Genomic DNA, 57,671 nt, shown 5'->3' on the forward strand with positions numbered 1-57,671 from the left:
CACCCCCCCCCCCCCCCCCCCCCCCCCCCCCCCCCTCCCCCCCCCCCCCCCCCCCCCCCCACCCCCCCCTCCCTCCCCTCCCCCCCCCCCCCGGGCGGGGTCAGGGCCGGATCGCGGACCAGGTCGCGGGCAGCGGGTCGAACCAGCCGATGACGCGGCCGCCGGGATCGTGAACCGACCGGGCGTTCGCGACGGGCGCGACGTACAGGTCGTCGACCCGGCGGGCCAGGGCGGCGATGGCGACCTGGAGCTGCATCCGGGCGAGGGCGGCGCCCGGGCAGTGGTGGGTTCCCATGCCGAAGCCGAGGTGGGCGTTCTCGCCGCGCCCGATGTCGAAGCTGTCCGGGTCGGTGAACGCGCGCTCGTCCCGGTTGGCCGCGCAGAGCGCTCCCACCGCGACCTCGCCGCGGCGGATCAGCGTGCCGCCGACCTCGACGTCCTCGGAGGCGTAGCGGGGGAAGGTCGAGGTGCTGTGGAACGGCGTGAAGCGGATCAGTTCCTCGACGGCGGAGGGTACGAGGTCCGGCCGGTGGCGCAGCCGCTCCAGCTCGGAGCGGTGGTGCATCAGCGCGCGGACGAAATTGGACAGCATCAGAACGGTGTTCTGGAGCCCGGGCAGGAGCAACCGCAATGCGGCTGTGACCAGTTGGCGGTCGGAGAGCCGCTCCTCGCCCTCGCCGCGGGCCCGGATCATGGCGCTCAGCAGGTCGTCGGCGCTCCGCCCGGCCGGGTCGCGGGCGGCGATCAGCTCCGCCAGCCGGCGGGCGAGGGCGCGCCGGTCCTCCTGGTCCGCCCCGGACGGGGGCGACGCGGTGGTGGCCGCTCCCAGCAGCCTGGCCCGCACCCCGGGGCGTTCCCCTGCGGGTATGTCGAGCAGTTCACAAAGGACCCCGGCGGCAAGGGGTTTGACGAATCCGGCCATCAGATCGGTGGTCTCCCGGGCACCGGGCGGCCCGCCGCGGTCGAGCCGGCCCAGCCGGTCCAGCAGCTCGTCGGCGATCTTCTCGGTCGCCCCGCGCAGCCGCTCGATCTGCCGGGGCTTGAGGCCGCCCCTGGTCACCCTGGTCACCTGCGCGGACGTCGGCGCCGGCTCCCGCCCGGGTGCTGCCGCCGTGTTCACGCCGGTGGCGGCGACCGGGCAGCGCGCGGCCGCGTCGGCGGCGGGACCGGCTCCATCGGGCGGGGTGGCCGGGTCGGCCGGCGGGGTCAGCCCGAAGCGACTGTCGGTCAGGATCCGGCGGACGTCGGCGTACCGGGAGCAGAGCCACGCCGAACCGAGGTCCCTGACCTCGACCCGGCCGAGCCCCTCGGTGTCCCGCAGGCCGGCGTAGCGGCGGTCGAGGTCGAGGAGGTGGGGCTCCCCGAAGGGGTAGCGAAGCACCTCCGGTGCTGGTTCGGGGTGAGTCACCGTTCGTTCCTTCCTGCGACGCGACGGGCTCGGGCGGCGTGCGTGAGGCGTGCGTGAGGCGTGCGGACCGCCGGCGTTCAGGAGCGCGGCGCGACCTGCCAGCCGAAGCCGTCGTCGTCGCCCGAGGCCCCGCGGCTCCCGGCGGCCGGGGCGGCGGCGGTCGCCGCGAGGCGGGCGGGCGACCGGCGCATGTCCGAACCGGCCTTGGTGCCAGCGAAGTTGCTCATGGTCCTGCCTCCGGGGGGTGCGGCGTGGGTGTCGGAAACCTGTATACAGGGGCTTTCCGGGCTGGTCAGCAGATTGCACCGGCCTCGGCCCGACATGGCAGGGACAGTCCGTCCGGCCGCCGGGAGGCCGGTTCAGGCCAGGCCTTCGGGGGTGCAGGAAGTGACCACTACCGCCCGCTCCGACCCGGGCCACAGCATGGGACCAGTCAGCAGCCCGCTGACGACCACCAGCCGAAGGAGACTGCGATGTCCGCGTTCGAGGAGCTTGAGGAACTGGTCAACACGATGGCTGCCGCCGAGCCGGCCGAGGTCGACGAGGACGGCCTCGGCGACGTGGCGTGGAAGGTCTCGTACTCGACCTTCTACAACAACTAGCAGTGCCGGCAGGGGCACTCGCCGCACCGCGCCGGAGGATCCCCTCCGGCCGGGCGACGGGTGCCCCTGCCTCGTCCGCCGCACCGCACCCCTACCGTCCGTGCGCGATGTGCGCCTGCGGATCCGCCCGGCGGGTCCCCGTCGATCCGAGGAGCTCGACCATGAACTTCGTCATTCCGGACGAGAAGGTCCAGCAGGGCGTCAAGGTCCTGCTGGACGACTACGTCCTCGTCAACAGCACCGACACCTTCGTCATCACCTACACCCCGGACAGCCGCGACCCGGCGGCCTGGCTGGCGCTCGCGCTCCGGCACCGGGGCTTCACCGCGCCGATCGTCCCGATGCGCAAGCTGGAGGACCCGGAGTTCGCCGGGCGCCTGGAGGCGGTGCTCCCCGACCCGGAGACGCTGCCGGGCCGTCTGGTGATCCTCACCCTGGAGCGCGACACCATGTCGCACTTCAACGTCTTCGAGAACGCGCTGCGGAGGTTCGGCGGCGACCGCACGATGATCCTGCGGATCATCAGCGCCTCCACCGCGTTCTTCACCAAGTCCCTCAACCTGGCGCCGGCGCAGCTGACCCGGTTCAACGCGACGCTGCTGGAGCGGGTGAAGCCGGCCCGCAAGGTGCGGGTCACCAGCCGGGGCGGCACCGACCTGACGATCGAGCTGGACGCGGACAAGTACCACTGGATCAGCAACCGGGGCGTCTGGCGGCCCGGCGGCTTCACCATCCTGCCGGCCGGCGAGGTCGCGACGTACCCGGTCACGGTCGACGGCGTGCTGGTCGCGGACGGCGCGTTCAACGCCAACATCATCACCCCGCTGAACGCCAGCCTGGCGGCCAACCCGGTCCGGGTGGAGATCGAGAACGGCCAGGCCGTCTCCCTGACCTGCGCCGACCCGGAGCTCGACGCGATGTTCCAGCTCTGCCTGAACAGCCCCTACGGCCGCAACGTCGGGGAGTTCGGCCTGGGCACCAACCGGGGCATCGACGAGTTCATCACCGCCAACTCGCACATCAACGAGCGGCGTTGCGGTGTCCACCTGGGCTTCGGCCAGCACAACCAGCGGGTCAGCAAGGTCCCGTACATCGCGGACGTCCACCTCGACCTGATCACCGCCGGCGCGCTGGTCTGGGTCGACGACGATCCGGAGCCGATCGACCTGGAGACCTTCACCGCGACCGACGCGGAGCACCCGGCGGACGCCCTGGACGAGGACATCACGGGCGACTGCTGCGGCCTGGGCTACGGCCAGCTCGAAGGCCTGGCCGCGTGCGTCGTCCCCGGCAGCCCGGTGCGGGTCCAGCGATGACGGCGGCGAACGGCACCGCCACGGTCGCCCCTGCGCCCGCGCCCGCCGCCGGAACGTCCGCCGAGGTCTCCGCCGAGGACTTCGCCCGGCGCGGCTACGTGATCCTGCGCGGTGTCCTGGACGCCCCGGAGATCGAGCGCGCCCGGGCCCTGTGCTCCGGCTACCTCACGGGCACCGGCTCGCAGGAGATGCTCACCAGCGACTTCCTCGCCGACGACTTCCTGGCCGGCATCGTGCTGCGCGAGCGCGTGGTGCGCGCCGCCAAGGAACTGCTGGGCGAGGACCACCCCGTGCTCTACCCGAACTGCACGGCGCGCAAGAACGTGTACGTCCCCTGGCACGTCGACGCGACCTTCGTCGGACCGACCGCCTCGTACGTGTGGGAGCCCGGTTTCGCCCACGTCCAGTGCGGGCTGTACCTCCAGGACAACGACCCGGTCGGCGGCGGCGGCATCGACGTGGTGCGCACCTCGCACCTGATGTCCTTCGACGGATACGGCACCACCGAACCGGAGTTCGACATCCCGGCGCGGACGGTGGGCGAGTCGGATCTCCGCGAACGCGTCGATACCCGAGCGGGCGACGTCGTGATGTGGAACGCTCGTCTGATGCACACCAGCACCACCGTCCTGCGGGACCCGGGCCGGGAGAAGTTCGGGGTCTTCTTCAGCTACGCCCGGCCCCATGTGCGCGACAACCACCGCTTCCTGAGCCAGATCGCCGTGGACTCGATGCGGACGATGAACGGTGTCTCCCGGCTGATCCCCCGGCTGGCCGAGATCGCCCGGATGCGCTACCCGGAGAGCTTCCCGGCCTGGTTCGCCCAGGGAGCCACCGACGCGGGCGTCCGCATCCCCACGCTCTGAGAGGACCGGCGTGAAAGGACGAGCGACGTGACGACGACGGCACTGGCCGGCGGGGGTGAGCAGACCGCGGACCCGCCGGTCTTCCCCGACCGGCCGTTCCGGGCCCTGTGGGCCGCGACCGGTCTCTCCCAGGTCGGTTCGGCGGTCAGCAACGTCACCATCCCGATGTGCGCGGCGGTCACGCTGGGCGCCTCGGCCCTGGAGATGACCTCGCTGGCGGTGGTCGAGGTGCTGCCGTCGCTGCTGATCAGGCTCCCGGCGGCGGCGTGGTCCGACGGGCTGCGCCGTCCGCGCGCGCCGATGATGGCGGCCTGCAACCTGGTGCAGGCCGCCATCATGGGGTCCGTACCGCTGCTCTGGTGGCTCGGGGCGCTGCACATCGTGCTGCTGCTGGCGCTGACCGCGGTGGCCTCGGCGGCGCTCGGGGTGTACTCCGCGCTGTCCAGTCCCCTGCTGGTGCAGATCGTCCCGAAGGCGAACCTGGTGGAGGCCAACGGGAAGATCTCGGCGACCCGCAGCGTCGCGGACATCAGCGGACCCGCGCTCGGCGGCGCCCTGCTCGCCCGGGTCGCGGCGCCGTACGTGGTGCTGGTCGACGCGCTCTCCTTCCTCGCCTCCGCGGCCCTGCTCACCCGGGTCCGGCCCGCGGGCGCCGACACCGGACCGGCCGACGCGGTGGCCGGTGGGCCCGCGGGCGCCGCCGGTCCCACCGGAACCGCCGAAGGTGCCGTGCCCGCCGAGCCCGTGAAGACCTCGAAGACGTCCGCGACCTGGAAGCAGCGGCTCGGCGCCGCCGCCAACGTCCGCCTCGCCCTCGCGATGGGCCGGCAGTCCGGGGTCCGGGCGGTGGTCACGGTGTCCTTCGTCAACGGGGTCACCCAGCCGGTGCTCGTGCTCTTCCTCGTGCACGCGGTGCACATGGGGCCGTCGCTGATCGGCTCGCTGCTGGCACTCGGCGCGGTCGGCGGGGTGACCGGCGGCATGCTCGTCGGCCGCGCGCAGAAGCGGTTCGGGTCGGGCCGCACGCTCGCCCTGGGCACCGCCGTCAGCCTGCTCTCGCTGGCCCTGCTGCCGTTCGCCGCCGCCGGGCCGAGCGCGATGGCCGGGCTGGTGCTGCTGGAACTCGCGGGCAGCTTCGGGGGGACGCTGCTGATCGCCAGTGTCTTCGGCAGCCTGCAGGCCGCGGCGCCGAAGGACCGGATCGCCCAGGTGATGGCGATGGCCTTCGTGCTGTTGCAGGCCGCCAGCCTGATCGGGGTGCCGGTCGGCGGCGCCCTGGCCGTCGCCTTCGGGACGCGGTGGGCGCTGATCGCCGCGTTCGCGGTGATGGCCGCCGCACTGGGCCCGCAACTCGTCCGCTGGGCCCTGACCCGGTGGGCCCCGGATCCGCCCATCATCCTCTGACGGTCCTTCGGGAGCCGGCCCCCGCCCGGGGGCCGGCTCCGGGGGCCGGGCCCTGAACTCCGGCCCCCGGTACCGGTCCGGCCGCCCACCCACCGCGGTTCCGGTTCCTCGGAGCCGCGGTGACCGCGCGGCGGAACCGGCCCGGGACCGGCTCGCAACGACGTACGGGAAGGGGTCGGCGTGAGAACGCGACGCGTGAGGTCTGACCAGCCGGCCGGAAGGGGTCCGGGGCGCGACGGCGCCCGAGCCCCCCGGACCGGACCGCACGCCCCGGCCGGGAGCGGGTCCACCCATGTACTTGACCAAGACCACGGTTGACACCCCGGGCGCCGCGCCGCAGTCCGCGCGCGAGCTGCACCGGCACCTGCTGTGCAGCAGGGCCGGCACCGACTGCCTCCAGCACGCGCGGATCGACGTGCACGAGGGCTTCGTGGTGTTCAACCTCTATGTGCAGGCCCGCGACCTGCTGGACGCGGCACGGGTGGCCGAGCAGCTCTGCTGCCGGACCATGGCCGGCGCCGGAACCTGCCCGAGCTGGGCCGTCCGCTCCACCGAGGTGGGGCCCTGAGGCCGCCGGGGACCGCGTTACTCCAGGTCGTCCGGGGTGATCCAGGCCCGCGAGACGGCCTGGGCGCCGGCCTGGAACCTGCTGCGCGCACCGAGCCTGGTGTGCAGGTCCGAGGCGACCCGGCGGGCCGTGCGGACCGAGACACCCAGCTGCCGGGCGATCGCTTCGTCGGTCAGCCCCGCGGCCAGCAGCCTGAGCACCTGGCGCTCCTGGCCGGAGAGCCCGACGTCGTCGCGCCGGCGCGCGGCGCCGAGCACGGTCGCGGACCGCCACACCGAGTTGAACAGCGCGGTGAGGGCCGTGATGATCCCGACGCTGGAGATCACGACCGCCGCGGTGCCCTGCTCGTCGGCCGTGTCGAGCGGCACCACGGCCACCCGCCGGTCGACGATGAGCATCCGCAGGGGCAGCGACGCGGTGGTGCGCACCTCGCTGCCGAGCCCGCTGAGCCACTGGGCGTACTCCAGCGTCGGCCGGTGGTTGCGGACACTGTCCTGGTAGACCGTGCGCAACCGCACCCCGCGGTCGATCGCCTCGGCGTCCAGCGCCCGGCTGGCGTTGAGGTTCTCCTCCGACTGGGCGCCGCCCGGCATGAAGGAGCTGGCCTCCCACTCGCAGCTGCGCGCGAGTTCGCTCAGCCGGTCGCGGATCGCCTCGATGCCGGACAGCCGCTCGATGCCCGGCTCGGTCTCGGCCGGGCGGCTCTCCGCCCGCTCGGCCAGCAGGGTGGACAGCGCGGCCGTCCCCTCCTCGATCTGCTGGTGCCGGCGGGCCATCTCGGCCTGCTGACGGGCCACCAGCGCCGAGAGTCCGATCTCCGGCCGGACGGCTCTTGGCCCGGGCCGGCCCGGGAACACCTGGAGCAGCGAGATGCCGGTGAGCTCGTCGAGCGCGACCCGGATCTGGGCGTGGTCCACGTCGAGCCGGCGGGCGAGGACGTCGAGGCTCTCGTCCGGGTGCTGGAGCATCGCGAGGTACACGGACTCGGCGAGGCTGCTCAGCCCAAGCCCTTCGAACATTGACCACTCCCTCCAGGGCTCGTCCGACCGTCCCGCCGGGACGCGGGTCGACCGTCCCGGCGGGGCGCGAATTCCGGACATGCCCTGACTCGGTCCGGCGGCTGACGTCGGCGCACAACCCCTGCTCTCGACGTGCACGCACTGAGTCCGGCAATTGACTTTCACAGACTGGCACTTGACGTGGCCACCCACAAGTGAGCCTGCGACGGCAGGCCGACGGCGGCGGCGCCGGCGGCCGGTGCGCCCCCCGCCGCGCCCGCCCCGGGGCCGCCCGGCCCGGCGACCCGTCCGGCATCGTCGCGGGTCAGCGGCGCTCCGGGGCCGGTCCTCGGCCGGGCCCGGGGCGGGCCGGTGGCGGGCCCCGACGCCCGGTGGCAGGTTCCGGCCGGGCCGCGGCGCACCGGCACGGGCTCCGGCGCACTCACTCCGGTAGCAGCGCACGGCCACGCGCCCGGCGCCCTGTCGCACCACCCTCGGCCGCCGGTCCCGGCCCGTGGTGGTCACCACCGCGTTTCCGGCCTCCGCGCGGATTCCGGCCTCCGCGCGGGTGCGGGCCCGGCGTGCTTCCGGCCCCGCGCGCTTCGGTCCCCCGCGCGGCCGCCGGCCGGTACGGCTACCGGGGCGCGGCGCCGCGCCGGGCCACCAGGTGGAAGAGCCGGGCGAACCCGCGGTAGGGATCGCGCAGTCCGGCCTGCCACTCCAGCTCGCAGAGGTCCGCGAACTCCTCCGGTGACGGCTCGTCACGGCGGTGGTCGGAGAAGACCCGCACGCCGAACCACTCCACCGTCGGAGCGCCGAGCCCGGCCAGCCGCCGGCCGAGGTCCTGCGGGGTGTCCGGCCGGGTCGGCAGGTACTGCCCGCCCCGCTCGCCGGACTCCAGCAGGGTCGCCAGCGCGCCCCGCCAGTCGCCCTGGAGCCCGTCGCGCATCGCCTGGGAGTCGCGGTTCACGGTGAGCAGCGAGAGCAGGCCGCCGGGCGCGGCCAGCCGGACCAGCGCGTCCAGCATCGGGCCCGGGTCGGTGAGGTAGAGCAGGACGCTGTGGCAGCAGACCAGGTCGAAGCCCGTCCCGACCAGGTCGGGCGCCGCTTCGCCCAGCCCCTGGACCAGGGTCACCCGCCGGCCGACCTCGGGGGGCTCTGCGGCGACCAGGTCGGCGGCGGCCCGCAGCAGGGTCTCGTCGTTGTCCACCACGGTCACCTCGTGCCCGGCCCGCGCCAGGAGGACCGCCTGCCGGCCGAAGCCGCCGCCGATGTCGACCACCCGGCAGGGGCGCTGCGGCAGGTGCCGGGCCAGCGCGCGGGTGACCAGGTCGAACCGGACCTCGCCGCGGATGCTCCGGGCGTGGTCGAGGTAGGCGTCGGCCCGCGCCTGCGCGGAGTCCGTCCAGAGGTTCCGCTCCGGCCAGGCGGCGGGTTTCGTCATCGGGGGTCGGTCCCTTCCTGGATGCCGTCGTGGGGCGGGCGCCGCGGGACCTCGGCCGGCCGGTCCCGGTGAGGCGCCGCGCAGCCAGTGTGCTGCTCCCGACGGGCCGTTGTCCCGGGCCGGCCGGTGGCCGAAACCTGCACCGGCATGAACCGGCCCGTTCCGCCCGGTCCGGCCGCTTCCGCCCGGCCGGGCCCGGCCGGAAACCGCCCCGGGCCGCCGGTTCCGGGCGGCAGCAACCGACCACTTGCGCAACGCGCACCGGCCCCGACCGCGCCCCCACCGGCCCCGCCCGCGCCCCCGACCGCCCTCAGGACTGCTGCGCCGCCAGCGCGCAGAGCTCGGACCGGTTCGGCAGCCCGGTCTTGGCGATCAGGCTGGCGACGTGCTTCTCGACGGTGCGCGGCGAGATGTAGAGCCGGGCGGCGATGTCCTTGTTGCTGAGCCGGTCGGCCAGCAGCTGGAAGATCTCGTACTCACGGACCGTCATGCCCTTGAGCCGCAGCTGCGCCGGGATCCGGTTGCTGCCGGTGCGGTGCTGGCGGACGGGCGCGCCGATGGCCCGGAGCAGCGTCCGGCAGGCGCCGACGACGGCGGTGGCGGAGGTCTCCCGGAAGTGGTGCTCGGCCTCCCGGAGCCATCCCTCCGGGTCGCCCCACCCCAGGGCGTGCGCCTCCTCGGCGATCAGCCGCTGTCCGAGGTGGCGGGCGGTGGGGTAGGGCGCACCGACCTCCTGGGCGAGCTGGGCGGCCCGGCCGGCCGCCTCGGGATCGCCCTCGCGGCCGAGCAGCACGGCGTCGGCGAGCAGGACGAAGTGCCGGTTCCACCGCATCCGGCCGGCCGAGCTGGCGGCCACCCGGTCGAGGCGGCCGCGGTCGAGGCGGCCGTCCAGCAGGTCGAGCAGCAGGCCGAGGCCGTGCCGGCCGCCGAGGTGGAAGGTGCTCGGGTTCTCGGCCTCCAGGGCCTGGAGGCCGGCCATGTCCCGGGCGGCCCGGTCCCGGTCCTCCTCCAGGAGGGCGCAGAACACCCGGGCCAGCCCGAGGGCGAGCGGCTCCTCGGGCGAGCCGCTGCCGCCCCAGCGGCCGAACTCGGTGAGCGACTCCTCCATGGCGGCCCGGTCGCCCTGATGGGCCGCCAGGACGGAGCGGGTCATCAGCAGGTAGCGGGCGACCGGGGTCAGCCGCAGCCGGGCCGCCATGGTCAGCGCCTCGTCGCCCAGCACCCGGGCCTCGGCGAACCGGCCGCAGAGCACGTCGTGCAGGGCGAGGATGCCGTCGAGGGTGTAGACGACGGTGACGGCGCCCAGGCGGCGGGCCTCGGTCCGGGCCTCGTCCAGGGTGGCGGTGCCGCCGTCGGCCAGCCAGCGGCTGCCGCCGAGCCGGGTGAGCGCGTACATCCGCTGGAGCGGCAGGCTGTGCCGCTCGGCGGTGTTCATGGCCCGTTCCAGGTAGGTGACCGCCTCGGCCGGATCGCGCTCGCGGGCGACGACGCCCAGCAGCTCCCAGGCCTGGCAGGCGACCAGCGGCTGGTCGTGCCTCTCGGCGGTGTCGATCGCGGCGCGGGCCAGCCGTTCGGCCCGCTGGGTGCGGTCCTGGCCGGGGGTGTCGAGGCACAGGTAGGCCTCCACCACGTCGGTCAGCGCGGTGTGCGCCTCGTCCGGGTCCGGCCCGAGCAGGGCGCGGGCCCGCTCGATCTGGTTGTTGCCGTCGGCCCAGCGGCCCGCCATGTAGGCCACCTGTGCCAGCCGGGTGTGCAGGGCCGCCAGCCGGGGCGCGCCCAGACCGGCGCCGACCAGCTCCCGCAGGCTGCTCGCGAGGCTGAGCGCGCGGGTCAGCTCGCCGGTCTCGGCGAGGGCGGGCAGCAGGGCCTCCAGGGCCTCCGCGCGGGCGGCCGAGTCGGTGCCCCCGGCCAGCAGGGTCTCGGCCCGGTCGAGCAGGGTGACCGCGGAGCCGACCGTGCCGTTGGCGAGGGCGCGGCGGCCGGCCTCGGTGAACAGCCGGCCGGCCCGGACGGGGTCGCCGGCGTCGGCGCGCAGGGTCGCGGCCAGCGGGCACCAGTCGCCCTGGAGGTCGGGGTGGAGGGCCTCGATCGCGTCGGCGGCCTGGTGGGACAGGGCGGCCCGGGCGGTGGGGGTGAGCTGGGCGAGCAGCGCCTCGGCGGTCAGCGGGTGCTGGAAGGCGTACCAGTCGGGGGCGGGCTCGTCGGCCGCGACCAGCCGGGCGGTGACACCGGCGTGCAGGTGGCTGAGCAGGCTGCGGTCGTCGGCGCCGGTCATCAGCTGGAGCACCGACAGGGGGAAGCGCCGGCCGAGCACGGCGGCGGCGGAGAGCAGGGTCTGCCCCTGCGGGCCGAGTTCGTCGATGCGGTGGATGGCGCCCTCGAGGAGCGCCCTCGGCACGTTGCGGCGCAGGTTCCCGGCCACCCGCCAGGCGGTGTTCTCGCGGACCAGCGCGCCGCCGGTGACGGCGCCCTGGAGGAGTTCCTCGACCAGGAACGGGATGCCGGCGCTGTCCTCCCGGATCTGCGTCAGCACTTCGGCGGGCACCAGGCCCGGCTCGGTGTCCAGGCAGGAGGCGATCAGGCGGTTCACCTCGTCGTCGTCCAGCGGCGCCAGCCGGAAGACCGTTCCGCTGCGGCGGCGCCCGGCCGACTCGGCGAGCAGGAGTGCCTCGCCCGGTTCCGACCGGACGGTCGCCACCAGCATGACCGGCTGCTGTTCGAGGTTGTCGACGAGGTACTCGACGACGGCCAGCGTCTCGGTGTCGGCGTCGTGCAGGTCCTCCAGGACCAGCAGGCAGCCCTGGTCGCGGCCCGCGGAGGCGAGCAGCCGCAGGACGGCCTCGGCGAGCACCACGGTCGATCCCTGGTCCGGGGTGCCGGTGCTCCAGTCCGGGATGAGCCGGCCGAGCACCGGGCGGTAGGGGCCGAGGCTCGCTTCGTCCGGCGTCTCCCCGCCGCGTGAGAGCGGCATCAGCGCCTCGGTGAGCGGCCGGAGCGGCACCATCGGTCCGATGGTGCTGCTCCGGCCCCGCAGGACGCGGATTCCTGCGTCGACCGCCTCGCCGATCAGCTCGGCGACCAGTCGCGACTTACCGATTCCGCCCTCGCCGACCAGGAATGTGGTACAGCCGCGCGAGCGGCGGAGATCCCGCAGTGATTCGCCGAGTCCGGCGACTTCGGCATCACGGCCGATGAGATGGGCTGCCCGCACACGCATAGCCCCGGATAGTAGTCGTTCTCCCCGCGGAGCGTCGTGTTCATGTTCGGATCGGCCCTACGTGAGTGCAGGTCAGAACGGCACCGAGACAGTGGTGGTGATGGAGCCGAGGCCCACGACCACGCCGCTGCCGAGGCTCATTCCGGCCAGGGCCCGGGTCCGGGCGCAGGCCCCGTTCCGGCGGACCAGGCGGATCTCGCCGGCCGGGTCCGGGGTGGTCGCGGCCTGGTTCGTGGCCTCGCTGCGGACAGCACCGTTGTACAGGGAGGGGGACATGGGGCTTTCCTTTCCATTCGGGAAGCGGTGCGTGGTGATAAGTGGCGCTGTTCTCTGCTGTTCTGTTGTCGTTTCAGGTGGTCTTGTGCTATTCGGTCCCGTTTGGTTCTCTTCGGTTCTCTTCGGTTCTGTTCAGATGGTCGAAGGGGCCGGCGGGGGGCCGGGGGCCGCGTCCAGCAGCAGGACGGAGGGCACGGTGTCGGCGAAGCCCAGCCGGAGCAGCGCGTAGCCGATCCCGGAGAGCCCGGTGAGCAGCCCCGGCGTCGGCACCTGTCCGGGGGTCCCGCAGCGGGGTCCCCAGTCGTGGAGCTGCCCGAGGACCGTTCCGGCCCGGCCGGTCAGGCTGTTGCGCGCGCCGCGGTGGCCGCGCTCGGCGAGCGCCGCCAGCGCCTCCGCGGTGCCCAGCTCTCCGTGGCAGAGGCTGAGGTCCGCCACCGGCGGCTGTCCGGTGAGCCGGTGCACGGCGTCCCGCAGCGGGCTGTCGGGCTGCTCGGCGCACAGGCCCGCGTCGGCCGCCGCCAGCACGGTGCCGGCCGTCCCGGAGCACCAGCCGCCGGCGAGCCGGTCCGCCGCCAGGGCAGCGGTCAGCCGGGCCCGGCCGGCGGCGGCGAACCGCGCGCCGCGCGGGCCGCCGGTGAACCGGGCGTGCCGGGTGAGCGCCCAGCCGATCCCGGCCTCCCCGAAGGCGAAGCCGACCCGGTCCGGCGCCGCGGCGCCGAGCGGACCGGGCGGCGGCAGGCCGAGCAGCCGCTCGGCGATCCGGTCCGCGAGCTCGGCGGCCCGCTCCAGCCCGCGCTCGCGGTGCACCGCGTGCAGGGCCGCGAGCGCCCCGGCCAGGCCCGCCGAGACGCCGGGCCGGGCCTCCTCGTCGAGCGCCGCCACGGCCAGCGCGTCCAGGGCGGCCGGCAGGCAGTCGGCGAGGCCCTCGTCGACCAGGCCGGCCAGCCGGGCGAGGGAGTAGCAGAGGCCGCCCAGGCCCTCGAAGCCGCCCGGGCCCACCGCCAGGCTCAGCTCCGGGTCGGCGGCGGCCGCGGCGACGAGGTCGGGCAGCGGGGCGACCGCGGCCCGGGCCAGACCGGTGTGGCGGGCGGAGCCGGTCAGCGCGCCGAGCTGGGCCAGGAACAGCGCCACCCCGCAGTAGCCCTGGGCCAGCCCGGCGCCCATCGGCAGCACCGTCCAGTGCTCGTCGACGGCCTCCAGGCCGATCCAGTTGACCCGCCCGTGGCCGCTCACGGAGCGGCCGGCGATCTCGTCGGCGATCCCGGAGGCGGCGGCGAGCAGCGCGGACGGCTCCGGGACGGCGGCGGGCGAGGGGCGGGTGCGCCCACCCGTCCGGTGCCGGGGGCCGGTGGCGTCCGGCCCGACGGAGGCCAGCGTGGCCGAAATGATCCACTCCTGGTCGTGGCGGTCGACGGTGTTCATGCCGTCGAGCTTCGCCCGCGCGGTGGCGAGGCCGGAGGTGTCCAGGACGCCGGGCACCGGGCTCCCGTCCGACGCGAACACCGCGGGCTCGCCGGGCCGGTGGAAGAAGACCGGGACGTCGCCGTCCCACAGGTCGGCGATCTCGTGCTCGATCAGGGCCTGCCGGGCCGGGTCGCCCTGCGATTCGGCCCAGAGCACCGCGAACAGGGCGTCGCGGTCGAGCCCGTCGCCCAGCAGCTGCGGGTGGGTCGCCTCGGCCAGCAGCGTGGCGTAGAGCATCGTCGGGCGGATCACGAGCCGGCCGACCGCCGCCGCCCCGGTGGCCAGCAGCCCGGCCGGGTCGGCGAGTTCGGCCCGGTGCCGGACGACGGCGTCGTACCCGGCGCGGAACCCGGCCAGCGTCGCGGAGAGCCGGTCCGCGCTGCCGGCTCCCGGCACGACGCCGTACGGCCGGTTCTTGGCGCCGGTGAACGGCGCCCCGCGGCGCACCAGGCGCATCTCGTCGGTGCCGGTGTCCTCCCAGACCATCCGGGTGTTGGGGAACTCCCCGCCCGGCGCGGCGCCGAGGGCGGAGACGTCGACCGCGCCCAGCTCACCGACCAGCAGCTGGGGCAGCAGGCAGGTGCGGTGCACCGAGGCGGCGTGCGCCGCGGCCGCCGGGTCCGGCAGGGTGGTGCTCCCCTCGCCGAGGACGGGGTGCAGCAGCGTCTCCACGTCGACGAGCACCGGCTGGTCGCCGTGCGCGAGGAGGTTCTCGCAGTGCAGGTCCACCCCTTCGAGGGTGTAGGCGAGGGCGAGCAGGGCGCCCTGGCGGCGGTGGAACCGGTCGATCTCGACCAGCGAGCGGCAGGGCCGGTGCTCGATGAACTCCAGCCAGCCGTAGCCGTCCCCGCCGACCCAGCGGGGGGTGCGCGGCGCCAGGCCCGGCACCTTGGCGTCCAGCCAGTCCGTCATGGCGTCCAGGAGCGCGTGCTGGCCGATCGGCCGGGGCTTGTAGACCGCGGTGGCGCCGGCGGCGAACCGCAGCACCGCCACCGACCGGCCCTGCTGGTGGAGGTCCCCGCGGCCCAGCTCGACGGCGGCCAGCGGGCCCTGGTCCCGGCCGTCGAACAGCTCCGCGGTGAGCGCCGGCCGGTCGGCGGCGAGCCGGGTCAGCAGCTCCGCGCCGGAGCGGGCGGTGTGACGGGACGTCCGGGCCATCAGCCGGGCGAGCACCGGGTAGCGGGTGAACAACCGGGCCAGTCCGGCCCGGGTGCCGGTGCGGGCCGCGAAGTCGGCGAACCGGTCCGCGCCGGTGGCGCCGGCCAGGCCGCCCGCGTCCCGGGCGGCGGCGAGCTCCACGACCAGGGTCCGGGCCGCCTCGCCGGCGAGGCGCTCGGCCAGCCAGCGCGCGTACGCCGGGGCGAACACCGCCAGGTCGGCCGGCTCGGCGCCGCCCGCCAGCGCCCGCGCGGTCAGCTCGGCGGTGGCGGCCGCCACCAGCGGGCGCAGCAGCGGTGCGAACACCGTCGCCCCCTCGCCCGCTTCGAGCGGCACGCCCCCGGGGCGCTCCGGCGCGCCGGCGACGGCCCGCTCCGCGAAGACCGCCCACGACGGCTTGGCCAGCCGGCCGGCCAAGCGCTCCGGCGCCTCGGCGGCGAGCGCCGCGGCCAGCCCCGGGTCGACGCCCAGCCGGGCCAGCCGGGCGGCCTCGCAGGCCTGCTCGACCGCCGAGCGGGTGCGTGCCCCGGCCGTCGGGCCCGCCGCCGGCGCCACCGGCGGGTGCGGGGCCGACAGCCGTTCGCGCAGCGTCGCGGCCGGCGCCCACCAGGAGGGCGCCGGCCCTGAGGCCCGGGAAGCGGTGTCGGTTGTGGTCACGTCCGCCACCCTTCCAGCGGCACGACCCTCCGTACAGGGGAGCACCACCCGTAGATTTCGCCGCGGACTACCCAGTCGCCGTACCCGGCGTGCCCCAGCTTTGCGCGCCCGGGTGGTCGGACGGGTCGCGGGGGCGGGCGCCGGGTCGGCCCCGGGGGCCGCCGGGACCGCGCGGAGCTGCGGCGGAGCGGCCCCGCGGCACCCGCGGCGCCACCCGCCGCACCCGGTCGCGGCGGGGCGGCGGCGGGGGCGGCGGGTGCGGCCGGGGGCGGGGGTCCAGGGTCGCACGGGCGCGCGCCACCCCCGGTGGGCGGCAGCGTGCCGCCCCCACCCTTCGGGCCCGCCGCCCCGTACCGGACGGACCGGGACGATTCGCCGGCGGATCCGGACGGGGCGCCCGGTGCCGTCCGCGCGACGGGGGCCGTCCGGACCGGCCCCGGCGCCCCCCGCGGCGGGGAATGCGGGTGATCGCGCCCCATGCGGCGCGGCGCACCGGAAGCGAAGACTCCTCGCCGAGAGGCTCACCCCGCTGACCGAGGAGTGCACATGGGCAACCCCCTGCCGCTTTGTGTCGTGGCCCTGGACCCGGTGCTGGAAGCCGGCGCCGTCAGCGCGCTGTCCGGCAACCCGGACATCGCCCTGGTCCAGCCCGAGGAGAAGGCCGACGTCGCCGTCGTCCTGGTCGACCGGGTGGACCGTCAGGAGCTCGACCTGGTGACCGCGACGCGCACCGGACCGCACCGGCCCGCCGTCGTCGTGATCGCCGCCGACCTGTCCCCGGCCGAGGCCGCGGACGCCATCAACGCCGGAGCCCGCGGCCTGCTGCGCCGGCGCGAGGTCAACGCCGACCGGCTGGCCCGGACGGTGCTCACCGTGGCCGGCGGCGACTGCACGGTGCCGCCCGACCTGATCGACGGGCTCCTCGACCACGGCACCGACCTCGACCCGCACCCCGGCGCCCGCGGCCACGGCCCCGGCTGGGGCCTGGACGAACGCGAGCGCGCCGTCCTGCGGCTGGTGGCCGACGGCCACGAGACCGACGAGATCGCCCGGGCGCTCTGCTACTCCGCACGGACCGTCACCACCGTGGTCCGCGACATCACCCAGCGGTTCCGGCTGCGCAACCGCGCCCACGCGGTGGCCTACGCCCTGCGGGCGGGTCTGCTGTGAGCGCCCTCGCCCTCGCCACCAGGCCCGAGACCGAGCGGCGGCCCGCCACCGCCCTGCGCGTCCACCTCGGCCCGGCGGGCGGGCCGGCCCGCGAGAAGGTGGCCGCCAACCTGCGCCGGGCCGGCATCGAACTCGCGGCCGGCCACGCCGGGGCCACCGTCCGGGTGGCCGCCGGGCCGACGCCCGGCGCCGCGCTGGACGGCTGGCCGGAGCCCGACGGCCGCCCGCTGCTGCTGATCGCCGACACCTTCACGGCCGACGGGGTCCGGCGGGCCGTCCGGGCCGGGGCGGTGGCCATGCTGCAGTCCACCGAGGCCACCCCGGAACGCCTGCTCACCGCCGTCCGCTGCGCCCGGCACGGCGAGGGCCGGATGCCCTACGGCGTCCTGGTCGGCCTGCTCGGCCCGGCGGAGGACGGCGCGCCCGCCCCGCGCCGGCCCGCCCCCGACTCCCCACTGACGGCCCGGCAGACCGCCGTGCTCGGCCTGGTCGCCGAGGGCCACGGGAACGCGGCCATCGCCCGCGAACTCTCCTGCTCCGAGCACACCGTGAAGAACGTCATCTACGACCTGATGGCCCGGCTCCAGGTCCGCAACCGGGCCCACGCGGTGGCCCACGCCGTCCGCACCGGGCTGATCTGACCCCGGCGCCGCCCCGGCCCGCCGCGGCCGGAGCCGCCGAACAGAGACATTGACGCAGCAAAAGCGGCGCCCCGCGCTGCCGCTCCTTCCCTACTCCCCCGCCGCACCCGACCGGCAAGCTCCGGTTGTGCCCCGACCACCCGGGGCGCGCGACGTTCTGACTACCCCTTGGAGGTGAGCCGGTGGACCGCGGTGACGTCCGGACGACATCGTTCTCGCAGCAACGGCTGTGGTTCCTCGACCAGCTGCGGCCCGGTACGGCGGATCATCTGCTGCCGCTGGCCCTGCGCCTGCGCGGCGGCGTCGACGCCGCCGCCCTCGCCGCCGCCCTGACCGCCGTGGTCGCCCGGCACGAGGTGCTGCGCACCCGGTACGCGGCCGCCGACGGCGAGCCGGTGGCCCGGGTGGCGCCCGCCGTCGAGGTCCCGCTGGAGACCGTCGAGGCGCCCGCCCCCGGCGAGGCCGGCATCACCGCCGTCCTCGACCTGGTGCTGCACCGGCCGATCGAGCTGACCACCGCGCCGCCGCTGCGGGCCACCCTGGCCCGGCTCGCGGCCGACGACCACCTGCTGGTCGTCGTGGTGCACCACATCGCCTTCGACTTCTCCTCCTGGAACGTCTTCACCCGCGAGCTGGCGGCCGCCTACCGCGCGGCGACCACCGGCGGCCCCGACGGCCTGCCGGACCTCCCGCTCCAGTACGCCGACTTCGCGGCCCGCCAGCACGAGCGCACCACCGGACCCCGGCTCGCCCGGCAGCTCGGCTACTGGGGCTCCCGGCTGGCCGGGCTGCCGCCCCTGGAGCTGCCCACCGACCGCGCCCGGCCCGCCGAGTGGGACGGCGCCGCCGCGGTGGCCCGGTTCACCCTCCCCGCCGAGCTGGTGGCACGCGCCGACCGGCTGGCCCGGTCCCGGCGCGCCACCCGGTTCATGGTGCTGCTGGCCGCCTTCCAGGCCCAGCTGGGCCGGTACAGCGGGCAGAGCGACTTCGCCGTCGGCACCCCGGTCGCCGGCCGGGGCCAGGCCGCCACTCGGGACCTCATCGGCCCGTTCGTCAACACCGTGGTGCTGCGCGCCGACCTGTCGGGCCGGCCGAGCTTCGGCGAGCTGGTGGACCGGGTCCGCAGCGGCTCCCTCGCCGACCTCTCGCACGCCGAGACGCCGTTCGAACGCGTCGTCACCGAGCTGGCCCCGGACCGCGACCTCAGCCGCAACCCGCTCTTCCAGGTCTCCTTCCTGACCCTCGACTCCCAGGCCGAACCGCCCGCGCTGCCCGGCCTGGACGTCGAGCTGGTGCCCACCCCCGTCGCCGGGACGCCGTTCGACCTGGCGCTGGACCTGCTCGGCCGCCCCGACGGCAGCCTGGGCCTGCGCCTGCAGTACGCCACCGCGCTGTTCGCCCCCGAGACGGCGGCCCGCCTCACCGAGGACTACGTCGGGCTGCTGCGCGAGGTGCTCGCCGCCCCGGACGAACCGCTGGCCCTCGCCACCGCCCGGCTGGCGCCGCTGCCCTCCGGCGAGCGCCGCCGCCGGCTCGCGCTCGGGCTCGGCGCCGCCCGCGAGGTGCCCTCCCCCACCGTCACCGACCTCTTCGAACGGCAGGCCCGCAGCACCCCGGACGCCATCGCCGTCCGCTCCACGGACGGCGAGCTGAGCTACGCCGGACTCGACGCCCGGGCCGACCGCCTGGCGCACCGGCTGCGCGGCCTCGGCGTCGCCCGCGGCGTCCGGGTCGGCGTCCTGCTGGAGCGCGGCACCGGCCTGCTCACCGCGCTGCTCGCCGTCCTCAAGGCGGACGGCGTCTACGTCCCGCTCGACCCGATGCACCCGGTGAAGCGGATCGGCTACCTGGTCGAGGACACCGGGGCGGCCGTGGTGGTCACCACCGGCGCGCTGGCCGGCCGGGTGGCGGACACCGCCGCGACCACCCTGCTGCTCGACGGCGACGGCCCGCAGACCGGCCCGGTGACCCGGCCGGACCGGCTCGACCGGACCACCGGCCAGGACGACCTCGCCTACGTCTTCCACACCTCCGGCTCGACCGGCATGCCCAAGGGCGTGCAGATCCCGCACCGGGCGCTGACCAACTTCCTCCGGTCGATGGCCGCCCGGCTGGAGCTGCCGCCGCACGCCACCGTCCTCGGGCTGACCACCGCCTCCTTCGACCCCTCGATGCTGGAGCTCTGCCTGCCGCTGCTGACCGGCGCCCGCCTGGTGCTCGCCGACACCGAGCAGGCCCGCGACCCCGAGCGGCTGATCCGCCTGATCGGCGAGGCCCGCCCGCACGTCGTCCAGGCCACCCCCTCGATGCTGCGGATGCTGACCGACACCGGCTGGCTGCCCGCTCCCGGCCTCACCGTGCTCTCCGGCGGCGAGAAGCTGCACACCGAGCTGGCCGCGACGCTCGCCGCCGGTGGCGCCCCGGTGTGGGACCTCTACGGGCCGACCGAGGCCACCATCTGGACCAGCGTGGCCCGCCACGGCGCCGACGGACAGGTGCTGACCTGGGCCGCGGTGGACAACACCAGCGTCCGGGTGCTCGACGACCGGCTGGAGCCGGTGGCCGAGGGCGGCACCGGGCAGGTCTGCATCGGCGGCGACGGCCTCGCCTGGGGCTACCGCGGGCGGCCCGGCCAGACCGCCGGCGCCTTCCTCCCCGACCCGCACGCCACCGTCCCCGGCGGCCGGCTCTACACCACCGGCGACCTCGGCCGGCTGCGCCCGGACGGCTCGCTGGAGATCCTCGGCCGCAGCGACCACCAGGTGAAGATCCGCGGCCACCGGATCGAACCGGGCGAGATCGAGGCCGCGCTGCTCGCCCTGGACGGCGTGCGCTCCGCCGTCGTCCACCCGACCCCGGACGGCTCCGGCGGCCGCCAGCTCACCGCCTACCTGGTCGCGGAGGACGCCGAACGGCCGCCCACCGGCGAGGAGCTGCGCGCCGCCCTGCTCGACTCACTGCCGCACCACCTCGTCCCGGCCGCGTTCGTGCTGCTGGACGCCATCCCGACCGCGGTCAGCGGCAAGGTCGACCGGCACGCGCTGCCGGTGCCGGAGCCCCGCACGGCCGCCGCCGCCTCGGCCGCCCCGCGCACCCCGCGGGAGCGGGCCGTCGCCGCGGTCTGGGAGGAGGTCCTCGGCAGCACCGGGATCGGCGCCCACGACGACTTCTTCCGGCTCGGCGGGCACTCGCTGCTCGCCACCCGGGTGGCCGTACGGCTGCGCGCCGCCCTCGGGGTGGACGTGCCGGTGCGGGCGCTCTTCGACCACCCCACCGTCGCCGCCCTCGCCGCGGCCCTGGACGGCTACCCGCGGACGGCCGCGGACGGCCCGCTGCCCCGGCTGACCGCCCGCCCGCGCGGGGACCGCGCGACCGCGGGCCGCTGACCCCTCCTTGCCCTCCTCGCCCCAAGGAACCCCCATGACCACCGCCACCACCACCGACACCTCCGTCTTCGAGAAGCTCGAATCCGAGGTGCGGTCGTACTGCCGCACCTTCCCCGTGGTGTTCGAGCGCGCCAAGGGCGCGCTGCTGCACACCGACGACGGCCGGGCCTTCATCGACTTCTTCTGCGGCGCCGGCAGCCTCAACTACGGGCACAACGACGACGCGGTCAAGCAGCGCGTCCTGGACTACCTCGCCGCCGACGGCGTGATGCACGGCCTGGACATGCACACCGTCGCGAAGCGCGAGTTCCTCACCCGCTTCAACGAGATCGTCCTGCAGCCGCGCGGGCTCGACTTCAAGGTGCAGTTCACCGGCCCGACCGGCACCGACGCGGTGGAGGCGGCCCTCAAGCTGGCCCGCCGGGCCACCGGCCGCACCGGGCTGACCGCCTTCACCGGCGCCTACCACGGCATGTCGCGCGGCTCGCTGGAGGTCACCGGCAGCCGCCGGGCCCGCCGGGCCGGCGCGGTGACCGGCGGCGACGTCACCTTCGTGCCCTTCGAGGACGGCCCGCTCGGCCCGTTCGACTCGATCGACCTGATCGAGCGGCTCTGGGCCGACCCGTCCTCGGGCACCGAGCCGCCGGCGGCGGTCGTCGTCGAGCCGGTGCAGATGGAGGGCGGCGTCTACCCGGCGAGCCGGGAGTGGCTGCGCCGCCTGCGCGGCGTCACCGAGCAGTACGGCGTGCTGCTGATCCTCGACGAGATCCAGTCCGGCTGCGGCCGCACCGGCACCTTCTTCGGCTTCGAGGACGCCGGGATCGTGCCGGACATCGTCACCGTCTCCAAGTCGCTCAGCGGCTACGGGCTGCCGCTCTCGCTCACGCTGTTCCGCCGCGAGCTGGACCTGTGGCAGCCCGGCGAGCACACCGGCACCTTCCGCGGCAACCAGCTGGCCTTCGTGGCGGCCACCGCCGCCTGCGAGTTCTGGCAGCAGGACGTCTTCCTGACCGGACTGGAGCGGAACTCGGCCCGGCTCGACCGGTTCCGGACGGAGCTCGCCGCGCTGGACCCGGAGCTGGTGCTGCGCGGCCGGGGCATGGTGCTCGGCATCGACACCGCCCCGGCGGGCGGCGCCGACCGCGCCGAGCGCGTCCAGCGGTACGCCTTCGACCACGGCCTGATCATCGAGCGCTGCGGCCGGCACGACGAGGTCCTCAAGGTGATGCCCCCGCTGACCATCGCGCCCGAGCTGCTGGACGAGGGCCTCGGCGTCCTGCACGACGCCCTGCGCGCCAACTGACGGTCCGCCACCCGAGCCACCGAGTCACCCGAGGAGGAACCCCCGATGCCCCGACCGCTCCGCCGCCACCTGGTCTCCCTGGACGACCTCTCCGACCGCGAGCTGCGCTGGATCGCGTACCGCGGCGCCCAGTACGCCGCCGGCACGTGCGAGAGCGCCCGGCCGCTCTCCGACGCCGTCGTCGGCGTGCTGTTCCGCAAGACCTCCACCCGCACCCGCACGGCGTTCTCCGCCGGCGCGCTGCGGCTCGGCGCCCGGCTGATCACCTACGGTCCCGACGACCTCCAGGAGAACACCGGCGAGACCACCGAGGACACCGCCGAGGTGCTCTCCCGGATGCTCGACGTGCTGGTGGCGCGCACCGCCGGCAGCACCGAGGAACTCCGCGCCTACGCCGCCCAGCAGCGGATGTCCGTCGTCAACGCGATGAGCGCCGCCGAGCACCCCACCCAGGCGCTCACCGACCTCACCACCATGCTCGGCCACTTCGGGCGGATCGAGGGACTGCGGGTGCTCTACGCCGGGGAGGGCAACAACACCGCCTCGGCGCTCGCCCTCGCGCTCGCCCGCTTCCCCGGCACCGAGCTGCACCTGCGGACCCCGGCCGGCTACGGGCTCGACCCGGCCTACCTCGACCGCGCCCGCACCCTCGCCAAGGAGGCCGGCGCCCTGGTCGAGGAGCGGCACGACATGGCCGACCTGCCGGAGGCCGACATCGTCTACACCACGCGCTGGCAGACCACCGGCACGGCCAAGGCCGACCCCGACTGGCGGCGCGACTTCGAGCCGTTCCGGGTCGACTCCTCCGTGCTCGCGGCCTGCCCCGGCGCCGTCTTCATGCACGACCTGCCGGCGCACCGCGGCGACGAGGTGACCGGCGACGTGCTGGACGGCCCCGCGAGCATCGCGTTCCAGCAGGCCGAGAACAAGTACCACAGCGCCCGCGCGGTCCTGGAGTGGTGCCTCGGCGGCATCCCGGCCGAACAGGCCTGACGGCCGGTCGGCCACCGGCGGACGACCCGGCGCACGTTTCCCAGGGAGGTAGCTCAGCAATGTCCGACACCATACGAATGCCCGGCGGTGGGTGGCGCCTGTGGCCGCACTTCGCACTCCGCGGGCCGGGCTTCCCCGCCGCCGGGGTGCTCCGGCTGGCGCCGGAGGGCCTGGCGACGGCCGCCGACAAGTTCACCCCCGGCGAGGTACCGGCGAAGGCCGACTGGGAGGCCTTCGAGGAGGCCTTCACCGCGGCCGCCGTGCAGACCGCGCGGGACCTCCAGGAGATCGCCGCCTCGGGACCGTTCCGGGCCGCGGTGGCCTGGCAGAACCGGGCGGTGCTGGGCACCGGCATCAAGTCGTTCCTCGACTGGACGCCGTCCGCCGAGGGCCGCACCAGCATGCCGCGCCAGCGCGAGGAGCTGGTCGCCCACTACTGGCAGCGGTTCTGCGTCAAGAACGACACCATCGGCTTCTTCGGCCCGGTCGGCTGGGGCACCTTCGACACCGACCGGCGCGGCGTCGAGGTCCACCCCGGCACCGGCCTGGTCGCCGACTCCCAGGTGTACTTCTCCAGTTGGTCGATGGACGCGCTGGCCAAGGCGATCGACCGGGACCCCCGGGTCCGCGACTGGACGCCGCCGCGCCCGGTGCCGTTCGTCCGGGCCGCCGAGGGCACCGTGCTGGTGCCCGGCCGCCCGCCGCTGCCGGTCTCCGAGGCCGCGCTCGCCGTCTTCCGGCTCTGCGACGGCCGCCGGACCCCGGCCGGGATCGCCGAACTGGCCGGCCGGGAGCTCGGCCGGCCGCTGCCCGCCGCGGAAGTCACCGCCGCGCTGGAGTGGCTGGTCGCCCGCCGGCTGGTGCTGTGGAAGCTCGACGTCCCGGCCGGCACCTACCCGGAGCGGGAACTGCGGGCCATGCTCGACCGCATCGGCGACGCCGAGGTGCGCGAACCCGCGCTGGCCCGGCTGGCGGTCCTCGAGGAGGGCCGCGACCGGGTGCAGCGGGCCGGCACCGACCCCGAGGAGCTGACCGCCGCCCTCGCCGCGCTGGAGGGCGCCTTCGCCGAGATCACCGAGGTCGCGGCGGTCCGCGAGAAGGGCGCCCGGACGGCGCCCAACCGCGCCCTGGTCTACTCCGACACCCGCCGCTCCGCCACCGCCACCGTGGGCACCGCCGTCCTGGAACAGCTCGCCCCGCTGGAGCTGTGCATGACCGCCGCCCGCTGGATGACCAACCGGTACGCGGAGGCGGTCGGCGAGCGCATCCGCACCGCCTACCGCGCCCTGCGCGAGCGCGGCGGCGGCGGCCCGGTCGACCTCGGCTCGCTCTGGTTCGCCTGCCTGCCCGCCCCGCACCCGGAGTCGATCGCCGACATCGACCGGATCCAGGCCGACCTGCGCGAGCGCTGGCGGCGGATCATCGACGCGCCGGACGGCGCCCGGCGGGTCCACCTCGCCGCCGCGGACATCGCCGAGCAGGTCCACGAGGCGTTCCCGGAGGGCGGCCGGGGCTGGTCGCTCAGCCGGTACATCAGCCCCGACCTGATGATCATCGCCGAGGACCTCGACGCCGTCGGGCGCGGCGAGTTCGAGCTCGTGATCGGCGAGCTGCACGTCGCGATGAACACCCTCGGGCAGTCCCTCTTCGTCCACCAGCACCCGGACCGCGAGCAGCTGATCGACGAGACCAGCCGCGACTTCCCCGGCCCGCGCCTGCTCCCGATGCTGCCCAAGGAGCTGCCGCTCAAGTGGTCCGCCCGCAGCCGGCAGGCGCTCGGACGGCCGCAGGACCACTACGTCGCCCTCACCGACCACACCTCCGACCCGCACCGCCCGCGCACCGTGCGCTCCGGCGACGTCCTGGTGGAGGAGCGCGACGACCGGCTGGCCGCCGTACTGCCCGACGGCTCCGAGTTCGAACTGCTCGACGTCTTCTGCCACGCGCTCACCAACCGCGTGATGGACCGCTTCACCCTGCGCTCGGACGGCGACCACTCGCCGCGGATCACCATCGACTCCACCGTGGTCGCCCGGGAGACCTGGCGCTTCGCCGGAGCCGCCCTGGACTTCGCGGACGAGAAGACCGAGGCCCGGCGGTTCGTCCGGGCCCGGCAGTGGCGGGACGCCCACGAGCTGCCCCGCTTCGTCTTCGTGGTCTCCCCCACCGAGCCCCGGCCGTTCTTCGTCGACTTCGACAGCCCGGTCTACGTCACCATCCTCGCCAAGGCCGCCCGCCGGCTCGCCCGCAAGGACCCGGACGCCCGCCTGACCGTCAGCGAGATGCTCCCCACGCCCGAACAGGCCTGGCTCACCGACGACCAGGGGCAGCGCTACACCTCCGAACTGCGCCTCGTCGCCGTCGACCGGACCACCGGGACGGAGGAGCCGGCATGAGCACCCCCGCCGGGGCCACCTTCGTCGACGCCATCCGGGCGCACGCCGACCGCGCACCGCAGGCCCCCGCCCTGCTGACCCCCGGCGGACCGGTCGGCTACGGCGAACTCGCCGAGCGGATCGACCGGCTGGCCGCCCACCTGGCCGCCCACGGCCTCGGGCCGGAACGGGTCTGCGCGGTGGCGCTGCCGCCCGGCGCCGACGCCGTGGTGGCGATCGCCGCGGTCGTCCGCACCGGCGGGGCGTTCCTCGCCCTGGACACCGAACTGCCCGACGGGCGGCTCGCCGCGCTCGCCGCCGGCGGCGCGGCGGCGCAGCTGCTCACCACCGCGGCCCTGGCCGACCGCCTCGGCCCGCTCGTCGGCGCGCCCGCCCTGCTGCTCGACCGGCTGCCCGCCGACCCGCCGGCCGCCCCCGCGTTCCCCGCCCCGCACCCGCGTTCGCTCGCGTACGTCAGCCACACCTCCGGCTCGACCGGAGCGCCCAACCCGGTGCTGATCGAGCACCACGGCCTCGACACCTACCTGCGCGCCGTCGCCCGCGACAACCACCTCGGCCCCGGCACCGTCACCCTCCAACTCGCCCCGCCCGGCTACGACGCCTCGATCCGGGACACCTTCGCCCCGCTGACCGCCGGCGGCTGCGTCGTCCTCGTCGACCGCTCGCGCCTGCTGCGCGCCGAGGCGTTCGCCGACACCGTCGCCGAGTACGGCGTCGACACCGTCCTCAGCACCACCCCGTCCTTCCTGACCTTCCTCTCCCAGCACCCGCGCGCCGCCGAACGGCTGCGCTCCTTGCGGCTGCTCTGCTCCAGCGGCGAGTCGCTGCGCCCGTTCCTCGCCGCCGGCGGCCGCGCCCTGGTCGGCGGCCGGCTGGTCAACCAGTACGGGCCCACCGAGTGCACCATGACCTCCACCCGCTACGAGGTGCCGGCCGACCCGGACACCGCCACCGACACCGTCGGCACCCCGATCGAGGGCACCGTCGTACGGCTGCTCGACCCGCAGGGCCGCGAAGTCCCGGGCGGCCAGGTCGGCGAGGTGCACATCGGCGGCGCCGGGGTGGCCCGCGGCTACGGCGGACTGCCCGGCCTGACGGCCGACCGCTTCCCGCCCGACCCGCACGGCCCGCCCGGCACCCGGCTGTACCGGACCGGCGACCTCGCCCGGCGCGGCCCCGACGGCACCCTCGACTACCTCGGCCGGGCGGACCGCCAGCTCAAGATCCGCGGCCACCGGGTCGACCCGGCCGAGATCGAGGGCGCCCTGCTCACCCACCCCGACGTCACCGGCGCCGTGGTGACCGCCGAGACCGACGACCGGGGCCGGACCTGGCTCGACGCCCACGTCACCGGCCCGCTCGCCGCCACCCCCGACGCCCGGCTGCGCGCCCACCTCGCGCTCACCCTGCCGCCGCACATGATGCCCCGGCGCTTCACCCGGCTGGAGCGGCTGCCCGTGACGCACAGCGGCAAGACCGACCGCCGCGCCCTGCGCGCGCCCGTGCCGGAGGCCGTCGCGTGACGGCCGCCGACACCCGGCCGCTGACCGGTCTCGCCACCGACACCGGCCTGCCCGGGCCGGCCGACGTCCTGGCCGCCGCCGAGCGCATCGCCCCGCACGTGCGGCACACCCCGCTGCTGCGCCACGACACCCTTCCCGGCCTGCTCGTCAAGGCCGAACACCTGCAGCACAGCGGGTCGTTCAAGCTGCGCGGCGCGGCCAACGCGATGCTCGCGCTCGGCGCCGACGAGGTGGTCGCCGGCTCCTCCGGCAACCACGGCATCGCGGTGGCCACCCTGGGCCGGATGCTCGGCGTCCGGGTCACCGTGGTGATGGCCGCCGGCGCCGCCGAGGCCAAGGAGCGGGCGATCCGGGCGCTCGGCGGCCGGGTCCTGCGGGTGCCCGGCGGGGTCGCCGAACGCGACCGCCACGCCAGGGACCTCGCCGCCCGCACCGGCGCCGCGCTGGTGCCCTCCTCCGACCACGGACTCGTGATCGCCGGTCAGGGCACCGTCGGCCTGGAGGTGTTCCGGGACGCCCCCGACCTTGACGCGATCTTCGTCCCGGTCGGCGGCGGCGGCCTGCTGGCCGGCGTCCTGCTGGCGGCCGCCCGGCTGCCGAGGCCGGTGCGTGTCATCGGCGTCGAGCCCGAACGGGCCCGCCGCTACGCCCGCTCGATGGCCGCCGGCGAACCGGTCGAGCTGCCGCCCAGCGACACCGTCGCGGACGGGCTGCGCGGCCAGCGGCCCGGTGAGCTGACCTTCCCGATCGTCCGGCGGCGGGTCGACGACCTGATCGGCGTCGACGACGCGGCGGTGCTGCGCGCCATGGACCTGCTGCACCGCGCCGGCATCGCCGCCGAACCCAGCGGCGCTGCCGCGCTGGCCGGCGCGCTGGGCTCCGGCGCCCTGCGGCCCGGCGCGGCGGGCCGCACCGCGGTCGTCGTCTCCGGCGGCAACTCCGCCGCCGTGCTGGCCGCCGCCGCGGCGCGCTGAGCGCCCCGCGCCCCCTCCCGTTCCCCGTACACCCCACCCCTTTCGGAAGGACCCACCATGACCACCATCGACACCGCCGAACTCGCCGGGCAGATCGCCGGCTTCTACCGCGAGACGCTCGGCGACGACAGCCTGGACACCGACAGCGACTTCTTCGAGGCCGGCGGCGACTCGCTCGCCGCCTTCCAGATCGTCGACCGGCTCCAGGAGCTGGTCGGCGCCGAGATCGCCGTCGCCCTGGTCTTCACCTACCCGTCCCCCGCGGAGCTCGCGGAGGTCGTCGTCGACGACCTGTCCCTCGCTCCCGCCTCGGCCTAGGGGGCACCGGCATGCACGAGGAATCCGTCTCCCTGAGCGGCCGGTGGCGGCTGTGGGACCAGGTCGCGGTGCGCGGCCCGGGGTTCCCGGCCGATGGGGTGCTCCGGCTGGCGCCGGAGGGCCTGGCGGCGGCCGCGGACAAGTTCGGGGCCCGGGACAAGCTCTCCGGGGCCGCCTGGCAGGCCTTCGAGGAGGAGTTCACGCAGTCCGCCGCCCGGGCGGCGGAGAACGCGCAGGAGATCGCCGCCTCCGGGTCGTTCCGCGCGGCGGTCGCCTGGCAGAACCGCGGGGTGCTGGACTCGGCGATCCGGCCGTTCCTCAACTGGTCGCCCGCGACCGAGGGCCGGACCTTCAAGCAGCGCCAGCGCGAGGAGCTGGTCGCCCACTACTGGCAGCGGTTCTGCGTCAAGAACGACACCATCGGCTTCTTCGGCCCGGTCGGCTGGGGCGCCTTCGACACCGACCGGCCCGGCATCACCATGGACCCGGGCACCGGGCTGATCGCCTCCTCGGAGGTCTTCTGGTCCAGCTGGTCGATGGACGCGCTGGCCCGCGAGATCGGCGCCGACCCGGCGGTACGCGTCTGGACGGCGCCCCGCCGGGTGCCCTTCGTCCGGCTGGAGGAGGACGCGGTACGCGTCCCCGGCCGCCCGCCGCGCCCGGTGGAGCCGGAGACGCTGCGGGTGCTGCGGCTCTGCGACGGCACCCGCACAGCCCACGCCATCCAGCAGGAGACCGGCCCGGGGACCGACGTCCCCGCGCTCCTCGACGAGCTGGTCCGGCGGCGCTGGATCACCTGGCAGCTCGACCTCCCCGCCGACATCCGGCCGGACCGCCGGCTCCGGACCGCCCTGGAGCGGATCGGCGAACCCGCCGTGCGCGCCGAGGCGCTCGCCCGGCTCGACGAGCTGGAGCGCGCCGGCGAGGCCGTCCGGGCCGCGGCCGACGACCCCGAGCGCCTGGTGGCCGCCCTCACCGAGGTCGAGCAGACCTTCCAGCGGGTGACCGACGCGGCCGCCAAGCGCGAGAAGAGCGGCACCACGGCGCCCGGTCGCGCGGTGGTCTACCAGGACTGCCGGCGTGCGGCCCACGTGACGCTCGGCAGCCGGGTCCTGGAGGCGCTCGCCCCGCTCGAACTGCTGATGGACGGCGCCGCCTGGCTCGCCGCCGCGCTGGCCGCCCGGGTGTCGGAGCGGGTCGCCGCGGTGTTCGGGAAGCTGCGCGCCGAGACCGACGCCCACCGCCCGGTGGACCTCGCCACCTTCTGGTTCGCCTGCATGCCCGTGCTGCACGGCGCGGCGGGGGCCGACGCCGCCGAGCTGCAGGCCGAGTTCGAACGCCGCTGGCAGCGGATCCTGCCGTCCACGGAGGGCGTGCGCCGGGTCAACGTCGCGGGCGCCGACCTCGCCGACCTCGCCGACCGGGTGGCGGAGGCCTTCGGGCCGGCCACCGCCGCGGGCTGGACCGCCGCCCGGTACATCAGCCCGGACATGATGATCGCGGCGGAGGACACCGCGGCGATCGACCGCGGCGAGTTCGAACTCGCCCTGGGCGAGCTGCACCTGGCCTCGAACACGCTCGGCAACGAGCTGTTCGTCAACCAGCACCCGGACCGCCGGGAGCTGTTCGACCGGACCGACCGCGACCACCCGGCGCCGCGGCTGATGCCGCTGCTGCCGAAGGAGCACAAGGCCCGGCTCTCCGCCCGGATCCGGCACGCGCTGGTCCGCCCGCAGGACTACCAGGTCGCCCTGCTCGACAACACGGCCGACCCGCACCGCGACCGGACGGCGCCGAGCGCCGACGCCGTGGTGGAGCAGCGGGACGGCCGGCTGACCGTGGTGCTGCCGGACGGCGCCGTGTTCCCGGCCGTCGAGGTCTTCTCGCACGTGCTGACCACCCTGGTGATGGACCGCTTCCGGCTGCTGCCGGAGGCCGACCACTCCCCCCGGATCACCATCGACAAGATGGTGGTGGCCCGGGAGACCTGGCGGTTCGTCGGCTCCACGCTGGACTTCGCGGACGAGAAGACCGAGCCGCGCCGGTTCGTCCGGGCCCGGCACTGGCAGGACGCGAACGAGCTGCCCCGCTTCGTCTTCGTGGTCTCCCCCACCGAACCGCGGCCGTTCTTCGTCGACTTCGACAGCCCGGTCTACGTCAACATCCTCGCCAAGGCCGCCCGCCGGCTGGCCCGCAAGGACCCGGACGCCCGGCTCACCGTCACCGAGATGTTCCCCACGCCGGAGCAGGCCTGGCTCACCGACGACCAGGGCCGCCGCTACACCTCCGAACTGCGCCTCGTCGCGGTGACCGACTGACCCACCCGCACCACCCCAGCAGCACCCCAGCACCACCGACCCGGGCCGGGCTCCCCCAAGGAGCCCGGCCCGGGTCGTCGGCGTGCCCGGCCGACGCGGGGCACCGCGCGCGGCCGTCCCACGCGGGCTGTCGGGAACCGGGGCGGGGCCGGGGGCGGGGTGTACCCGGCCCGCCGCCGAGGCCGGCCCCCGAGGGTCGGCTCCCGGAGCGCCGGGGACTGGGCGCCGGGGACTGGGCGCCCGGGGGCGGGACCTCACCCCGGTGGAGCGACCGCGGCGGCGGCCCACCCCGCCCCGCGCCGGCGGGCGGAGGCCGTCCGGGCCCGGCCCGGACACGGCGAAACCGCGAGGGCGGGGGCGCTGTGTGCGCCCCCGCCCTCGCGGTGGTTCCCTCCCCCGGGGTCAGCCGGTGCTCGCTCCGCCGTCGGCGAGGACCGCGGTGATCGTCTCGGCCAGGCGGCCGAGGTGGGGCGGCTTCATGACGCCGAAGTGGTCGCCGGGGATCCGGTGCAGGGCGACGTCGCCGGTGAGCTCCTGCCAGCGGGTCAGGTACTCCCCGAAGTCCTGCCCGGAGGCCACCTCGTGCTTGCCGTCGGCGAGTTCGTCGCTGGCGATCAGGTGCAGCCGGCCGGGATAGGGGCGGTGACGGTAGGTCAGGCACATCTCCATGACCTCGCGCCACATCCGGGCGGAGGGCAGCCAGACCTCGCCGGCGCCGTGTTCCGGCAGCACGATCCCGACCTCGGGGTCGACGTCGTCCACCAGGTGTTCGAGCAGCGCCAGGGTCTCCCCGCGGAGCGCCGAGGTGTCCTGCCCGGCCGGGGCGGCGGCCAGTTCGGTCAGCTTCGCCACGCAGCTCTCGATCAGCCGGTACTCCTTCCACAGCTCGGGCCGCTCGTGGTTGTCCAGCCCCGGGTCGAGCAGGACGAAGGTGACCTCCTCGCCCTCGGCGGTGAGCCGGTGGGCCAGCTCGCTGGCGATGCCGCTGCCGCCGCACCAGCCGAACAGCCGGTACGGGCCCTGCGGGGCGGCGGCCCGCAGTTCGGCCAGGTAGCGCTCGGCCATCTGCTCGGTGGAGGGGACGGGCTGCCCGTTCTCGGCCTGGAGGCCGGGCCAGGCGAAGGCCGCGACCGGCTGGTCCGGGTCGAGGTACGGCACCAGCGGGCGGTACCAGTGGGCGCTGCCGCCGCCGGGGTGCACGCAGAACAGGGGTGGCCTGCCGCCTTCCCGGCGGAGCCAGACCAGCGCCTCCACCGGCTCGCCGGCCGCCGCCGCGTCGACGGCCGCCGCCAGCCCGGCGACGGTCGGGTCCGCCACGAACGAGCGCACGGTCAGGTCGATGCCGTGCCGCTCGCGCAGCAGGGCGGTGATGCGCAGGATGGCCAGCGAGTGGCCGCCGAGGAGGTAGAAGTCGTCGTCCACCCCGACCTGTTCGAGGCCGAGCACCTCGGCCCAGACCTCGGCGACGGCCCGCTCGGTGGCGGTGCGCGGCGCCGCGGAGCCGGCGGTCGGCGCGGGCCCGGAGGGCTCCGGGAGCGCGGCGCGGTCGATCTTGCCGTGGGCGGTGAGCGGGAGCGCGGGCAGTTCCACCCAGGCGCCGGGGACGAGGTAGTCGGGCACCCGCCGCCGGAGCTGCTCGCGCAGCACGGCGACGTCCAGCGGGCCGCTCCCGGGTTCCGGGACGACGTAGCCGACCAGGCGCTTCTGGCCGTCCGGTCCGGGGTGCACGGCCGCCGCGGCCGCCCGGACCGGCGCGAGGCCGCCGATCATGGCCTCCACCTCGGCGAGTTCCACCCGGTGGCCGCGGATCTTCACCTGGCTGTCGCGGCGGCCGACGAAGGACAGCGTCCCGTCGGGGTCGCGGCGGACGATGTCCCCGGTCCGGTAGAAGCGGGCGCCGGGGAGCTCGCCGGACGGGTCCGGCACGAAGCGGTCCGCGGTGAGGTCGGGGCGGCCGAGGTAGCCGCGGGCGAGCCCGGGGCCGCCGACCAGCAGTTCACCGGCCACGCCGAACGGCACCGGGTCGAGGTGGTCGTCGACCACCAGGACGCGGGTGTCGGTGATCGGCACGCCGATCGGCACCCCGCGGTCGGCGTCGGCCCCGGTCACCCCGCGCAGCGCCGTGCTGAAGGTGGTGCACTCGGTGGGTCCGTAGCCGTTGGTGAGCGCGACGCCGTGGCCGAGGGCGGTGCGCACGTGCGCGGGCGAGAGGGCGTCGCCGCCGGCCAGCACCTGCCGCACCCCGGCCAGCGCGGCCGGCTCGGTCTCCACCATGTGCTGGAACAGGCCGGCGGTGAGCCAGAGCAGCGTGACCCGGTGCCGGCGGAGCACCTCGGCCAGTTCGGCGGCGGTGGTCGCCCCGGGCGGGCAGACCGCCAGGCGGGCACCGTTGCCCAGCGCCCCCCAGACCTCCAGGGTGGAGGCGTCGAAGGCGAGCGGCGCGTGCAGCAGCAGCACCTGGCCGGGGTCGAGGTCGGCGTAGTTGGGGTCGTGCACCAGCCGGACCACGGCCCGGTGGGTGACCTGGACGCCCTTGGGCCGGCCGGTGGAGCCGGAGGTGTAGGTGACGTAGGCCAGGTTGTCGGGGTGGGTGCCCGCCTCGACCGGGGTCTCCGGCAGGACGGCGAGGCCGGTCCAGGCCGCGTCCAGCGGGACGCAGCGCAGGTCGGCGATCCGCGCGAGGCGGTCGGTGTCCTCCGGCCGGCAGATCACCACGTCGGCGCGGACGTCGTCCAGCACGAAGCCGATCCGGGCGTCCGGGTAGGCGGGGTCGAGCGGGACGTAGTAGCCGCCGGCCTTGAGCACGCCGAGCATGGCCAGCACCGCCTCGACGCCGCGGTCCAGGCAGATCGCGACCGGCGTCTCCGGGCCGACGCCCAGCCCGCGCAGCAGGTGGGCCAGCTGGTTGCTGCCGGTGTCCACCTCCCGGTAGGTGAGGCTCCGTTCGGCGTCCTCCAGGGCGATCGCGTCCGGGTCGGAGCGCTCCGCGACCAGCTCGGGCACGCAGACCTCGGGCAGCGGGCGGGTGGCGGGGGCGGTCGCGGCCGGGCGGTCCAGGCCGGGGGCCCGGAAGGCCTGCGGGTCGGCGTCGGCGTCCTCGGCCATCGCGGTGAGCACGGCGATGAAGGTCTCCCCGATCGCCGCCAGCCGCTCCCGGCCGACCCAGCCGGGGCGGCAGGTCATCCGCAGCTCGCCGGGGAAGGTCCAGACGTCGAAGGTGAACTCGTTCGGGCTGTGGTCGGTGACGGTGCCGATGTCCGACCGGTGCTCGTCGAGCACGTGGAAGTCCAGGTAGGCGAAGACCACCTCGACCAGTGGCTCGCCGCCGCCCCACTCGCGCTGCATCGCGGGCAGCGGGTAGCGGCGGTGCGGCCACAGGGCCAGCTCCTCGGCGAACACCGAGCGCACCAGCTCGCGCCAGCTCGGCGCCCGCAGGTCCACGGCGAACGGCACCGTGTTGAGGTACATGCCGCGGACCCGGTCGCCGCCCGGCAGTTCGGGCCGGCCGTTGGTCACCGCCCCGGCGAGGAACCGGCGCTGGCCGCTGAGCAGGCCGAGCACCTTCAGGTGGGCGGTGTAGAGGACGGTCTTGAGCGAGCTCTGGGTGTCGGCGGCGAGGCGGCGCAGCTTCGGCTCCAGCGCCGCCCAGGGCAGCCGCACCTCGGTGGCGGGCAGGTGCGCCTCGGCCGGGGCGGTGTCGGCGGGCAGCCGCAGCCGGTCGTGGCCGGTGATCCGGCCGCGCCAGAACTCCCGGTCCGCCGGGGAGGCCAGGGCGCGCTTCTCCAACTGGATGAAGTCGGCGTAGCGGACCTCCGGCGGCGCCGCGGCGGGGGCGCCGGTGCCGGCGGCCAGCTCCCGGTAGGCGGCGCGCAGTTCGCCGACGACGGAGTGGTGGCTCCAGCCGTCCAGGATGGCGTGGCATTCGACGTGGGTCAGCAGCCACTCCCGGTCGCCGACCAGGTGGGCGTGGTAGCGCAGCAGCGGGGCGCGTCCGACGTCGAACGGGGTGCGCTGGGCCTCGGCACGGAAGCGCCGGACGGCGGCCTGCTGCTCCTCGGCCGGCAGGTGGCGCAGGTCGTCCACGCCGATCTCCAGGTGCAGGTCGTCCGCCGCGTGCACCAGCTGGAGCGGTTCGGAGTACCCGGAGAGGTCGAAGGAGGTGCGCAGGATCTCGTGCCGCTCGATCAGCAGCCGGACCGCGCCGTTCAGCGCCTCGGCGGAGAACGGGCCGTCGTCGACGATCTGGAAGGTGCTGGCGTTCTGGTAGGTGTTGCGCTCGGGGTCGGCCAGCATCTCGTAGACCATGCCGACCTGGACCTGGCCCATCGGGTAGGCGTCGGCCAGGCCCTCGGGGAGGCGCTCGCGGTCGGCCGGGTCGAGCAGCTCGAACCGGCCCACCAGGGCGGTCTCGGCCGGCTCGGCGGCCGGCCGGTCGGCCGCCAGCGGGGCCAGCTCGGCGACGGTCTGGCGGGCGAAGACGTCCTGGACGGAGAGGGCGAGCCCCTGGTCGCGCAGCGCGCCGACGGCCCGGATGGCGCGCATCGAGTCGCCGCCGAGCTGGAAGAAGCCGTCGTGCACGCCGACCTTGTCGACGCCGAGGGCGGCGGCGAAGGCGTCCGCGAGGGTCTGTTCGAGGGCGCTGCGCGGGGCGACGAACGCGCCGACCAGCTCGGAGCGGGTCCGGTCGGGTGCGGGCAGCGCCTTGCGGTCGGTCTTGCCGCTGGGGGTCAGCGGCAGCGTCTCCAGCGTCGTCCAGTGCACCGGGCGCATGTGCTCCGGCAGCCGTCCGCGCAGGTGCTCGCGGGCCGCCTCGACGTCGGCCCCGGCCGGGACCAGGTAGCCGACCAGCTGGTCGTCGTGGACGGCGACGGCCGCGGCGGCGACGCCGGGGGCCTGCGCCAGGACCGCCTCGATCTCGCCGAGTTCGACCCGCTGGCCGCGGATCTTCACCTGGTGGTCGAGCCGGCCGAGGTACTCGATCTCTCCGTTCGCCCGGTACCGGGCGAGGTCGCCGGTGCGGTAGAGCCGGCCACCGGGCTCGGTGGCGAAGGGGTCGGGCACGAAGCGGTCGGCGGTGAGCTCCGCCCGGTTCAGGTAGCCGCGGGCCAACTGGACCCCGCCGAGCAGGAGTTCGCCCGGCACGCCGATCGGCTGCGGGCGCAGCGCGGCGTCCACGATGTAGGTGCGGGTGTTGGAGATCGGGCGGCCGATGGTGACCGGCCGGCCCGGCTCGCAGCGGATCGCGGTGACGTCGACGGCGGCCTCGGTGGGCCCGTACAGGTTGTGCAGTTCGCAGCCGATCCGCTCGTGCACGGCGGTGACCAGCTCGGCGGGCAGTGCCTCGCCGCTGCACACCATGCGGCGCAGCGAGGGCAGCGGCGGCAGCGGCTCGGCGAGGAAGGCCCGCAGCATCGACGGGACGAAGTGCAGGGTGGTGATCCGCTCGGTGCCGATCAGGTCGGCGAGGTAGGCCGGGTCGCGGTGGCCGCCGGGGCGGGCCAGGACCAGGGTCGCGCCGGTGATCAGCGGCCAGAAGAACTCCCAGACCGAGACGTCGAAGCTGTACGGGGTCTTCTGCAGCACCCGGTCGTCGGCGTCGAGCCCGTAGGCCTCCTGCATCCAGTGCAGCCGGTTGACGATGGCCCGGTGCTCGACCAGCACGCCCTTGGGGCGGCCGGTCGAACCCGAGGTGTAGATCAGGTAGGCCGGGTGCTCGGGCGCCGCCGCGAAGACCGGGTCGTGGCCCCAGCCGCCGGGCAGTTCGGCGGTGATGTCCACCAGGTGCGGGGCGCCGCCGGTCACCAGCGGGGTGAGCCCCGGGTCGGTGACGACGGCGAGGGCGCCGGAGTCGGCCAGCATGAAGGCGAGCCGGTCCGCCGGGTAGTCGGGGTCGAGCGGCAGGTACGCGCCGCCGGCCTTGAGCACCGCGAGCAGCGCGACCACCAGGTCGGCGCCGCGGTGCAGGCAGACGCCGACCACCGACTCGGGGCCGACGCCGAGCCGGCGCAGGTGGTGGGCGAGCTGGTTGGCCCGGACGTCCAGCTCGCGGTAGCTGAGCTCGGCGCCCTCGAACCGCAGGGCGGTGGCGTTCGGGGTGCGGGCGACCTGCGCCTCGAACAGCAGCGGCAGGGTGCCGGTGGGGTAGCCGCGGCCGGTGGCGTTCCAGCTGAGCAGCTGGCGCTCGCGCTCCTCCCGGGGGAGGATCTCCAGCTCGTCCAGCGGGGTGTCGGGCGCCGCGACGGCGTGCTCCAGCAGCTGGGCGAACTGGGCGGCGAACCGCTCGGCCGTCGCCCGGTCGAACAGCGCGGAGGCGTAGTTGACGCCGCCCGCGAGCGAGCCGTCCGGCTGGGCGGCCAGGCCGACGGTGAGGTCGAACTTGGCGGTGCTCTCGCCGACCGGCAGCCGCTCGACGGTCAGGCCGCCCATGGCCGCGGGCGTGGAGACGCCGGCGGCGTCCTGCCACAGCAGCATGGAGGAGAACAGCGGTGTGCGGGCGGGGTCGCGCTCGGGCGCCAGCTCCTCGACCAGGCGCTCGAACGGCACCTCCTGGTGGCCGTACGCGTCCAGGGCGGTCTCCCGGACCTGGGACAGCAGCTCGGCGAAGGTCCGCGGGCCGGCCAGGTCGACCCGGAGCACCAGGGTGTTGAGGAAGAGGCCGACGACGTCCTGCACCTCGGCGCGGTCGCGCCCGGCGACCGGGGAGCCGACGGCGACGTCGCGCTGCCCGCTCCAGCGGCCGAGCAGGACGGCGTGGGCGGCCAGCAGGGCCATGAAGGGGGTGGCGCCGTGGTCCCGGGCCAGCGCCGTCAGCCGTCCGGCGGTCGCGGCCGGGACGACCAGCGGCACCAGGGCGCCGGCCGCGTCGCGCACCGGCGGGCGGGGCCGGTCGGTGGGCAGCTCCAGCGGCGCCAGTCCGGCCAGCCGCTCGTTCCAGTGGTCGAGGCGGCGCCGGAGCGCCCCGTCGGAGAGCCGCTCGCGCTGCCACACGGCGTAGTCGGCGTACTGGACCGGCAGGTCCGGGGTGCGGGCCGGGCGCCCGGCGACGGCGTCGTCGTAGCGCTCGGCGAGTTCGCCGACCAGGAGGTCCTCGGACCAGCCGTCGCAGGCGATGTGGTGGACGGTCAGCAGGACGACGTGCTCCCGCGGGGCGAGCCGGGCCAGGACGGCGGACAGCACCGGGCCCTCGGCGAGGTCCACCGGACGGCGGGCGCCGGTGGCGAGGGCGGCCAGCCGGGCGTCGGCGGCGGCCCGGTCCAGGGTGCTCAGGTCCTCCTCGGTGAGCGGCACGCCGCTCGGCGCGTCGACCACCTGGACGGGTTCGCCGTCGACCACCGGGTACCTGGTCCGCAGGACTTCGTGGCGGTGCTGGATCCCGTCGAGCGCGGTCCGCAGCGCGGCCCGGTCGAGGGGGCCGGTCAGCCGCAGCGAGGCCGTCACCAGGTACTCGGTGCTGCCGGGCTGGAGCCGGTCGAGGATCCAGAGGCGGCGCTGGGCGAAGGAGAGCGGCAGCGGGCCGCCGCGCGGTGCCCGGCCGATGCCCTCGGCCGGGGCGGTGCCCGCCCGGCCGGCGAGGCGCCGGCGCAGCAGCTCCTGCCGCAGCCGGGTGCGGTCCGTGGTGTCGGTCATCGGTGCCCCTCCTCGGCGAGCAGGCCCGCCACTTCCTCGTCGGTGAGCGCGGTGATCTCGGCCTCGACGGCGTCGGTCACCGCCTCGGTGAGCCGGGCCACCGTGGTGGCCTCGAACAGCAGGCGCAGCGGCAGCTCGACGGCGAACGTCTCGCGGAGCCGGGCCAGGACCCGGGTGGCCAGCAGCGAGTGGCCGCCCAGGGCGAAGAAGTCGTCCTGGACGCCGATCCGCTCGACGCCCAGCACCTCGCCCCAGATCGCGGCGACCGCCTCCTCGGCGGGGTCGCGCGGGGCCAGGTGCTCGCGGGCCCCGCCGGCCAGGGCGGCGGAGGCGTCGGGCAGTGCCTTGCGGTCGACCTTCTTGCTGGCGGTCAGCGGGAGCACGTCGAGCGGCACCCACAGCGCGGGGATCATGTACTCGGGGAGCAGCGCCCGCAGGTGGCCGCGGAGTTCGGCCACGTCCGGCATCGGGCTGCCGGGCCGGGCCACCAGGTAGGCGGCCAGCCGGCGTTCGCCGGGGGCGGTCTCCGGGGCGGTCACCACCGCCTCCTGGAGGGCGGGGTGGCGGGCCAGCGCCGCCTCGATCTCGCCGAGTTCGATGCGCAGGCCGCGGACCTTGACCTGCTGGTCGATCCGGCCGAGGAACTCGATGGTGCCGTCCGGCCGGTGACGGGCGAGGTCGCCGGTCCGGTAGAGGCGCCCGCCCGGCTCGCCGCCGAAGGGGTCGGGCACGAAGCGCTCGGCGGTCAGCTCCGGGCGGCGGTGGTAGCCGCGGGCCAGCCGGACGCCGCCCAGGTACAGCTCGCCGGGGACGCCGACCGGGACGGGCCGCTGGTCGGCGTCGAGGATGTGCGCGCGGGTGCCGGGGACGGGCCGCCCGAGCGGCAGGGCCGAGGCCTCGTCGCCCTCCGCCGGCACCTCGGACACGGGGTGCAGCAGGCAGGTGACGGTGGCCTCGGTCGGGCCGTAGTTGCACAGGAAGCGGGCGGGCAGGCCGGTCTGCGCCCAGCGCCGCGCGTCCAGGCCGGTGACCACGTCGCTGCCGACGTTCATCAGCTTGAGCCCGCTCAGCAGGTGCAGGTCGGGGGACTCCAGGACGGCCCGGTAGTAGGACGGCGTGATCTCGACGACGGTGACGCCGTGCTCGGCGAGCCGGACCGGCAGCTCGGCCGGGGTCCAGAACACCGGGTCGGCGACCACGATGGTGGCGCCCGCGACCAGGGTGGCCGCGATCTGGTCCATCGCCACGTCGAAGGTGAGGGCGGAGAGCAGGACCACCCGCTCGCCGGGGGCGATGCCGTACTGGTCGGCGATCACCCGGCAGTGGTGGGCGTAGGAGCGGTGCTCGATCATGACGCCCTTGGGGCGGCCGGTCGAGCCGGAGGTGTAGATGACGTAGGCGAGGTTCTCCGGCCGGATCAGGACCGGCTCGGCCTCGGCGGCGGCGCTGTCGGTTCCGGCGGCGGTCCCGTCGTCGGTGGGGGTCCCGTCGTCGGTCCCGTCGGCGAGCACCACCCGGTGGGAGCCGGTCACCCGGTCGGCGAAGGCCCCGGTGGTGACCACGAGTTCCGGGCCGGCGTCGGCGAGCATGAACTCCAGCCGCTCGGCCGGGTGCTGCGGGTCGAACGGCACGTACGAGCCGCCGGCCTTCAGTACCGCGAGCAGCACCACGACCGCCTCGACGCCGCGCTCCAGGAGGGAGCCGACGATCGTCTCCGAGGTGACCCCGAGGGCCCGCAGCCGGGCCGCGAACCGGTCGGCCCGCGCGTCGAGTTCGGCGTAGCTCAGTCGCTGGTCGCCGAAGACCACGGCGACCGCGTCCGGGGTGCGCCGGGCCTGCCGGGCGAAGAGCTCGGGCACGCAGAGCCCGTGCTCCTCGACCGGGTCGAGCTCGGCGGCCCGCCCGCCGGCCGGGTCGGCCCAGCGGGTGAGGACGGTGTGCCGCTCCTCGTCGGTGAGCATGTCGAGGTCGCCGATCCGGGCCCCGGGGGCGGCGGTGACGCTGCCGATCAGGGTCAGGTAGTGGCCGGCCATCCGTTCGACGGTCGCCCGGTCGAAGAGCGCGGTCGCGTACTCGAACCAGCAGTACATCCGGCCGCCGCGTTCCTTGACGGTCACGGTGAGGTCGAACTTGGCGATCTCCAGGCCGGCCCGGACCGGCTCCACGGCGGCCGCGCCGAGCCGGGCGGGGACGCCGGCCAGGTGCTGGTGCTCGAACATGACCTGGAACAGCGGGTTGCGGGAGAGGTCCCGCTCCGGGCGCAGCGCGTCGACCAGGTGCTCGAACGGCACGTCCTGGTGGGCGAAGGCGTCGAGCACCGAGCCGCGGACGTGGTCCAGCAGGTCCGGGAAGGCCGGGTTGCCGGCCAGGTCGTTGCGGATCACCAGGTTGTTGGTGAAGAACCCGACGAGGTCCTCGGTCTCCTGGCGGGTCCGCCCGGCGACGGGGGTGCCGACCGCGAGGTCGTCGAGGCCGGTGTAGCGGTGCAGCATCACCTGGAAGACGGCGAGCAGCACCATGAACGGGGTCGCGCCGTGCCGGCCGGCCAGCTCGGTGACGGCCCGGCCGACCTCCGGCGCCACCTCGACGACCACGTTGGCGCCGCGCGAGTCGCGGACGGCCGAGCGGAGCCGGTCGGTGGGCAGCTCGACCGGCGTCAGGCCGCCCAGGCGGTCGCGCCAGTAGGCGAGCTGGTGGTCCAGCCGGCCGGCGTCCTGCTGCTCGCGCTGCCAGACGGCGAAGTCCGCGTACTGGACCGGCTCGGGGGCCGGCAGGGCCGGCGCGTCCTCGGTGAAGGACCGGTAGGCGAGGTCGAGTTCGCGCAGGTAGACGTTGGTCGACCAGGCGTCGAACGCGATGTGGTGCAGGGTGAGGACGAGCAGGTGGTCCTCGGGGGCGGTGCGGATCAGGGTCGCCCGCAGCGGGTGGCCCTGGGCCAGGTCGAACGGTGAGCGGGCCAGCTCGTCGACCAGGGCGCGGGCCCCTGCCTCGGCGTCCGGCCCGGCCGACAGGTCGGTCAGGGTGAAGTCGACCGGCCCGGCGGGGTCGACGACCTGGACGGGGTCGCCGCCCTCGGAGCGGTACCGGGTGCGCAGAACCTCGTGCCGGGCGGAGAGCGCGTCCAGCGCGCCGCGCAGCGCCGCGGTGTCGAGCGGGCCGGTCAGCCGCAGCGCCAGCGGGACGACGTACTCGTGGCTCCCGGGCTCCAGCTGGTCGAGGAACCACATCCGCTGCTGGCCGAAGGAGAGCGGCAGCGGGCGGTCCCGGCCGACGGGGCGGACGGCGTCCGCCGCGGTGTCGGGGCCGGTGGCCGAGGCGCCGTCGATCCGGGCGGCCAGCCCGGCGACGGTCGGCGCGTGGAACAGCTCGCCGACGGTCAGCTCGATGCCGAACGCGCGCCGCAGCCGCAGCACCAGCTTGATCGCGAGCAGCGAGTAGCCGCCGAGCAGGAAGAAGTCGTCGTGCGCGCCGACCCGTTCGACGTCCAGCACCTCGGCCATCAGTGCGGCGACGGTCCGCTCGGCGTCGGTGCGCGGGGCCTCCCAGGCCCGCGCGGCCGGGCGCTCCGGCTCGGCGGCGGGCAGCCGGCGGCGGTCCACCTTGCCGTTGGGCGTGAGCGGCAGCTCGTCGAGCTCGACCACGGCGGACGGCACCATGGCCTCCGGCAGCGCGGCGGCCAGCCGGGCGCGCAGCCCGTCCGGCTCGATCCGCGCCCCGGCGGCGGCCACCACGTAGGCGGTCAACCGGGTGTCGCCGGTGCCGGACCGGTGGGCGGCCACCACGGCGGCGGCCACCGACGGGTCGGTCGCCAGCAGCGCCTCGATCTCGCCGGGCTCGATCCGCACGCCGCCGATCTTGACCTGGTCGTCGACGCGTCCGACGTACTCCAGCGCGCCGTCCGCGCGGCGGCGCACCAGGTCGCCGGTGCGGTAGCGGCGGGCGCCGGGCACGGCGGCGAACGGGTCCGGGACGAACCGGTCGGCGGTGAGGTCGCCGCGGCCGGCGTAGCCGCGGGCCAGACCGATGCCGCCGACGCAGAGTTCGCCGACCACGCCGACCGGCACCAGACGGTCCTCGGCGTCCACCACGTAGGTGCGCACATTGGGCAGCGGCAGGCCGATCGGCACCTGCTCGCCGGGCTCGGCCGGGTCGTAGGGCCAGGCGGTGGAGTCGATCGCGCACTCGGTGGGGCCGTAGGTGTTGACCACCTCGACGTCGACGATCCGGCGCAGCCGGGCGCAGAGTTCGGCGGGCAGCGGCTCGCCCGCCGAGCAGACCACGCGCAGCGCGTCGCAGTCGGCCAGCGCCGGTTCGTCGAGCAGCAGGCGCAGCATCGAGGGCACGCCCTGGAGCACGGTGACGCGGTGCTCGGCGACGGCGCGGGCCATCACCGCCGGGTCGCGGTGGGCGTCCTGCGGGCCGGTGACCACGGTGGCGCCGCAGACCAGAGGGGAGAGGAACTCCCAGACCGCGGCGTCGAAGCCGATGGTGGTCTTCTGCAGCACCCGGTCACCGGGGCCGAGGCCGTAGCGCTCCACGGACCAGAGCACCCGGTTGCGGATCGCGGCCTCCGGGACGACGACGCCCTTGGGCCGGCCGGTGGAGCCGGAGGTGTACATCACGTACGCGGCCTCGGCGCCGGTGACGCCGGCGGGTTCGAGGTCCGCCGACGGCGCCCCCGCCGGGTCCTCGCCGCCCTCGCCGCCTTCGCCGCCCTCGCGGTCGAGGACGAGCGTGTTCGGGTGCGGCGGCAGCTGGCCGAGCAGGGACTCCTCGGTGACCAGCAGGCCCACCCCGGCGTCGGCGACCAGGTGGGCCAGCCGCTCGGCCGGCTGCTCCGGGGCCAGCGGCACGTAGACCCCGCCCGCGGTCAGCACCGCGAGCAGGGTGGCGACCAGGTCGGTGCCGCGGTGCAGGGCGACGCCGACGGCGCTCTCCCGGCCGACGCCGCGCGAGCGCAGCACCCCGGCGAGCCGCCGGACCCGGTCGGCGAGAGCGGCGTAGTCGGTCCGCCGCACGCCGGACACCACGGCGACCGCGTCCGGGGTGGCCAGTGCCTGGGCGAAGAACAGTTCGGCCAGCGACTGCCGCGGGCGCCCGGTCTCGGTGCGGTTCCAGCGGGCGAGGTCGGCCAGCTCCGCGTCGGGGACGGTCTCCAGCGTGTGGGCGGGGACCGCCGGGCGCTCGGCGATGCCCGCCAGCAGCCGCAGCAGGCTCGCCGCCATCCGCTCGATCCGGGCCCGGTCGAAGAGCGCGGTCGGGTAGATCAGCCGGGCCGCGAACGAGCCGTCGGGGAGCTCGGACAGGTGCAGCGAGAGGTCGAACGCGGAGTGCTCGGTGGCCGCCTCGACCTTGCTCACGTCGAGCCCGGGCAGCCGCAGCGGGCGGCGCTCGGCGTTGTGCAGCGCGAAGCCGACCTGGAACACCGGGTTGCGGGAGAGGTCGCGCTCGGGGGCGAGGTCGGCGACCACCCAGCCGAACGGCACGTCCTGGTGCTCGTAGGCGTCCAGGGTGGTCTCGCGGACCCGCGCCAGCAGGTCGAGGAAGGATCCCCGGCCGGACAGGTCGGTCCGCAGCACCAGCGTGTTGAGGAACATGCCGACCAGCGGCTCCAGGGCCACCTCGTCGCGGTCCGAGACCGAGACGCCGACGGCCACGTCGCGGGCGCCGGACCAGCGGGCGAGCAGCAGCTGGAACGCGGCCAGGTGCACCATGAACGGGGTCGCGCCGCCGTCCCGGCCGAGCGCGGCCAGTCGCTGCGCGAGCTCCGCCGGCACGGTGAACGGGACGCTGTCGCCGGCCGGGTCCCACTGCGCCGGGCGGCGGCGGTCGGTGGGCAGCTCCAGCGGTTCCAGGCCGGCCAGCCGCTCCCGCCAGTAGCCGCGCCGCCGCTCGGCCCGCTCGGGGGTGGCGGCCCAGGTGTCGCGCTGCCACTGCGCGAAGTCGGCGTACTGCACCGGGACGGGCTCCAGCGGCGACGGCCGCCCGGCCGCGAAGGCGTCGCAGAGCTCGTGCAGCTCGCGCGCCAGGATGCCCCAGGACCAGCCGTCGAAGGCGATGTGGTGGACGGTCACCAGCAGGACGGCCTCGTCCTCGGCGAACCGGGCCAGGGTCAGCCGCCAGGGCGCCCGGGCACGCAGGTCGATCGGGGCGCGCAACTCGGCGGCGTGCAGCTCGCGCACCCGCGCCTCGCGGCCGTCCGCCGGCACCCCGGTCAGGTCGAGCACGGCGAGCGGCACGGGGCCGGGCTCGTCGACGTACTGCACCCCGGTGCCGCCCTCGGTGCCGTAGCGCGAGCGCAGCACCTCGTGCCGCGCCGCGACCTCGGTGAACGCGGCCTCCAGCACCGGCAGGTCGAGCGGGCCGCGGATCCGGAACGCCTCGCACATCAGGTACTCGGTGGAGGCGCCGGAGCGCAGCTGGTCCAGGAACCACAGCTGCTCCTGGGCGTAGGAGAGCGGGAGTCCGCTGTCACCGGTGGGCATCGGACGCCTCCAGGAGCGAGTCGGGGCTGACGGCGGCCGAGTACGGCTCGGCCATGGCCACGGCGATCCGGCGCGGGCCGGTGAACGGCTCGCGGGCGTGCGCCGACAGCATGTTGTCCACCAGCAGGACGTCGTCCCGCTGCCAGTCGAAGCGGCGCCACTCGGCGCGGTAGCAGGCGCGCAGGTGCGCGATGACCTCGTCCGGCACCGGCCGGCCGTCGCCGTAGTAGGTGTTGGTCGGCAGCTGGGAGTCGTCGTACATCTCGCGCAGCGCCGAGCTCACCTCCTCGCCGAGCGTGGTCACGTGGAAGAAGGTGAGGTGGTTGAACCAGACCGTCTCGCCGGTCACCGGGTGGCGGTGCACCGCCCGGCGGCGGGCGCGGGTGCGCAGGCCGTCGGCGGTCCACTCGGTGGCGACGCCGTTGCGGGCGCAGTAGGCGTCGACCTCGGCGCGGTCGGAGGTGTTGAAGGCCTGCTGCCACGGCACGCCGAAGCCGTCCGAGAAGTTGCGCACCACCATCCAGCCGCGGGCGGCGAACTCCTCGCGGACGGCGGGGTCGATCGCCTCGTACACCCGGCGGGTGTCGGCGAGCGGGGTGGCGCCGAGCGTCTCCGGCGGCTCGACGCAGTGGAAGAACAGGGTCATCGGCCAGTCGGCCTGGTAGGAGTTCTCGTTGTGGAGGAAGATCTCCTCGCTCGGCGGGTAGTCGGTCGAGGTGTACACCTGCCCCTTGATGGTGCTGCGCGGCGAGGACCGCTCGGCGTAGGCCAGGGGCGAGCCGGACACCGCCCGCACCGCCGCCTCGAACCCGTCCACCCCGCCGACGCCGAACCCGCGCAGCAGGACCGCGCCGTGTTCGAGCAGCCGGCCGCGGACGAACGGTCGGGCGGCCGAGAGGTACTCGGCCAGGGGCATGCCGGGAGTGTCGGCCGGCACCGTCAGGGGGAGGACGGAGCCCGCGCCGTTCTCCCGGGGTCGGTCCGCCGGCGCGGGCCGTATGGAGGGGTTCGCAGTCATGCGCCTCAGCGTCGTCGCCCGGCGGCCGCTCCCCGGAGAGAACAACCGGCAGTCACGGCGGCAGGCTTGGCGTCGCGGTGACTGCGCCTCCTTCTCTGCAGCCGGACCGGGCCGGTGCGGCAGGCTCGCTGGCGCCGCCACCGGTCACGTGAGGTGCGTGACGCGGCAGTTCACCCGAGGGAGGCCCGTCGTGGCCGAGGAAGACACCGACGACCGCACCTACCGCGTCGTCCTCAACGACGAGGAGCAGTACTCCGTCTGGCCCGCCGACCGGGACCTCCCGCTCGGCTGGTACGCGGAGGGCACCGAGGGCACCAGGGCCGACTGCCTGACCCACATCGGCACGGTCTGGACCGACATGCGGCCGCTCAGTCTGCGCCGCCAGATGGAGCGGGCGGCCGGCTAGCGGCCGGTCCGGCCCCGCGAGGTGTGTGACAGATGACCAGCCCCGACACGCGGGCTCCGGCGGACGAGCAGACCCGGCCGCCGGACCCGCCCGATCCACCCGCTCCGGCGGACGCGGCCGATCCACCCGGCCCGGCGGACGCGGCCGGGACGGAAGCCGTGGTCCCGCTGCACCGCAACCGCGACTTCCTGCTGCTGTGGGGCGGCTCGGCCGTCTCCCTGCTCGGCTCGACCGCGACCACCATCGCCTACCCGCTGCTGGTCCTCGCCCTCACCGGCTCGCCGTTCGACGCCGGGCTCGCCGGCTTCGTCGCGCTGCTGCCCGCCCTGCTGCTCCAGCTGCCGGCCGGCGCCCTGGTGGACCGCTGGCCGCGCCGGCGGCTGATGATCTGGTGCGACGCGCTGCGCGCGCTCGGCGCGGCGGTCATCGCCGGCGCGGCGGCGCTCGACCTGCTCAGCCTCCCGCTGGTGCTGGTGGTGGGGTTCACCGAGGGCGCGCTCACCGTCTTCCACGGCCTCGCCGCGCACGCGGCCGTCCCCAACGTCGTGGCACCGGGCCAGCTGTCGCTGGCGCTGTCCCGCAACGAGGCGCGCGGGCGGGGCGCCGTGATGCTCGGCACGCCGCTCGGCGGCATCCTGTTCGGGCTCGGCCGGGCCGTGCCGTTCGTCGCCGACGCGCTGACCTACCTGGTCTCGCTGACCGGCCTGCTGTTCATCCGCAAGGAGTTCGAGGCCGAGCGGTCCGCCGGCACCGGCACCATGCGCGAGCAGGTCCGGGAGGGCCTGGGGTGGCTCTGGAAGCACCCCTTCCTGCGCACCACCACCCTGCTGGTGGCCGGCAGCAACCTGATGTTCCGGGCGCTGCTCCTGGTCGCCATCGTGCTGGCCACCGACGTCGGCGCGTCCTCGGCCGGGGTCGGCCTGATGGTCGGGGTCGCCGGCGCCGGCGGGCTCGCCGGCTCGCTGGCCGCCCCCTGGTTCGCCCGCCGCCTGGGCCTCAGCGCCCTGGTGATCGCGGCGAACTGGGCCTGGGCCGTGCTGATGGTGGTGATCGCCGTCAGCCGCGACCCGTTCACGCTCGCCGCCGCCTACGCGGCGATGTGGTTCGTCGGGCCGCTGTGGAACGTGGCGCTCGGCAGCTACCAGCTGGGCATCACCCCCGACCGGCTGCGCGGCCGGGTGCTCGCGGCGATGAGCACGCTGTCCAACGGGGCCCTGCCGATCGGCTCGCTGCTCGGCGGCCTGCTGCTCGACTCGGCCGGCGCGCGGACCGCCGCGGTGGCCCTGGCGGGCTGGATGGTCCTGCTCGCCGTCGCCGCCTCGGTCGCCCGCACGGTGCGCACCGTGCCCGGCCCGGCGAACCCGTGACCCGGCGGCGCCACCCCCGCCGCCGTACCGCTCCGCCGGCGGCCCTCGCCCCGGCCGCTCCCCCGGTCCCCGCGCTCCCCCGCGGCCACACCCCCGGCCCCGGCGGCGACGGCCGGACCACCCCTCGATCCAGTGCTGACAGGAGGAACTAGCGTGTTCCGCACCATGCTCGGGCCGCGCCCCGATCCGACGGGGCGAGGTCATCATGCCGGCACCTGACGACCGGCCGGCCGGCGTCCTCGGCACGATCGGCGGCACCCCGCTGGTCGAACTCGCCAAGCTCGCCCCGGGCCGACACTTCACCACCTACGCCAAGCTGGAGGCGTTCAACCCCGGCGGCAGCATGAAGGACCGGTCGGCGCTGGAGATGCTCCGCGAACGGATCCGCACCGGCGCGCTGGTGCCCGGCCGCTCCGTGGTCGTCGAATCCAGCTCCGGCAACCTCGGGATCGGACTCGCCCAGGTCTGCTCCTACTACGGGCTCCGGTTCATCTGCGTGGTGGACCCGCGCACCAACCGCCAGAACATCGCCATCATGCGGGCGCTCGGCGCCGAGGTGGAGGTGGTCCAGGAGACCGACCCGGTGACCGGCGAGTACCTGCCGGTCCGGATCCGCCGGATCAGCGAGCTGACCGCCCGCATCCCCGGCGCCTACTGGCCCAACCAGTACGCCAACCCGCTGAACCCCCAGGCGCACCGGCGGACGATGCGCGAGATCCTGGACGCCGTCCCCGGCGGGATCGACTACCTGTTCTGCGCGACCAGTTCCTGCGGCACCCTGCGCGGCTGCGCGGAGCAGGTCCGCGAACTGCGCCTGCCGGTGACCGTGGTCGCGGTGGACGCCAGGGGCAGCGCCATCTTCGGCGGCGTCCCGACCTCCCGGCTGATCCCCGGCCACGGCGCGGCCGTCCGGCCCGCGCTCTACCGCGACGGCCTCGCCGACGAGGTCGTCCACGTGACCGACCTCGAATGCGTGGTCGGCTGCCGCCGGCTCGCCGGTCGCGAGGCCATCCTGGCCGGCGGCTCGTCCGGCGCGCTGGTGGCGGCGATCGACCTGATGGCCGACCGCATCCCCGCCGGCTCGCGCTGCGCGGTCGTCCTGCCCGACCGCGGCGAGCGGTACCTCGACACGATCTACAACGACGAATGGGTCGCCCGCCACTTCGGCGACGTGTCCCATCTGTGGAAGGAGAAGGAGTACGCGATGAAGGTGGCACCATGCTGATCCTCGGAGCAGGGGAGGTCCGGCAGGTCCTCGACGGTGCCGAGAGCGAGGTCGTCGCGGCCGTCCGCCGCGCCTACGTCCTGCACGACCGGGGCCGCACGGCCCTGCCGCACTCGGTGTTCCTCCGCTTTCCCGACGACCCGCGCAACCGGATCATCGGACTGCCCGCCTACCTCGGCGAGGACGTCCCGGTGGCGGGCATCAAATGGATCTCCTCCTTCCCCGGCAACACCGCCGCCGGTCGGGAGCGCGCCTCCGCCGCGGTGATCCTCAACTCCATGGCCACCGGGCACCCGGAGGCCCTGCTGGAGGGCTCGCTGATCTCGGCCCGGCGGACGGCGGCCAGCGCCGCCCTCGCCGCGTCCGTCCTCACCTCGGAGACCCCCGAGACCGGAGCCACCCTGATCGGCTGCGGCGTGATCGGCTTCGAGATCCTGAACTACCTCCGGGCCGTCCTGCCGGACCTCGGCACCGTCACCGTGTTCGACCTCGACCGGTCCCGCGCGGAGGCCTTCGCCGCCCGCTGCGAGGCCCGCTGGCCCGGGCTCAAGACGGCCGTCGCCGAGACGGCCGAGGACGCGATGGCCGCCCACCGGCTGGTCTGCCTGGCCACCACCGCCGGGACCCCGCACCTGACCACCGAGGCCTGCCAGCCGGGCACCCTGGTGCTGCACGTGTCCCTGCGCGACCTGACCGCCGAGAGCATCCTGGGCGCGGTCAACGTGGTGGACGACGCCGACCACGTCTGCCGGGAGCGGACGTCCCTGCACCTGGCCGAGGAGCTGGTCGGCAACCGGGACTTCATCTCCACCTCGCTCGGCGCCGTGCTCCGCGCCGACGAGCCCTACCGGCGCACCGAGGACGGCGTCACCGTCTTCTCGCCGTTCGGGCTCGGCGCGCTCGACCTCGCCCTGGCGGGCCTGGTCCACCGGCAGGCACGCGAGCGCGGGCTGGGCACCCGGGTGGCGGGGTTCCTGCCGGAGGGCGCCGGAGCCGCCGCCGGGTGACGCCACCGGCGCCGCCGGGGCCCCGGGACCGCCGCTCGGCCGGCGGCGGCCCGGGGCCCGGGGGCGGGGCGCGCCGCGGGACACTCGGGGGTGCGCCGCAGGGCACCCGGGGGTGCGCCCCACCGGCCGGAAACCGGGTCGTCGCAGGTCAGAGCCGTGGGCCGGTACGATGATCCCTCACCTATCGGGGGGTCAGATGAGCCAGCCGGACGTTCCGGCCCTGGGACCGCTGCTGCGCGCGCACCGCCACGCCGCCGGGCTGACCCTGGAGGAACTGGCGGAGGGTTCGGGCGTCAGCGCCCGCGCCATCGGCGACATGGAGCGCGGCCACAGCCGCGGCCCCCAGGCCCGCACCGTCCAGGCCCTCGCCACCGCCCTGGGGCTCGCCCCGGCCGCCACCGGGACGCTGCTGGGCGCGGCCCGCGCCGGCCGGCGACGGCACCCGGCCACCGAGGCCACCGGGCTCTGCGACCTGCCGCCCGCGGTACCCGACTTCACCGGCCGCGAGACCGAGACCGACTGGCTCGCCCGGACCGTCGGCGCCCCGGCCGGTCCACCGGTCTCGATCGTCTCCGGCGCGCCCGGACTGGGCAAGACCGCACTCGTCGTGCACGCCGGGGCGCGGCTGGCCGACCGGTTCGCCGACGGCTGCTTCTTCGTCGACCTGCGCGGCCTGGACGCCGAGCCGGTCACCCCGCACGACGCCCTGGGCCGCCTGCTGCGGGCGCTGGGCGTCCGCGAACGCGACCTGCCGGGCGAGACCGACGAGCGCCGCGGGCTCTACCGCCGGCTGATGCGGGAGCGGGAGGCCCTCGTCGTCCTGGACAACGCCGCCCACGAGGCCCAGGTCCGCGCGCTGCTGCCCGGCCCGGGCGCGGGCCGGCTCTGGGTGACCAGCCGCCGCACGCTCGCCGGGATCGAACACGCCCGGCGGCTCGTCCTGGCGCCGCTGCCCGTCGGCGCCGCCACCGCGCTGCTCGGCGCGATCCTCGCCCAGCGCGAGGACGAGCCGGCGGGCGGGTCCGCCCCGGCGGCGCTGGCGCGGATCGCGGAGCTGTGCGGGCACCTCCCGCTGGCGCTGCGCATCGCCGGGAACCGGCTGCTCAGCCGGCCCGCCTGGAGCGCCGACGGCCTCGCCGAACGGCTCGGGGACGAGGACCTCCGGCTGCGCCGCCTGACCGCCGGGGACCTGCGCATCCGCTCGGCGTTCCGGCTCTCCTACGAGCAGCTGGCCGAGCCGGTGCGGCGCCTCTTCCGCCGGCTCGCGCTCGTCCCGGGAGCGGACTTCGACACCGGCGCCGGCGCCGCCCTCACCGGTCTGCGTCCGGACGCGGTCGAGGAGATGCTCGACGAACTCCTCGACCTCGGCCTGCTCGGGCACACCGCCGGCGACCGGCTGCTCTTCCACGACCTGCTGCGGCTGTACGCGCGCGAGCGGCTCCACGAGGAGGAGACCCCGCAGGACGTCGCCGCCGCCGAGGCGGCGCTGTACCGCTGGCTGCTCGACGCGGCGGCGGAGGCCGGGCAGTGGTTCCAGCCCGGACCGCCGCCGGCCGGCCGCGCGGCGGCACCCGTCGGCTTCGGCTCGGCGCGGGCCGCGCAGGCCTGGCTGGAGGCCGAGAGCGCCAACTGGCTGGCCGCCCTGCGCGCCGCGGCCGCGGCCGGCCGGCACACCGACGTCGTCCGGACCGCGGAGTCCATGCACTGGTTCTCCGACCGCTGGACGAACTGGGGCCACTGGCCCACCGTCTTCGGACTGTCCCGCACGGCGGCGCACGCCCTGGGCGACGACGTCCTCGCGGCCACCCACGCCAACTACCTGGCCTGGGCGGTGCACTACTGCTCGCACCAGCCCCGCGAATCGTCCGCCATCGCGGAACAGGCGGCCGAACTCGCCCGCCGCGGCGGGGACGTCACCCAGGAGGCGTGGGCGCACTTCTACGCGGCGGCGGCCGCCAACCGGCTGGGCGAGCCCGCCGACGCCGTCCCCCGGGCCCGGCGGTCGGCCGAACTCTTCGCGGCGGCGGGCGACCGCGAGGGCCGCCCCCAGGCCCTGCTGGCCCTGGCCTCGGCCCAGGCCGGCACCGGCGGCCACGCGGACGCGGTGGCCACCACCGACACCATCCTCGCCCTGATCGCCGACCCGGCCACCGCACCCGCCGCGCACATCGGCGACTTCACCCGGACCAACGCCCTGTCCCAGCAGGGCGGCGCCCTGCTCGCCCTAGGCCGCGCCCAGGAGGCCGAGCGCACCTACGCCGAAGCCCGCACCGTGGGCGCCCGCGTCGCCGTCCCCCTCCTCCAGGCCATCGCCGCCCTCGGCCAGGCCCAGGCCCTGGCCACCCTCGGCCACCACGACCGCGCCCTCACCGCCGCCCGCGAGGCCAGAACCTTCGCCGAATCCGCCGCCGACCCCACCCGCCTCACCGAAGCCACCCAACTGGAAGCCACCCTGACGGCGCTGAAGGGGTGACCCTGGCGCGGCGGGCCCGGCACGCGCCCCCGCTCGGAAACGAGTCAGCTTCACCCGTGCGCACCCGGGTCTCGTGTCGTCCGCAGGCAGAAGGCCCGGACCGTGTCCCGGTCCGGGCCTCCGCCATGCCTTGGTCGCCGCGTTTCCGGCCGCACTCCGATGCACTTCAGCACAGCAGGTGCGTCACGCGCCGGTACTCCCACAGCAGTGCTTGAACTTGCGCCCGGTGCGCATCATGCAGGGGCAGGGCGCATTCCTGCGCGGGCGGGCCACAGCCAACGGCACAATGCCGCCGATGGCCTGACCGGAGTCCATCGCCCGTAGCAGGTACGACATGTCATCGGCAGCCATCCCTTGGAGGTTTCGGCCCATCACGATGATCAATGCCCCCTCACGGGCGGCCCGGTACCAGTGCGGGAAGAAGTTGAGTGGCATGCCCTGCAGCAACACGCCCGAAGGTCCGGTGACAGAAAGCCGGTTGTCTTCCAGCCGGGCGCGCACATCGCTGTTGTCAACCTGGGGGATGGTTCTGAGGTCCAGCACGTCGCCGTCCGCATGGCCTTCGAGAAGACTCTGGAGATCGGTGAACCCGGCAGCGAGGTGACTGTCCAGGACCAAATCCTGCATGGGGCCACCGTCTACGGAGCCCCATCCGCCATAGCAGTCGACAATGATGCCTGGGCTGTCGCCACCGAACAGGATGCACTCGACCTCGGATGTGATCCTGGGTGACTTGGGGGCCTTCCCCCTGAGCTCGATCACCTGGGAGCCGACGCAGTGTGAGTGGGCGAGGCGCACCATCACGTGATCGATCGCCGAATGACGCAGCAACAGAAGCTCGGCGGCCCCGGTCTCGTCGATCGCTAGCCCACACCCTTCGCATGTCTGACGGGAGTTGGCGAGCCGGTCGAGCATTCGTGTGATGTCCAGGTCGGCCAGTCCTCGCCGGACGGGCGAGGCGATATTGATGCACCTCCCGTCGGGAGCGACCACCGACTGCGACAACTCGTGGTGGGTCGGCGAAGGCAGGTCCAGGCCTTCGGACTGCGAGCGAGTCCGGATGGATTCCAGCACTCGGCGATCCAGCAGCTTCTCCGTGCCGAGCAGGTCGTTGAGCGTGGGCGCAGTAGCGTCCGATTCTCCATAGGTGTGAAGACGGGCGAGTAGAAGGAGTGCTTCTCCGGCTCCTGACCAGTCTCCGATGCGCTGGTGGGCGCCGAAGGCCTCGCGTGCGTGGCTCCGGGCCGTGTCCACCTGGCCAAGCGCAGTGTGGGAGCGGGCCAGGTTCATCAAGCAGGGAGCCAGCAACGTGGCGTCGTCGAGCTCCTCGATCAAGGCTCGAGCCCGGCTGAACCGTTCGAGAGCCAAGGCATGTTCACCCGAACCGGCGCAGTGCACACCGACATTGACGTGGATCGCCACCTCTGCGGAGCGCATTCCCAATTGCCGTGTCAACGGCAACAGACGATTGAGATCGGCTACCGCCGCCTGCGGGTCCTCCCCGAACAGGAGACACGTGGCAGCCTGCGTCCTCGCAGTGAGCAGGGTATGGAGATCCCGTTGGGCTTCAGCGAGCTCCCCGGCCCTTCGGTACTCATTGAGTGCCTCGGACCATTTCTTGTTGCGAGCGTGAACGTTCGCGAGCGCCATTCTGGTGCGCAGGACAGACTCGGCGTCGCCGGCGCGGTCGCAGGCGTCGAGCGCCCTGGTGATCATGGTCGTGGCTTCCGCGTGGAGGCCGCGGCGCGAGTAGAGGACAGCGAGCGCACGGTCCGCTTGGGCCTTGGTGAGCGGCAGGGCATCGTCGGAGGTGATGGAGGCGACCTCCTCCAGCATACGGGCGCCTTCCTGCCACTGCCCCGAGACCAGGAGCGCCTCCCCCAAGGCAGCCCTCGCCTGCGCCCTCGCCTGCTTGTGCTCTGTGCCCTCCAACAAGCCGAGGGCCTCGGTCAGCAGTGTCACTGCTCGGCCGATTCGGCCTGTGTGCCATACGAACTCGGCATTCTTCTGCAGTGTCTGCGCCGCTACAACGGGATTGTCGGTGTGGCGAGCCATGTCACGGGCTTGCGCGAAGAGGGCCTCCGCTTCCTCCAGATGCCCAGCGCTCCCGTTGTAGGACGCCAGGTAGGCCATCGCCTGGGACGCGTGATCGTAGGCGCCGATGTCTGCTGCCAAGCTCGCGCATTCACCCAGGTACGCGGCCGCCGTGTCGGTCTCTGCCCGCTCTGCAGCCTGACTGCCCAGACGGTACAGCGCCCGTACCTGGCCTTGGACGTCCCCGGTGTCCCGGTAGATCGTCAGCGCCGCCTCGAGTGGCTCGACGGGAGCGGATTCCGGGCGATCCTCCGGAGGTGTCTCGGCGAGTGCCATCAGGGCCCTTGCTTCCCAGACCCGGCTTCCCACCACGCGAGCGCGCTCGATCTCCTGAGCGGCCTGCTGCGCCGCCTCGGCCGTACGGCCACCGGAACGGAGCAACGCACCGAGGGCACCCCGATTCCACAGGTCCGCAGCGGTACCCGTCTTCATGAGGTTGCGACTGTTGCGCAGGTAGTGCTCGGCCTGGCGCACCTGACCGATGACGCGGTAGGCATGACCCAGGTTGCCAAGGGCCTGAGCCAGAAGCTGGTGGGACTCGGTGGTGCGCCAGAACGGCAGTCCGTGGCGCAGATAGGGGATGGCATCGCGGGCGCGGCCGAGATTGATGAGCATGGAACCCATCGCCAACTCTGCGAGGTGCATCAAGTGCGGGTCACCGCCGTCATGGGCAGTCCGGGCTGCCTGGTGGTACAGGTCGGCGGCACGCTGACTGTCGCCATGACGGGCGGAGGTCATCGCGAGGTTGTGCAGGGCAGCGCCTGCCCACTCAGGGTTGTCGGACCGGCTGCCGGCTTCGAGGACACACTGGTAGACACGTTCGAGGTCTCCCCAGTGGCTGCCATGCCACAGCGCGGCAGTGTGGTTGGCAGCGAGTGCAACGAGCGGTCCCCACATACCGTGATCCCGCGCAAGTTCGACCAGAGCGACTGCGCCCGGCCGGTCCGCGCCCAGTTGTTGCAAAGCCGTCACGTTGCCCGGCGCCGGAAGGGAGGCCTCCCTGTCGATGAAGCCGATCGATTCGGTGGCCGACTGCGCGCGGGCAGCCATCATCAGACAAGCGCACCGGATAGCGGCCTCACGGGACTCTGTCGTGGCCGACGCGGACTTGAGGCGTGCGAACCGATGCAGGATCTCGTGGAAGACGTAACGGTCTTCGTCGACCTGCTCAATGAGACTCAGCTCGAATAGTTCGTCGAGTAGTTCGACCGCGGCTTCGACTCGGATGTCGGCGAGCTGCTCCCCGGAGCCACCGACCGCAGCGGCGACGTCGACCGTGATGGTCATGTGCGGGAGGATCCCGAGCACCGTGAGGAGGTGGGCCTGCTTCGGGTCCAGCTCGGCGAAGCTCCGTTCGATCACGGGCTCGATCGCGGTCCGGCCTGCTTGCAGGGCACGCAATCCGCGGTCAGGGCTCGCGATGTCCCGGAGGAAGCGGTCTGCGTCGATCTTCGGACGCCTTGCGAGATGGGCAGCCGCGATATGCAACGCGAGAGGATGCCCACCACAGGCCTGGACGAGATTCGCCACCTGTGCGTCGGTCAGCCGCGACGGCCCAGCAACGGCCTTGACCAACACCTCTCCGTGCTCGCTCGGCAGAGGACCGAGTTCGACGTAGTGAACCAGCCCGGCGAGGCCACTCAGCTTGGTCCTGCTTGTGCACACGAGCGCGAAGGGGCCGTCCATCCGCAGCACCTCCAACAGCGCCTCCTCCGAGACGATGTCGTCAACCAACAGGAGAACTCTGCGGTCGGCCAATGCTGTGCGCAGGAGTGCGCGACGCTGTCCGCGCCCCTCAGGGAGCGGGTCGCCAACCGGCCGAAGAGCCCGAAGGAGCATCGACACCAAGTCGATCTCGTATCCGTCCCGGGCCGCGAGGACCAGATCGAGGTGGTACTGGCCGTCCGGGTAGTGGCTCTCCGCCAGATGGGCCAGCCTAAGAGCCAGAGAGCTCTTGCCGATACCGGGACCGCCGATAACAAGCACTGAGCGGCCGCGACGGGGATCGGGTGCTTGGAGAACTGCCAAGGCATCCGCAAGCATCTCCTCACGACCGATCAGCGGCCGGAGTTCTCGCGGAAGACCGTGGCCGGCCGGCGGCTCGGACGACATTCGGGATGAGTCCGGCTCTTGAAGCAAGTGAGCGGGGATCACCCGGTCCCCGCTCTCGAAGACATGAATGTCGCGGCCTGCCTGGTAGACCCTTCCCTGGTCGCGGGCATAAGCCTCGGTGATCCTTTGACCCTCGCTATCGGCCACGCCAACGCCTCCTCAGCGGTCCGGCTCAGGCATCGTTCTACGCACCTCGACTTCAGCATCGGAAGCGATCTCCGGACCCTGAAGTCGGTGCCATCGACTACCGTCGGACTGATTGTGGCTCAGTTGTCCTTGAAGGCAGAGCCACTGCGGGCCCGGAGCGGAGGCACAGTGCTGCAGGAACTGATTCTGGCGGGCGGGACGACGGTGGTGGGGGCCATGGCAACCGATTCCTGGGCAGCCGCCCGAGACGGCGTGGCGCGGCTCTTCCGGCACCGCGGCGAGGAGCGGCAGTCGGCGATCGAGGCGCAGTTGGACAGCAACGCGGCCTTGGTCACCCGCGCTGGGAACATCGAGCGGGCGAGGCAGGGTCTGGTCCCGCTGTGGGTGCTGGAGCTGGAGTCACTGGTGGACGAGTACCCCGAGGCCGTCGCCGAGCTCCGTGTCCTGATCAGCGAGATCGAGTCGGCGCGGCCGGCCTCGCAGAAAGCCTGGGTACAGACCAACGTCGCACGGGACAACGGACGGGTGTTCGCGGCTATGGGCGGCAATGTCGTCGTGCACGAGGCACCGATCGGCGGGCACGCCTCCCCGACCGCCGAGTTGGAGAGGGGCCACGGCGCCGAGGAGACGCGTTGAGCGGCGCGGCCGGCGGGACGATCCGAACGTCCGCCAGACCCCTCCGAGTGGACCAGAGAGCCGCCGCAGGCCACCGGGCGACTTGACGACCGTTGGACGACGAGCCCGTAACCCGCGCCCATCAGCGACTCTCGGCCGAGCAACCGGCCCAGCTTGAGATCGAGGGCAAGCCCATCAAGGTCGGCACGCGCTGAACGATGGAGAGGCACTGGGTAACTCAGTCAACGACGCCGCGGTCAGGTGTCGGCCAGGCTCTGTTGGATGGCCAGCACCGCGAGGCGGACGCGGTTCGGGCTGCCGGTCTTGGTCATCAGGTTCGACACGTGGGTCTTCACCGTCGTGACGCCGATGTGCATCCGGTCGGCGATGTCGTTGTTGGAGAGTTCTGCGGCGACCAGGCGGAGGACTTCCTGTTCCCGGTCGGTGAAGTGGGCTGCCCCGTGCCGTCGTTCGCCCTGGTCCTGCCAGGCCGACGAGGCCCTGGCCACCACCCGGCGCAGCACGCTGGGGCTGTACGGGCTGTCGCCGGCGGCCGCGCGGCGGACGGCGTCCAGGACCGTGACCGGTGAGACGTCCTTGGCCAGGAAGCCGCAGGCGCCGGCGGTCAGCGCCGGGTAGAGCCGGTCGTCGTCGAAGGTGGTCAGCACCACCACCCGGGTCGCGGGCCTGGTCCGG

The 57,671-nt window shown here is 75.0% G+C and carries 33 protein-coding genes (1 of these 33 cut by a window edge); 21 read left to right on the forward strand and 12 right to left on the reverse strand.

All coding sequences use genetic code 11. The annotated features are described in order from the left end of the window. Positions 1-100: 100 nt before the first annotated feature. Positions 101-1,408 (reverse strand): cytochrome P450, encoded by a 1,308-nt coding sequence (locus ACZ4UX_RS17895; protein WP_465707354.1) that lies wholly within the window; start codon positions 1,406-1,408, stop codon positions 101-103. 77 nt (positions 1,409-1,485) lie between these two features. Then, positions 1,486-1,635 carry a hypothetical protein gene (locus ACZ4UX_RS17900; protein WP_352291384.1) on the reverse strand — a complete coding sequence of 50 codons (150 nt, stop codon included), beginning with the start codon at positions 1,633-1,635 and terminating at the stop codon, positions 1,486-1,488. A gap of 246 nt (positions 1,636-1,881) precedes the next feature. Between ACZ4UX_RS17900 and ACZ4UX_RS17905 the strand changes: the two genes are divergently transcribed. From ACZ4UX_RS17905 to ACZ4UX_RS17925, 5 genes are all read left to right on the forward strand, one after another. Then, the gene (locus ACZ4UX_RS17905) at positions 1,882-2,010 is read left to right on the forward strand and encodes a hypothetical protein (RefSeq protein WP_329486296.1); all 129 of its coding nucleotides are present in this window, start codon (positions 1,882-1,884) and stop codon (positions 2,008-2,010) included. 161 nt (positions 2,011-2,171) lie between these two features. Next, positions 2,172-3,326: a 2,5-dihydroxypyridine 5,6-dioxygenase NicX family protein gene (locus ACZ4UX_RS17910; protein WP_329486297.1), complete on the forward strand. Its 1,155-nt coding sequence runs from the start codon at positions 2,172-2,174 to the stop codon at positions 3,324-3,326. Next, positions 3,323-4,192: a phytanoyl-CoA dioxygenase family protein gene (locus tag ACZ4UX_RS17915; RefSeq protein WP_465707355.1), complete on the forward strand. Its 870-nt coding sequence runs from the start codon at positions 3,323-3,325 to the stop codon at positions 4,190-4,192. Before ACZ4UX_RS17910 ends, ACZ4UX_RS17915 begins: the two co-directional genes overlap by 4 nt. Before the next feature lie 27 nt (positions 4,193-4,219). Beyond that, positions 4,220-5,596 (forward strand): MFS transporter, encoded by a 1,377-nt coding sequence (locus tag ACZ4UX_RS17920; protein WP_465707356.1) that lies wholly within the window; start codon positions 4,220-4,222, stop codon positions 5,594-5,596. 292 nt (positions 5,597-5,888) lie between these two features. Continuing rightward, positions 5,889-6,164, forward strand: coding sequence for a hypothetical protein (locus tag ACZ4UX_RS17925; protein WP_329486300.1), 276 nt, complete (start codon positions 5,889-5,891; stop codon positions 6,162-6,164). Positions 6,165-6,181: 17 nt separating this feature from the next. Here the strand turns inward: ACZ4UX_RS17925 and ACZ4UX_RS17930 are convergent, their stop codons facing one another. The 5 genes from ACZ4UX_RS17930 to ACZ4UX_RS17950 form a co-directional block, all read right to left on the reverse strand. Next, a complete protein-coding gene (locus ACZ4UX_RS17930; RefSeq protein WP_465707357.1) occupies positions 6,182-7,183 on the reverse strand; it encodes a LuxR C-terminal-related transcriptional regulator in 1,002 nt (333 codons plus the stop codon). 613 nt (positions 7,184-7,796) lie between these two features. Continuing rightward, positions 7,797-8,606 carry a methyltransferase gene (locus ACZ4UX_RS17935; RefSeq protein WP_465707358.1) on the reverse strand — a complete coding sequence of 270 codons (810 nt, stop codon included), beginning with the start codon at positions 8,604-8,606 and terminating at the stop codon, positions 7,797-7,799. 310 nt (positions 8,607-8,916) lie between these two features. Continuing rightward, positions 8,917-11,823 (reverse strand): helix-turn-helix transcriptional regulator, encoded by a 2,907-nt coding sequence (locus ACZ4UX_RS17940; protein WP_465707359.1) that lies wholly within the window; start codon positions 11,821-11,823, stop codon positions 8,917-8,919. Between the two features lie 72 nt (positions 11,824-11,895). Further along, entirely contained in the window at positions 11,896-12,099 is a 204-nt protein-coding gene (locus tag ACZ4UX_RS17945) for a hypothetical protein (RefSeq protein WP_465707360.1), read from the reverse strand. A gap of 132 nt (positions 12,100-12,231) precedes the next feature. Further along, the gene (locus tag ACZ4UX_RS17950; protein WP_465707361.1) at positions 12,232-15,378 is read right to left on the reverse strand and encodes a type 2 lanthipeptide synthetase LanM family protein; all 3,147 of its coding nucleotides are present in this window, start codon (positions 15,376-15,378) and stop codon (positions 12,232-12,234) included. 546 nt (positions 15,379-15,924) lie between these two features. Between ACZ4UX_RS17950 and ACZ4UX_RS17955 the strand changes: the two genes are divergently transcribed. From ACZ4UX_RS17955 to ACZ4UX_RS18000, 10 genes are all read left to right on the forward strand, one after another. Beyond that, entirely contained in the window at positions 15,925-16,548 is a 624-nt protein-coding gene (locus ACZ4UX_RS17955) for a helix-turn-helix transcriptional regulator (RefSeq protein WP_329486306.1), read from the forward strand. Beyond that, positions 16,545-17,189: a response regulator transcription factor gene (locus ACZ4UX_RS17960; RefSeq protein ID WP_465707362.1), complete on the forward strand. Its 645-nt coding sequence runs from the start codon at positions 16,545-16,547 to the stop codon at positions 17,187-17,189. The genes ACZ4UX_RS17955 and ACZ4UX_RS17960 overlap by 4 nt, the downstream gene beginning before the upstream one ends. A gap of 182 nt (positions 17,190-17,371) precedes the next feature. Further along, positions 17,372-20,575 (forward strand): amino acid adenylation domain-containing protein, encoded by a 3,204-nt coding sequence (locus ACZ4UX_RS17965; RefSeq protein ID WP_396486567.1) that lies wholly within the window; start codon positions 17,372-17,374, stop codon positions 20,573-20,575. Between the two features lie 34 nt (positions 20,576-20,609). Further along, positions 20,610-21,878: a diaminobutyrate--2-oxoglutarate transaminase gene (gene ectB / locus ACZ4UX_RS17970; protein WP_465707363.1), complete on the forward strand. Its 1,269-nt coding sequence runs from the start codon at positions 20,610-20,612 to the stop codon at positions 21,876-21,878. Between the two features lie 45 nt (positions 21,879-21,923). Further along, positions 21,924-22,871: an ornithine carbamoyltransferase gene (locus ACZ4UX_RS17975; RefSeq protein ID WP_465707364.1), complete on the forward strand. Its 948-nt coding sequence runs from the start codon at positions 21,924-21,926 to the stop codon at positions 22,869-22,871. Positions 22,872-22,930: 59 nt separating this feature from the next. Further along, complete coding sequence (locus ACZ4UX_RS17980) at positions 22,931-25,267, forward strand: lantibiotic dehydratase (protein WP_465707365.1); 2,337 nt, start codon at positions 22,931-22,933, stop codon at positions 25,265-25,267. Next, the gene (locus ACZ4UX_RS17985; protein WP_465707366.1) at positions 25,264-26,790 is read left to right on the forward strand and encodes an amino acid adenylation domain-containing protein; all 1,527 of its coding nucleotides are present in this window, start codon (positions 25,264-25,266) and stop codon (positions 26,788-26,790) included. The genes ACZ4UX_RS17980 and ACZ4UX_RS17985 overlap by 4 nt, the downstream gene beginning before the upstream one ends. Next, entirely contained in the window at positions 26,787-27,764 is a 978-nt protein-coding gene (locus ACZ4UX_RS17990; protein ID WP_359803969.1) for a threonine ammonia-lyase, read from the forward strand. Before ACZ4UX_RS17985 ends, ACZ4UX_RS17990 begins: the two co-directional genes overlap by 4 nt. 57 nt (positions 27,765-27,821) lie before the next feature. Then, complete coding sequence (locus ACZ4UX_RS17995; protein ID WP_329486317.1) at positions 27,822-28,082, forward strand: phosphopantetheine-binding protein; 261 nt, start codon at positions 27,822-27,824, stop codon at positions 28,080-28,082. 11 nt (positions 28,083-28,093) lie between these two features. Beyond that, entirely contained in the window at positions 28,094-30,400 is a 2,307-nt protein-coding gene (locus tag ACZ4UX_RS18000) for a lantibiotic dehydratase (RefSeq protein ID WP_465707367.1), read from the forward strand. 402 nt (positions 30,401-30,802) lie between these two features. Here the strand turns inward: ACZ4UX_RS18000 and ACZ4UX_RS18005 are convergent, their stop codons facing one another. The 3 genes from ACZ4UX_RS18005 to ACZ4UX_RS18015 are packed head-to-tail and all read right to left on the reverse strand — an operon-like array spanning position 30,803 to position 45,427. After that, positions 30,803-38,026, reverse strand: a complete 7,224-nt coding sequence (locus ACZ4UX_RS18005) for an amino acid adenylation domain-containing protein (protein WP_465707368.1) — start codon at positions 38,024-38,026, stop codon at positions 30,803-30,805. Further along, positions 38,023-44,511: an amino acid adenylation domain-containing protein gene (locus tag ACZ4UX_RS18010; protein WP_465707369.1), complete on the reverse strand. Its 6,489-nt coding sequence runs from the start codon at positions 44,509-44,511 to the stop codon at positions 38,023-38,025. Before ACZ4UX_RS18010 ends, ACZ4UX_RS18005 begins: the two co-directional genes overlap by 4 nt. Continuing rightward, positions 44,498-45,427 carry a TauD/TfdA family dioxygenase gene (locus ACZ4UX_RS18015; RefSeq protein WP_380389387.1) on the reverse strand — a complete coding sequence of 310 codons (930 nt, stop codon included), beginning with the start codon at positions 45,425-45,427 and terminating at the stop codon, positions 44,498-44,500. Before ACZ4UX_RS18015 ends, ACZ4UX_RS18010 begins: the two co-directional genes overlap by 14 nt. 292 nt (positions 45,428-45,719) lie before the next feature. Here ACZ4UX_RS18015 and ACZ4UX_RS18020 point away from each other — a divergent pair, with 292 nt between their 5' ends. The 5 genes from ACZ4UX_RS18020 (at position 45,720) to ACZ4UX_RS18040 (ending at position 52,007) form a co-directional block, all read left to right on the forward strand. Continuing rightward, the gene (locus tag ACZ4UX_RS18020) at positions 45,720-45,935 is read left to right on the forward strand and encodes an MbtH family protein (protein ID WP_329486323.1); all 216 of its coding nucleotides are present in this window, start codon (positions 45,720-45,722) and stop codon (positions 45,933-45,935) included. A gap of 32 nt (positions 45,936-45,967) precedes the next feature. Further along, complete coding sequence (locus ACZ4UX_RS18025; protein ID WP_465707370.1) at positions 45,968-47,302, forward strand: MFS transporter; 1,335 nt, start codon at positions 45,968-45,970, stop codon at positions 47,300-47,302. Positions 47,303-47,507: 205 nt separating this feature from the next. Continuing rightward, entirely contained in the window at positions 47,508-48,527 is a 1,020-nt protein-coding gene (sbnA, locus tag ACZ4UX_RS18030) for a 2,3-diaminopropionate biosynthesis protein SbnA (protein WP_329486327.1), read from the forward strand. Continuing rightward, the gene (sbnB, locus tag ACZ4UX_RS18035; protein WP_465707371.1) at positions 48,521-49,534 is read left to right on the forward strand and encodes a 2,3-diaminopropionate biosynthesis protein SbnB; all 1,014 of its coding nucleotides are present in this window, start codon (positions 48,521-48,523) and stop codon (positions 49,532-49,534) included. Before sbnA ends, sbnB begins: the two co-directional genes overlap by 7 nt. 196 nt (positions 49,535-49,730) lie before the next feature. Beyond that, the gene (locus ACZ4UX_RS18040) at positions 49,731-52,007 is read left to right on the forward strand and encodes an ATP-binding protein (RefSeq protein WP_465707372.1); all 2,277 of its coding nucleotides are present in this window, start codon (positions 49,731-49,733) and stop codon (positions 52,005-52,007) included. Positions 52,008-52,190: 183 nt separating this feature from the next. Here the strand turns inward: ACZ4UX_RS18040 and ACZ4UX_RS18045 are convergent, their stop codons facing one another. Continuing rightward, positions 52,191-56,360: a tetratricopeptide repeat protein gene (locus ACZ4UX_RS18045; RefSeq protein ID WP_465707373.1), complete on the reverse strand. Its 4,170-nt coding sequence runs from the start codon at positions 56,358-56,360 to the stop codon at positions 52,191-52,193. 216 nt (positions 56,361-56,576) lie between these two features. Here ACZ4UX_RS18045 and ACZ4UX_RS18050 point away from each other — a divergent pair, with 216 nt between their 5' ends. Continuing rightward, entirely contained in the window at positions 56,577-56,996 is a 420-nt protein-coding gene (locus tag ACZ4UX_RS18050; RefSeq protein ID WP_465707374.1) for a hypothetical protein, read from the forward strand. A 236-nt stretch (positions 56,997-57,232) separates the two neighbouring features. Here ACZ4UX_RS18050 and ACZ4UX_RS18055 read toward each other — a convergent pair whose 3' ends face one another. After that, on the reverse strand, positions 57,233-57,671 hold the 3' portion of the coding sequence (locus ACZ4UX_RS18055) for a response regulator (RefSeq protein ID WP_465707375.1). The gene runs 155 nt beyond the window's last position; only the last 439 of its 594 coding nucleotides appear in the window; its start codon lies beyond the right edge, outside the window; it ends in the stop codon at positions 57,233-57,235.

This window comes from Kitasatospora sp. NPDC028961 (genome assembly GCF_055564815.1).

Coding starts and splice junctions, on each gene's coding strand:
- ACZ4UX_RS17900 (WP_352291384.1), bottom strand. CDS start 1,635: ATGAGCAACTTCGCTGGCACCAAGGCCGGTTCGGACATGCGCCGGTCG.
- ACZ4UX_RS17905 (WP_329486296.1), top strand. CDS start 1,882: ATGTCCGCGTTCGAGGAGCTTGAGGAACTGGTCAACACGATGGCTGCC.
- ACZ4UX_RS17910 (WP_329486297.1), top strand. CDS start 2,172: ATGAACTTCGTCATTCCGGACGAGAAGGTCCAGCAGGGCGTCAAGGTC.
- ACZ4UX_RS17915 (WP_465707355.1), top strand. CDS start 3,323: ATGACGGCGGCGAACGGCACCGCCACGGTCGCCCCTGCGCCCGCGCCC.
- ACZ4UX_RS17925 (WP_329486300.1), top strand. CDS start 5,889: ATGTACTTGACCAAGACCACGGTTGACACCCCGGGCGCCGCGCCGCAG.
- ACZ4UX_RS17930 (WP_465707357.1), bottom strand. CDS start 7,183: ATGTTCGAAGGGCTTGGGCTGAGCAGCCTCGCCGAGTCCGTGTACCTC.
- ACZ4UX_RS17935 (WP_465707358.1), bottom strand. CDS start 8,606: ATGACGAAACCCGCCGCCTGGCCGGAGCGGAACCTCTGGACGGACTCC.
- ACZ4UX_RS17940 (WP_465707359.1), bottom strand. CDS start 11,823: ATGCGTGTGCGGGCAGCCCATCTCATCGGCCGTGATGCCGAAGTCGCC.
- ACZ4UX_RS17945 (WP_465707360.1), bottom strand. CDS start 12,099: ATGTCCCCCTCCCTGTACAACGGTGCTGTCCGCAGCGAGGCCACGAAC.
- ACZ4UX_RS17955 (WP_329486306.1), top strand. CDS start 15,925: ATGGGCAACCCCCTGCCGCTTTGTGTCGTGGCCCTGGACCCGGTGCTG.
- ectB (WP_465707363.1), top strand. CDS start 20,610: ATGACCACCGCCACCACCACCGACACCTCCGTCTTCGAGAAGCTCGAA.
- ACZ4UX_RS17975 (WP_465707364.1), top strand. CDS start 21,924: ATGCCCCGACCGCTCCGCCGCCACCTGGTCTCCCTGGACGACCTCTCC.
- ACZ4UX_RS17980 (WP_465707365.1), top strand. CDS start 22,931: ATGTCCGACACCATACGAATGCCCGGCGGTGGGTGGCGCCTGTGGCCG.
- ACZ4UX_RS17985 (WP_465707366.1), top strand. CDS start 25,264: ATGAGCACCCCCGCCGGGGCCACCTTCGTCGACGCCATCCGGGCGCAC.
- ACZ4UX_RS17995 (WP_329486317.1), top strand. CDS start 27,822: ATGACCACCATCGACACCGCCGAACTCGCCGGGCAGATCGCCGGCTTC.
- ACZ4UX_RS18000 (WP_465707367.1), top strand. CDS start 28,094: ATGCACGAGGAATCCGTCTCCCTGAGCGGCCGGTGGCGGCTGTGGGAC.
- ACZ4UX_RS18005 (WP_465707368.1), bottom strand. CDS start 38,026: ATGACCGACACCACGGACCGCACCCGGCTGCGGCAGGAGCTGCTGCGC.
- ACZ4UX_RS18010 (WP_465707369.1), bottom strand. CDS start 44,511: ATGCCCACCGGTGACAGCGGACTCCCGCTCTCCTACGCCCAGGAGCAG.
- ACZ4UX_RS18015 (WP_380389387.1), bottom strand. CDS start 45,427: ATGCCCCTGGCCGAGTACCTCTCGGCCGCCCGACCGTTCGTCCGCGGC.
- ACZ4UX_RS18025 (WP_465707370.1), top strand. CDS start 45,968: ATGACCAGCCCCGACACGCGGGCTCCGGCGGACGAGCAGACCCGGCCG.
- sbnA (WP_329486327.1), top strand. CDS start 47,508: ATGCCGGCACCTGACGACCGGCCGGCCGGCGTCCTCGGCACGATCGGC.
- sbnB (WP_465707371.1), top strand. CDS start 48,521: ATGCTGATCCTCGGAGCAGGGGAGGTCCGGCAGGTCCTCGACGGTGCC.
- ACZ4UX_RS18040 (WP_465707372.1), top strand. CDS start 49,731: ATGAGCCAGCCGGACGTTCCGGCCCTGGGACCGCTGCTGCGCGCGCAC.
- ACZ4UX_RS18050 (WP_465707374.1), top strand. CDS start 56,577: ATGGCAACCGATTCCTGGGCAGCCGCCCGAGACGGCGTGGCGCGGCTC.